The organism is Haemophilus haemolyticus (assembly GCF_001008275.1).
Classification (GTDB): domain Bacteria; phylum Pseudomonadota; class Gammaproteobacteria; order Enterobacterales; family Pasteurellaceae; genus Haemophilus; species Haemophilus haemolyticus_P.
The window spans coordinates 57,672-115,342 of the sequence record NZ_LCTH01000029.1; the positions used below are offsets into that span (position 1 = coordinate 57,672).

General features: G+C 38.5%; 47 protein-coding genes and 3 tRNA genes (2 of these 50 cut by a window edge). 30 read left to right on the forward strand and 20 right to left on the reverse strand.

Annotation, left to right across the window (positions count from 1 at the left end; translation table 11 throughout):
• A protein-coding gene (gene dnaJ / locus AAX15_RS04295) for a molecular chaperone DnaJ (RefSeq protein ID WP_046939286.1) crosses the window boundary here: on the forward strand, positions 1 to 459 show its end. 690 nt of this gene lie to the left of the window's left edge; 459 of the gene's 1,149 nt are visible here — the last part of the coding sequence; the start codon falls outside the window, past its left edge; the stop codon is at positions 457 to 459.
• Positions 460 to 537: 78 nt separating this feature from the next.
• Here the strand turns inward: dnaJ and proA are convergent, their stop codons facing one another.
• Positions 538 to 1,791 carry a glutamate-5-semialdehyde dehydrogenase gene (gene proA / locus AAX15_RS04300; protein WP_046939287.1) on the reverse strand — a complete coding sequence of 418 codons (1,254 nt, stop codon included), beginning with the start codon at positions 1,789 to 1,791 and terminating at the stop codon, positions 538 to 540.
• Positions 1,792 to 1,811: 20 nt separating this feature from the next.
• Complete coding sequence (locus AAX15_RS04305; protein ID WP_046939288.1) at positions 1,812 to 2,474, reverse strand: trimeric intracellular cation channel family protein; 663 nt, start codon at positions 2,472 to 2,474, stop codon at positions 1,812 to 1,814.
• A 96-nt stretch (positions 2,475 to 2,570) separates the two neighbouring features.
• On the opposite strand from AAX15_RS04305, the gene AAX15_RS04310 reads away from it, so the two are divergent.
• Together AAX15_RS04310 and AAX15_RS04315 are read left to right on the forward strand one after the other, a co-directional pair.
• Positions 2,571 to 3,371: a hypothetical protein gene (locus AAX15_RS04310; RefSeq protein ID WP_046939325.1), complete on the forward strand. Its 801-nt coding sequence runs from the start codon at positions 2,571 to 2,573 to the stop codon at positions 3,369 to 3,371.
• Complete coding sequence (locus AAX15_RS04315; protein ID WP_413540587.1) at positions 3,353 to 4,237, forward strand: DMT family transporter; 885 nt, start codon at positions 3,353 to 3,355, stop codon at positions 4,235 to 4,237. The genes AAX15_RS04310 and AAX15_RS04315 overlap by 19 nt, the downstream gene beginning before the upstream one ends.
• Before the next feature lie 50 nt (positions 4,238 to 4,287).
• On the opposite strand, the gene AAX15_RS04320 is transcribed toward AAX15_RS04315, so the two are convergent.
• The 3 genes from AAX15_RS04320 to AAX15_RS04330 all read right to left on the reverse strand — a co-directional run bounded on the left by AAX15_RS04320 (position 4,288) and on the right by AAX15_RS04330 (position 6,908).
• Complete coding sequence (locus AAX15_RS04320) at positions 4,288 to 5,490, reverse strand: Bcr/CflA family multidrug efflux MFS transporter (protein WP_046939290.1); 1,203 nt, start codon at positions 5,488 to 5,490, stop codon at positions 4,288 to 4,290.
• A gap of 1 nt (position 5,491) precedes the next feature.
• A complete protein-coding gene (gene rsuA / locus AAX15_RS04325) occupies positions 5,492 to 6,190 on the reverse strand; it encodes a 16S rRNA pseudouridine(516) synthase RsuA (RefSeq protein ID WP_046939291.1) in 699 nt (232 codons plus the stop codon).
• A 97-nt stretch (positions 6,191 to 6,287) separates the two neighbouring features.
• Positions 6,288 to 6,908 (reverse strand): DUF1919 domain-containing protein, encoded by a 621-nt coding sequence (locus AAX15_RS04330; protein ID WP_046939292.1) that lies wholly within the window; start codon positions 6,906 to 6,908, stop codon positions 6,288 to 6,290.
• A gap of 196 nt (positions 6,909 to 7,104) precedes the next feature.
• On the opposite strand from AAX15_RS04330, the gene AAX15_RS04335 reads away from it, so the two are divergent.
• Both AAX15_RS04335 and AAX15_RS04340 read left to right on the forward strand, forming a co-directional pair.
• Entirely contained in the window at positions 7,105 to 9,375 is a 2,271-nt protein-coding gene (locus tag AAX15_RS04335; protein WP_046939293.1) for an NADP-dependent malic enzyme, read from the forward strand.
• Between the two features lie 271 nt (positions 9,376 to 9,646).
• Positions 9,647 to 11,572 carry an LTA synthase family protein gene (locus AAX15_RS04340; protein ID WP_046939294.1) on the forward strand — a complete coding sequence of 642 codons (1,926 nt, stop codon included), beginning with the start codon at positions 9,647 to 9,649 and terminating at the stop codon, positions 11,570 to 11,572.
• Between the two features lie 29 nt (positions 11,573 to 11,601).
• On the opposite strand, the gene uvrB is transcribed toward AAX15_RS04340, so the two are convergent.
• On the reverse strand, positions 11,602 to 13,641 hold the full coding sequence (uvrB, locus tag AAX15_RS04345) for an excinuclease ABC subunit UvrB (RefSeq protein ID WP_046939295.1): 2,040 nt from the start codon (positions 13,639 to 13,641) through the stop codon (positions 11,602 to 11,604).
• Between the two features lie 435 nt (positions 13,642 to 14,076).
• Here uvrB and AAX15_RS04350 point away from each other — a divergent pair.
• Positions 14,077 to 14,152: transfer RNA gene (locus AAX15_RS04350), tRNA-Asn, on the forward strand.
• 102 nt (positions 14,153 to 14,254) lie between these two features.
• Here the strand turns inward: AAX15_RS04350 and zevB are convergent.
• Positions 14,255 to 15,223 (reverse strand): zinc transporter permease subunit ZevB, encoded by a 969-nt coding sequence (gene zevB / locus AAX15_RS04355; protein WP_046939296.1) that lies wholly within the window; start codon positions 15,221 to 15,223, stop codon positions 14,255 to 14,257.
• 2 nt (positions 15,224 to 15,225) lie between these two features.
• Positions 15,226 to 15,846: a zinc transporter binding subunit ZevA gene (gene zevA, locus AAX15_RS04360; protein WP_046939297.1), complete on the reverse strand. Its 621-nt coding sequence runs from the start codon at positions 15,844 to 15,846 to the stop codon at positions 15,226 to 15,228.
• Between the two features lie 324 nt (positions 15,847 to 16,170).
• Here zevA and ettA point away from each other — a divergent pair, with 324 nt between their 5' ends.
• The 5 genes from ettA (at position 16,171) to mfd (ending at position 23,806) form a co-directional block, all read left to right on the forward strand.
• Positions 16,171 to 17,841 carry an energy-dependent translational throttle protein EttA gene (ettA, locus tag AAX15_RS04365; protein WP_046939298.1) on the forward strand — a complete coding sequence of 557 codons (1,671 nt, stop codon included), beginning with the start codon at positions 16,171 to 16,173 and terminating at the stop codon, positions 17,839 to 17,841.
• 61 nt (positions 17,842 to 17,902) lie between these two features.
• Positions 17,903 to 18,244 carry a SirB2 family protein gene (locus AAX15_RS04370; protein ID WP_046939299.1) on the forward strand — a complete coding sequence of 114 codons (342 nt, stop codon included), beginning with the start codon at positions 17,903 to 17,905 and terminating at the stop codon, positions 18,242 to 18,244.
• A gap of 4 nt (positions 18,245 to 18,248) precedes the next feature.
• Entirely contained in the window at positions 18,249 to 20,093 is a 1,845-nt protein-coding gene (locus AAX15_RS04375) for a tRNA(Met) cytidine acetyltransferase TmcA (RefSeq protein ID WP_046939300.1), read from the forward strand.
• Positions 20,090 to 20,263, forward strand: coding sequence for a DUF5363 domain-containing protein (locus tag AAX15_RS09530; protein WP_196296041.1), 174 nt, complete (start codon positions 20,090 to 20,092; stop codon positions 20,261 to 20,263). The genes AAX15_RS04375 and AAX15_RS09530 overlap by 4 nt, the downstream gene beginning before the upstream one ends.
• 102 nt (positions 20,264 to 20,365) lie before the next feature.
• The gene (gene mfd, locus AAX15_RS04380; protein WP_046939326.1) at positions 20,366 to 23,806 is read left to right on the forward strand and encodes a transcription-repair coupling factor; all 3,441 of its coding nucleotides are present in this window, start codon (positions 20,366 to 20,368) and stop codon (positions 23,804 to 23,806) included.
• A 52-nt stretch (positions 23,807 to 23,858) separates the two neighbouring features.
• Here mfd and AAX15_RS04385 read toward each other — a convergent pair whose 3' ends face one another.
• Entirely contained in the window at positions 23,859 to 25,250 is a 1,392-nt protein-coding gene (locus tag AAX15_RS04385) for a DegQ family serine endoprotease (protein WP_046939301.1), read from the reverse strand.
• 202 nt (positions 25,251 to 25,452) lie between these two features.
• Here AAX15_RS04385 and accD point away from each other — a divergent pair, with 202 nt between their 5' ends.
• The gene (accD, locus tag AAX15_RS04390; protein ID WP_046939302.1) at positions 25,453 to 26,343 is read left to right on the forward strand and encodes an acetyl-CoA carboxylase, carboxyltransferase subunit beta; all 891 of its coding nucleotides are present in this window, start codon (positions 25,453 to 25,455) and stop codon (positions 26,341 to 26,343) included.
• A 1-nt stretch (position 26,344) separates the two neighbouring features.
• Entirely contained in the window at positions 26,345 to 27,649 is a 1,305-nt protein-coding gene (folC, locus tag AAX15_RS04395; RefSeq protein WP_046939303.1) for a bifunctional tetrahydrofolate synthase/dihydrofolate synthase, read from the forward strand.
• Between the two features lie 3 nt (positions 27,650 to 27,652).
• Here folC and AAX15_RS04400 read toward each other — a convergent pair whose 3' ends face one another.
• Entirely contained in the window at positions 27,653 to 28,339 is a 687-nt protein-coding gene (locus AAX15_RS04400; RefSeq protein ID WP_046939304.1) for a SanA/YdcF family protein, read from the reverse strand.
• A 157-nt stretch (positions 28,340 to 28,496) separates the two neighbouring features.
• Between AAX15_RS04400 and metX the strand changes: the two genes are divergently transcribed.
• Positions 28,497 to 29,573, forward strand: a complete 1,077-nt coding sequence (gene metX, locus AAX15_RS04405; RefSeq protein ID WP_046939305.1) for a homoserine O-acetyltransferase MetX — start codon at positions 28,497 to 28,499, stop codon at positions 29,571 to 29,573.
• A 97-nt stretch (positions 29,574 to 29,670) separates the two neighbouring features.
• On the opposite strand, the gene argG is transcribed toward metX, so the two are convergent.
• The 5 genes from argG to erpA all read right to left on the reverse strand — a co-directional run bounded on the left by argG (position 29,671) and on the right by erpA (position 35,286).
• Positions 29,671 to 31,005 (reverse strand): argininosuccinate synthase, encoded by a 1,335-nt coding sequence (gene argG / locus AAX15_RS04410; protein WP_046939306.1) that lies wholly within the window; start codon positions 31,003 to 31,005, stop codon positions 29,671 to 29,673.
• A gap of 176 nt (positions 31,006 to 31,181) precedes the next feature.
• A complete protein-coding gene (locus AAX15_RS04415; protein ID WP_046939307.1) occupies positions 31,182 to 32,054 on the reverse strand; it encodes a phosphoribosylaminoimidazolesuccinocarboxamide synthase in 873 nt (290 codons plus the stop codon).
• 168 nt (positions 32,055 to 32,222) lie between these two features.
• Positions 32,223 to 34,580: a penicillin-binding protein 1B gene (gene mrcB / locus AAX15_RS04420; RefSeq protein WP_046939308.1), complete on the reverse strand. Its 2,358-nt coding sequence runs from the start codon at positions 34,578 to 34,580 to the stop codon at positions 32,223 to 32,225.
• A gap of 6 nt (positions 34,581 to 34,586) precedes the next feature.
• Positions 34,587 to 34,940 carry a YacL family protein gene (locus AAX15_RS04425; RefSeq protein ID WP_046939309.1) on the reverse strand — a complete coding sequence of 118 codons (354 nt, stop codon included), beginning with the start codon at positions 34,938 to 34,940 and terminating at the stop codon, positions 34,587 to 34,589.
• 1 nt (position 34,941) lies between these two features.
• Positions 34,942 to 35,286 carry an iron-sulfur cluster insertion protein ErpA gene (erpA, locus tag AAX15_RS04430; RefSeq protein WP_005632606.1) on the reverse strand — a complete coding sequence of 115 codons (345 nt, stop codon included), beginning with the start codon at positions 35,284 to 35,286 and terminating at the stop codon, positions 34,942 to 34,944.
• A 136-nt stretch (positions 35,287 to 35,422) separates the two neighbouring features.
• On the opposite strand from erpA, the gene map reads away from it, so the two are divergent.
• From map to wecA, 5 genes are all read left to right on the forward strand, one after another.
• On the forward strand, positions 35,423 to 36,229 hold the full coding sequence (gene map / locus AAX15_RS04435; protein ID WP_005632605.1) for a type I methionyl aminopeptidase: 807 nt from the start codon (positions 35,423 to 35,425) through the stop codon (positions 36,227 to 36,229).
• Positions 36,230 to 36,322: 93 nt separating this feature from the next.
• A complete protein-coding gene (glnD, locus tag AAX15_RS04440) occupies positions 36,323 to 38,914 on the forward strand; it encodes a bifunctional uridylyltransferase/uridylyl-removing protein GlnD (RefSeq protein ID WP_046939310.1) in 2,592 nt (863 codons plus the stop codon).
• A 185-nt stretch (positions 38,915 to 39,099) separates the two neighbouring features.
• On the forward strand, positions 39,100 to 41,250 hold the full coding sequence (locus tag AAX15_RS09690) for an ESPR-type extended signal peptide-containing protein (protein ID WP_046939311.1): 2,151 nt from the start codon (positions 39,100 to 39,102) through the stop codon (positions 41,248 to 41,250).
• Positions 41,222 to 41,761 (forward strand): YadA C-terminal domain-containing protein, encoded by a 540-nt coding sequence (locus AAX15_RS04450; RefSeq protein WP_046939312.1) that lies wholly within the window; start codon positions 41,222 to 41,224, stop codon positions 41,759 to 41,761. The genes AAX15_RS09690 and AAX15_RS04450 overlap by 29 nt, the downstream gene beginning before the upstream one ends.
• Before the next feature lie 151 nt (positions 41,762 to 41,912).
• Positions 41,913 to 42,980, forward strand: coding sequence for a UDP-N-acetylglucosamine--undecaprenyl-phosphate N-acetylglucosaminephosphotransferase (wecA, locus tag AAX15_RS04455; RefSeq protein ID WP_046939313.1), 1,068 nt, complete (start codon positions 41,913 to 41,915; stop codon positions 42,978 to 42,980).
• 131 nt (positions 42,981 to 43,111) lie between these two features.
• Here the strand turns inward: wecA and AAX15_RS04460 are convergent.
• From AAX15_RS04460 to orn, 3 genes are all read right to left on the reverse strand, one after another.
• Positions 43,112 to 43,187: transfer RNA gene (locus tag AAX15_RS04460), tRNA-Gly, on the reverse strand.
• A 24-nt stretch (positions 43,188 to 43,211) separates the two neighbouring features.
• Positions 43,212 to 43,287, reverse strand: a tRNA-Gly gene (locus tag AAX15_RS04465).
• 93 nt (positions 43,288 to 43,380) lie between these two features.
• Positions 43,381 to 43,929: an oligoribonuclease gene (orn, locus tag AAX15_RS04470; protein ID WP_009500975.1), complete on the reverse strand. Its 549-nt coding sequence runs from the start codon at positions 43,927 to 43,929 to the stop codon at positions 43,381 to 43,383.
• A 70-nt stretch (positions 43,930 to 43,999) separates the two neighbouring features.
• Between orn and rsgA the strand changes: the two genes are divergently transcribed.
• The 7 genes from rsgA (at position 44,000) to AAX15_RS04505 (ending at position 50,656) form a co-directional block, all read left to right on the forward strand.
• Positions 44,000 to 45,040 (forward strand): small ribosomal subunit biogenesis GTPase RsgA, encoded by a 1,041-nt coding sequence (gene rsgA / locus AAX15_RS04475; protein ID WP_046939314.1) that lies wholly within the window; start codon positions 44,000 to 44,002, stop codon positions 45,038 to 45,040.
• A 162-nt stretch (positions 45,041 to 45,202) separates the two neighbouring features.
• Positions 45,203 to 45,460 carry a phosphocarrier protein Hpr gene (gene ptsH, locus AAX15_RS04480; protein WP_005628404.1) on the forward strand — a complete coding sequence of 86 codons (258 nt, stop codon included), beginning with the start codon at positions 45,203 to 45,205 and terminating at the stop codon, positions 45,458 to 45,460.
• Between the two features lie 78 nt (positions 45,461 to 45,538).
• Positions 45,539 to 47,266 (forward strand): phosphoenolpyruvate-protein phosphotransferase PtsI, encoded by a 1,728-nt coding sequence (gene ptsI, locus AAX15_RS04485; protein ID WP_046939315.1) that lies wholly within the window; start codon positions 45,539 to 45,541, stop codon positions 47,264 to 47,266.
• A gap of 60 nt (positions 47,267 to 47,326) precedes the next feature.
• Positions 47,327 to 47,827 carry a PTS glucose transporter subunit IIA gene (gene crr, locus AAX15_RS04490; protein WP_005632596.1) on the forward strand — a complete coding sequence of 167 codons (501 nt, stop codon included), beginning with the start codon at positions 47,327 to 47,329 and terminating at the stop codon, positions 47,825 to 47,827.
• A gap of 93 nt (positions 47,828 to 47,920) precedes the next feature.
• Complete coding sequence (manA, locus tag AAX15_RS04495) at positions 47,921 to 49,120, forward strand: mannose-6-phosphate isomerase, class I (protein ID WP_046939316.1); 1,200 nt, start codon at positions 47,921 to 47,923, stop codon at positions 49,118 to 49,120.
• Between the two features lie 79 nt (positions 49,121 to 49,199).
• Positions 49,200 to 50,117, forward strand: a complete 918-nt coding sequence (locus AAX15_RS04500) for an SPFH domain-containing protein (protein WP_005628412.1) — start codon at positions 49,200 to 49,202, stop codon at positions 50,115 to 50,117.
• A gap of 83 nt (positions 50,118 to 50,200) precedes the next feature.
• Positions 50,201 to 50,656: an NfeD family protein gene (locus AAX15_RS04505; RefSeq protein ID WP_046939317.1), complete on the forward strand. Its 456-nt coding sequence runs from the start codon at positions 50,201 to 50,203 to the stop codon at positions 50,654 to 50,656.
• Positions 50,657 to 50,750: 94 nt separating this feature from the next.
• Here the strand turns inward: AAX15_RS04505 and AAX15_RS04510 are convergent, their stop codons facing one another.
• Complete coding sequence (locus AAX15_RS04510; protein ID WP_046939318.1) at positions 50,751 to 51,518, reverse strand: TOBE domain-containing protein; 768 nt, start codon at positions 51,516 to 51,518, stop codon at positions 50,751 to 50,753.
• Positions 51,519 to 51,655: 137 nt separating this feature from the next.
• On the opposite strand from AAX15_RS04510, the gene modA reads away from it, so the two are divergent.
• The 4 genes from modA (at position 51,656) to AAX15_RS04530 (ending at position 56,716) form a co-directional block, all read left to right on the forward strand.
• On the forward strand, positions 51,656 to 52,420 hold the full coding sequence (gene modA, locus AAX15_RS04515; RefSeq protein WP_046939319.1) for a molybdate ABC transporter substrate-binding protein: 765 nt from the start codon (positions 51,656 to 51,658) through the stop codon (positions 52,418 to 52,420).
• 134 nt (positions 52,421 to 52,554) lie between these two features.
• Entirely contained in the window at positions 52,555 to 53,283 is a 729-nt protein-coding gene (gene modB / locus AAX15_RS04520) for a molybdate ABC transporter permease subunit (RefSeq protein ID WP_005628423.1), read from the forward strand.
• Positions 53,270 to 54,325, forward strand: a complete 1,056-nt coding sequence (modC, locus tag AAX15_RS04525) for a molybdenum ABC transporter ATP-binding protein ModC (RefSeq protein ID WP_046939320.1) — start codon at positions 53,270 to 53,272, stop codon at positions 54,323 to 54,325. Before modB ends, modC begins: the two co-directional genes overlap by 14 nt.
• Positions 54,326 to 54,688: 363 nt before the next feature.
• Positions 54,689 to 56,716 (forward strand): BCCT family transporter, encoded by a 2,028-nt coding sequence (locus AAX15_RS04530; protein WP_046939321.1) that lies wholly within the window; start codon positions 54,689 to 54,691, stop codon positions 56,714 to 56,716.
• Positions 56,717 to 56,751: 35 nt separating this feature from the next.
• Here the strand turns inward: AAX15_RS04530 and AAX15_RS04535 are convergent, their stop codons facing one another.
• Positions 56,752 to 57,671 carry the 3' portion of a leucyl aminopeptidase gene (locus AAX15_RS04535; RefSeq protein ID WP_046939322.1) on the reverse strand. 556 nt of this gene lie beyond the right edge of the window, so 920 of the gene's 1,476 nt are visible here — the last part of the coding sequence; the start codon falls outside the window, past its right edge; the stop codon is at positions 56,752 to 56,754.

Consider the following 57,671-nt stretch of genomic DNA (forward strand, 5'->3'; position numbering starts at 1 on the left):
TTAGCGGGCAAAGGCGCTGCGGGTGAAAATGGCGCACCAGCTGGAGATTTATATGTTGTGATTCACGTGAGAGAACATAACATTTTTGAACGTGACGGTAACAATTTATATTGCGAAGTACCGATTAGTTTTGCTACTGCAGCCCTTGGCGGTGAAATTGAAGTGCCGACCTTAGATGGCAGAGTGAAGCTTAAAATCCCAGCTGAAACGCAAACTGGAAAATTATTCCGCATGCGAGGCAAAGGTGTCGCCTCTACACGTAGTGGCTATGCGGGCGATTTGATTTGCCGTATTGTGGTAGAAACACCGGTTAATTTAACCAGCGAACAAAAAGAATTACTCCAAAAACTTGAAGAAAGTTTACAAGGTAAAGATTTAAGTAAACACGCACCAAAATCTTCAGGGTTTTTAGACGGTGTGAAAAAATTCTTTGATAATTTGGGTAAATCTGACAAATAAAGATAATGAAAAAGTCCGCATTTCGCGGACTTTTTTATATGCAAATAATCTCTTCTAAAAATTACCGCACTTTGGGTTTTATTTGCGAATGGTGTATTCGCCTTCACATACCCATTTATAACTTGTTAATGCTTCTAATCCCATTGGGCCACGAGCGTGAAGTTTTTGAGTACTCACGGCAACTTCTGCGCCTAATCCAAATTGTCCGCCATCAGTAAAGCGTGTGCTTGCATTCACATAAACGGCAGCGGCATCGACTTGATTAATAAATTGACGGGCTAGGTTTTGTGAGGACGTTAAAATACTTTCAGAATGTTGCGTACCATATTGGCGGATATGCTCAATAGCAGCATGAATATCTTCCACAACAACCACATTCAAATCCAATGATCCCCATTCTTCGCGTAATTCTTTTTCTGTCACTTCGCAGACATTCGCACCTGCTTGTTTCAATATATTAAGTGCGGTGGATTTTGCATGATATTTTACGTTTTTAGCGGAAAGGTGAGAGACAAGTTTAGGTAAAAATTCTTCAGCAATAGAATGTTGAACTAACAATGTCTCCAATGTGTTACAGGTGCTGGGACGTTGTGTTTTGGCGTTATCAATAACAAAAATTGCTTTATTTTGATCCGCACTTTCTTCAATGAAAGTATGGCAAACACCCACACCACCCACAATAACTGGAATAGTCGAATGTTGTTTACACAATTCATGTAAACCCGCACCACCACGAGGAATAATCATATCCACATAGCGATCTAGTTTTAATAATTGCATAACAAGTTCACGGTTTGGATCGGTAATGGCTTGCACTGCAAATTTTGGTAAGCCTGCTTGCTCTAAAGCATTTTGCACAACTTCGATTAAGATCTTGTTAGAAAACTGCGTTTCTTTACCACCGCGTAAAATCACTGCATTACCTGTTTTAAGGCAAAGACTTGCTACATCAATGGTCACATTTGGGCGAGCTTCATAAATTGTGCCAATGACGCCGAGCGGAGTGCGTACTCGTTCGATTTTAAGTCCGCTATCCAATGTACCGCCGTCTATGATTTTACCCACTGGATCTGCAAGTGAAATAACATGGCGTACATCATTAGCAATGCCTTGTAAACGTTCTTGCGTGAGCAGTAGGCGATCAATCAAAGCATCTGATAATCCATTTTGTTTAGCGAGTTCAATATCTTTTGCGTTTTCGGCTAAGATAAGCGGTGCTTGTTGTTCGAGTTGTTCTGCAATAATGGATAATGCACGATTTTTTTCAGCAGTGGTGAGTTGAGCCAAGATAAATGCCGCATCTTTGGCTTGTTTACCCATTTGTTCTAACATAGTTATTCCCTTTATTGTATTTATTTCTTTTTATTTGGCAGCTTATCTTGTTCTTCCGCTGTGAGTTCTTGGTAATTAAACACTGGCAACCCCCATTCGAAATGAATAGCTAAAAGACGTAAAGTAAAGCTGCTAATAAGTGTGAGTAACACAGCAAGTGTATGTTCTACTTGAAGTGTGCTTAATGCGTAATAAGTCAGCGTGGCAAATAGCGCAATGCTGGCATAGAGTTCTTTTTGGAACACGAGAGGAATTCGATTGCATAGCATATCGCGTAAAACTCCACCAAAGGCACCTGTAATACAGCCTGCAATACAAACAATAGTGAGACTATGTCCCATATCCATTGCAATTTGTGCGCCAATAATGGAATACACCACCAAACCCATCGCATCGAGCACCAAGAAAATAGTGCGAAAGTAGCGCATAAAATGATTGATGAATGGCGCAACATATACGGTAATTACCGCCGCACTTGCCACCATTAAAAAATATTCTGGGTGCTTAACCCAGCCGAGAGGATAATGCCCAAGCAGTACATCACGCACAGAGCCACCGCCAATGGCAGTGACGGATGCGATAATTATCACGCCAAAAATATCCATTTTTTCACGACCAGCCGCAAGTGCGCCTGTCATTCCTTCAGCAGTGATACCGATGATATATAAAATACTAAGTAACATTCATGTACCTAAGTGCGGTTAAAATTGGTTTCATTCTACTTTAAAATTTAATGAATTTTTAGCATAATGGCGCATTATTTTTCAGTCGTCAAAATTATGTCAGAACAATCTTCTAAATATATCGCGGCATTGCTTGCGATATTATCGATCTCAATGGTGCTTGGCATCGATCTATTTATTTTTTCTTTGCAACCTGAAAAGCAAACAATGCCTCATTTAGGTGTAGGCGTGCTGGTTGCACAGTTAATTTCTTTATTGGTTTTTTATCGAGGCGAAATTTGCCCAGGACAACGTGGTCGTTTAATCAAAGTTAATCTGACTTTTGCTATTTATTGGGCGGTGTGGTTGGTGATAAGTTTATTGCAGAATAATCACACGCTTACTAACGTGATGAGCGTATGTGGTCTTTCTGTCGTGTATTTTATTTGGAAACAACCAAAAACTGAAAAAATCCGTAACAGCTTTTTATTGATGGCTGCATTAATTGCGGGTTTAGGTTGCTTGAGTTATTTAATGATTTTTACCGTGCTTCCTGCGAGTGATTTTGCTGAATATAACCCTTTTGCACCGATTTTATCTGGCGTGATTTTGGCAAATCTTGCGCTTGTTATTGCACGAAATCGTTTACAAGGTTTTATTGCATTGTTGCCCTTAGCCATGATTATATTGTTAGCCCTAAATGCCTTGGCAATATTCTTATTTTTGCTTTTAAATGGTATGGAAAATGCGGTTAATTCTGACAGTATTTTCGCTTACAGCATTTATTTTGTTTGCCATTTTGTTATCGCGGCTATTTTGATTCTGCATAGTTTCCAAAAGTGGAAATTATCTGCCAATAGTTTATTTATCCTATTATTTATTGCTGTTTGCTTACCTTTATGGATGGTCTTCGCTTAATGGAAAAGCAAAATAATATTTCCTCTTTGATGTTGGTGGTAGGCTGTATTTTATTTGGATTAGGTAGTTTGATTGTTAAGTTTGTGCCTGTCGGTGCTTATGCAATTGCTTTTTGGCGATTATTAATTGCATCGGGCATTTTCTATTTTTTAATGAAATTAAAACGCCAACATTTTCCAAAAAGTAGAAAGGCTTTATTTTTCTCCGCACTTTCAGGGGTATTTTTAGCGTTTGATCTTGCCTTTTGGCATGAAAGTATTTACGCCGTAGGCCCTGGCATTTCTACCTTATTAAATAGCTTGCAAATTTTTTGTTTGGCTGCCATTGGTTTTGTCTTTTTTGCAGAATGTCAAAGCAAACTACAAATATTAAGTTTGTTTTTGGCGATAGTTGGCGTAGCGTTAATTTCTGTCGAAGAATTACAGCATAATATTGACGGAATTTATGGCATTGTGATTGGTTTAATTTCAGCGGTAATGTTGGCTGGTTCTATGGTGATGGTGAAAAAAGTTCATCAAGAAGAGCCAACAGCATTATTTCCGTTGATGTTAATGATCAGTTTTACAGGTTCTTTAGTGCTGCTTGTCCCATCTTTAATTTTCAATTCAAATAATCTTTATCCAACAACATGGCAGGATTGGGGATTAGTCGTCATTTACGGTGCAGTAATGCAGTGCGTAGCTTGGGGCATGATTGCTTATTCAATCCCTTTGCTTTCGCTAAGTGTTACAGGATTATTGTTACTCACGGAACCAATAGCTGCATTGTTGATTGATTATTTCTATTTGGATAAAGTAATTAATCCTTGGCAATGGCTTGGTGCATTGCTCACTTTATTTGCGATTTATCTAGGATCGAAACGTTAGAAATTAATGTTCCCTCACTAACATTGAGGGAACAATGATGAATTGTGAGCTTATTTTTTCTCAGATTTTTTAAGATTTCGGCTGGTTAGAAAGTAATATGCCAACACAGAAATCGCTACACATGCCCCCATAGTAAAGAGCATTGGTGCGGCGGTATCCATTTTCATTGACGCGACTAAACTTCCCATAATTGCGCCCACTGCAAAACGTACGCTGCCAATCAAAGAATTTGCCGTTCCCGCCATTTGAGGGCATCGTTCTAAAGCTGATGCCATTGCATTTGATGAAATCACTGGATTTGGACCGACAAAAAAGGCAACGCCAATTGCCATTGGCCAAAATCCGAGATTTAAAAGTGCGGTCAAAATTAGCCACATTCCAGAAAGGAATTGAATTGTGAGGGCTATCCGTAACATTGTTTCTGCGCCCACTTTAGTGACAAATCGGCTATTCAAAAAGGAGGCAAAGATCATCGTAACAATATTCATCATAAAGAAGTAACCAAACTGATCGACGGGAACGCCATAAATACCGATATAGACAATTGATCCTGCAGTAACAAAAGCAAACAATCCGCCAAATCCAAAAGAGGCGGCAAACATATAGCCAAGTACTTCTTTTTGCTTCCAAAGCAGAAGGAAATTGCGAGCGATAATATTTAGGCGCAGTGGAATGCGATTTTCTTTTTTATGGGTTTCTGGAATGATGAAAAAGACTAATGCAGCGGCTAATAATCCCACGAGCGAAATAACGTAAAAAATCGCATGCCAGTGGAAAAATTTAACGATGTAACCACCAATAATTGGCGCAACTAAAGGCGCAAGCATAAATACTAACGTGATGGTGGACATCACTTTGGATAGCTGATCTTTACTAAATAAATCACGCAATAATGCGCCTGAAAGTACAACTGGTGCGGCACCAAAGAAACCTTGCACAAAACGAAGTGCGGTGAAATTTCCGACTGAATTTATTTCGGTGAGTACTAAAGCTGTGAGCGCACCTACAATGACTCCGAGCAAAATGATCGGTTTTCGTCCGAAACTATCACCAAAAGGCCCCCAGAAAAGCTGACCAAACGCCATGCCATAAGCAAAAGAGGTGAGCGTGTGTTGTACTTGTTCTGGACTCACGCCGAGATCTTTCGCAATTTCTAAAAAAGACGGCAAATACATATCCACGCTAAAAGGCGGTAGCATGGAGAGAATACCGAGCGTAAGAATAAAGATAAAAGTAGATTTTTGCTGACTCATCTTATTTCACCAAACTTTCAATTTCGTTTTGAGTCAATGGGCGGAATTCGCCTTCTTCTAAGGATTCATCTAGTACAACATCCCCAATTTTCCAGCGATGTAATCCAACGACTTTATTCCCAAGTGCGGCAAACATACGTTTTACTTGATGATAGCGACCTTCAGAAATCGTCAGATTTACATTGTAATCATCTAAAATTTCTAATTTCGCTGGTTTAGTGGGTTCTTTTTCTCCGCGTAATAAAATGCCTTCCGCACAAGCCGTTGCGTAATTTTCTTCTACGGGATCAGCTAATGTCACCAAATAGGTTTTTTCACAATGATGTTTTGGGGAAGTGATGCGATGTGACCATTGTCCATCATCGGTAAGCAATACGAGACCTGTCGTATCCACATCTAAGCGACCTGCGCTATGTAATTTGCCCGCTAAAGGGTAATCAAAAAATTGATAAATAGTTGGATAGTCACCGTCATCATTAGAGCAAACACAGCCTTGTGGCTTATTCAACATAAAATACTGGCCTTCTTCCACCCAAGTTAATAATTCATCTTCAAAATAAATTTCGTCTTCTTGTGAAATTTGAACCGAACCACTTTTGACAATTTTACCATTAATTTTTACCGCATTTTGGCGGATCGCTTTTGTTGCCTGAGAACGCGTTAATCCCGTATTTTCAGCAATAAATTTATCCAATCTCATTATGTTTTCTCTTGTTAAAATTCGCTAGGCATTGTACAGGTTTTTGCTTTTAGAACGAAATAAAAAAGGCTGCAGATCAAATTGCAGCCTTTATCGATCAAGCTTGGTTAAACCACTTCACGTAATCAAATTGATCGTAATATTTTTTCCCATTCCAGCTAGAAAACTCAAAAATATCGCCCACCTGATTTTGCTTCTCGAAGCCTTTTATATAATAAGCCGATTTAAAAGCAGGGCAGGGCTTGTGAGTAAAAATCACTTTATTTTTGAAAGGGAGTTGATCAAAAAGTTGAATGTCTTTTTCGGTTACACCGTCTCGATCTGTCATCATAATAAAAAGATTATCGAAATTCATTCGTGACGTGCGAAGTTGCCATTTTTCATTGGCTTCTTGCTCACTGTGATAGTGCATAAAATGAATTTCAAGATCGGCAAGTTTTCCCACGGGATAACTTTTTTCTGTTTGTACGAATGTGAGAGGTTGAGTGCGGTAGAAATCTATATTTTGTAAATAACGCAAAAAATCCTGTGGCGAGAGATAGAGATTCACAAAAGGGGAATTAAACGGCTGGTGCAAATCATGTAAGATAAAAGCCCCAACGCAATTGGAAGAAATGACTGTCATGCCTTGGTTAGTCAATTTACGTTGTAATGAACGATTGATAAAAAATCTTTGGCATTTATTCACCGCACTTTTGATTTTTTGAAATGGATTCATTTTCTTATCCTCTATGATTTTCTTGTGAAAATCCTACCTTTTTTGCTGAAAAATGAAAAGTCTAGCTAATGCCTCGCATCAAAAAATTTTGTAATGATTTTGTGAAAATTTGCAGTCTGTCACAATTTTTTGGATAAAAAACCGCTATAATCGACGCAATATTTCAATCCTGTTTCAATAAAATGGAGCATTTATTATGAGTGAACAATTACGTCAAGCAGCCTTGGATTTCCATGAATTCCCAATTCCTGGAAAAATCGAAGTTACCCCAACAAAATCATTAGCAACGCAACGCGATCTTGCTTTAGCTTATTCACCGGGTGTGGCAGAACCTTGTTTAGAAATTGAAAAAGATCCTGCAGCCTCTTACAAATATACGGCGCGTGGCAATTTAGTGGCGGTGATTTCCAATGGTACAGCGGTACTTGGTCTTGGCAATATCGGCGCGCTTGCGGGAAAACCTGTAATGGAAGGGAAGGGCGTGTTGTTCAAAAAATTCGCAGGTATCAACGTATTTGATATTGAAGTGAATGAACATGATCCCGATAAACTTGTAGATATTATTGCCTCGCTAGAACCAACTTTTGGTGGGGTAAACTTAGAAGATATTAAAGCACCAGAATGTTTCTATATTGAACAAAAATTGCGTGAGCGAATGAATATTCCTGTATTCCATGATGACCAACATGGAACAGCGATCATCAGTGCTGCCGCGATTATCAATTCTCTTCGTATTGTAGGTAAAAAAATTGAAGATGTTCGACTTGTGGCGTCTGGTGCGGGTGCAGCATCTATTGCGTGCTTGAACTTATTGCTTTCTTTAGGTATGAAACGTGAAAATATCACGGTTTGCGATTCGAAAGGAGTGGTATATAAAGGCCGTGATGACAAAATGGATCAAACCAAAAAAGATTATGCAATTGAAGATAATGGCTGGCGTAAACTTGGTGATGCTATTCCAAATGCAGATATTTTCTTAGGTTGTTCTGCGGCTGGTGCGCTTACACAAGATATGGTGAAAACCATGGCTGCGCATCCAATTATTCTTGCTTTAGCTAACCCAAATCCTGAAATTACCCCGCCAGAAGCGAAAGCGGTTCGTCCTGATGCGATTGTATGTACAGGCCGCTCTGATTATCCAAACCAAGTAAATAACGTGCTTTGTTTCCCATTTATTTTCCGTGGTGCATTAGATGTGGGCGCAACCACTATTAATGAAGAAATGAAGCGTGCAGCAGTTTATGCCATCGCTGACCTTGCATTAGAAGAGCAAAACGAAGTTGTAACTTCTGCTTACGGTGGTGAAGGTGCGACTTTTGGTGCAGATTATGTGATTCCTCGTCCATTCGATCCTCGCTTAATTGTGCGTATCGCACCAGCGGTAGCAAAAGCCGCAATGGACTCAGGTGTGGCAACTCGTCCAATTCAAAATTGGGATGCTTATGTTGAAAAACTAACTCAGTTTGTTTACAAAACGAGCTTGTTTATGCGTCCTATTTTCAGCCAAGCAAAAGCGGCAAAACAACGCATTATTTTGGCGGAAGGGGAAGAAAATAAAGCATTGCATGCCACCCAAGAAGTGATTTCAATGGGCTTGGCAAATCCAATTTTAATTGGTCGCCGTAGCGTGATTGAAGAAAAAATTAAAAAACTTGGTTTGCGTTTAACTGCCGGTGTGGATTTTGAAATTGTGGATAACGAAGATAATCCACGCTATGAAGAATGTTGGAAACATTATTACGAGCTTACTAAACGTAAAGGCATTACACCTGCAATCGCAAAACGTGTCGTGCGTTCTAACACAACTGTATTAGCTTCTACGTTGCTTAGCTTAGGTTATGCAGACGCTTTAGTATGTGGTTTATTTGGTTCATACGGAAAACACCTTGCATCTATTCGCGATATTATTGGCTTAAAAGATGGCGTGAAAACTGCCGCTGCTTTAAATAGCCTTGTATTACCGACGGGTAACGTATTCTTAACGGATACCCATGTAAACAGTAATCCAAAAACGGAAGAATTAGCTGAAATTACTTTAATGGCAGCAGAAGAAATTCATCGTTTTGGTATTGAACCTGCGGTTGCATTGCTTTCTCATTCTAATTTTGGTTCATCTAATTCATTAGGTGCACCAAAAATGCGTGAAGTGTTACAGATCGTCAAAGAACGTAATCCGCACTTAATGATCGATGGTGAAATGCGTGGCGATTTAGCGATGAATGAAGCTCACCGCAAAGAAGTCATGCCTGATAGCCCATTGAAAGGAAGCGCGAATTTATTAGTATTCCCTGATTTGAGCTCATCACGTATTAGTTATAGCTTATTACGCGGCACTACTACGGCAATTACCGTTGGCCCGATCTTAATGGGGATGAACAAATCCGCGCATATCCTTAATCCGGGTGCGTCTGTTCGCCGTATTATTAATATGATTGCCTATGCTGCGGTGAAAGCACAACAAGGGTAATCGAAAAAGTGCGGTAAATTCCCGACGTTTATTTAATGAGGCCTCGATTTTTCTCGAGGCTTTATTTTTACTTTCTAGTGAATGTGATTAGATAAAATTGCGCTACACAGAATTCGGCATATTGTTTACATTTGAGATTAAGTAAAACTATGCGAAAATTGACCGCACTTTAAGACTTTTGTCATGTCGAAAAGGAACAGACCGATAGACAGTTGCCTATCTTTCTTCAATTTAATACGGCTTGGATGCCGTTTTGTTAGTGGTTTTTACAATGAAAAAAGCGCATTCCCCTTTATTCCCGATCTTCACTTTCGTGTTGATTAATCTCATTATCCTTTCCTTATCCCGTTTGGGACTTGCTGTATGGCAATCAGAGCGTGTATCTGCCGTAGATGGCTGGTTGCAATTATTTTTGCAAGGTGTACGAATGGATGTGGTGGCACTTTGTTATTTATTTGGTGTATCTGCATTGCTCACAACGTTATTTCATAGCAGTAAAGTTTGGGTAAAAATTTTACGCATTTGGTTAACCCTTGGTAGCGTGTTCATTATCTTTATGGAAATTGCCACTCCAGCCTTTATTGAAACCTACGATTACCGTCCAAATCGTTTATTTATCGAATATCTGATTTATCCGAAAGAAGTTTTTTCAATGCTGGCTGAAGGGCATTTAAGTGCGGTGATTTTTAGCCTTGTTTTCACGATTTTAGCTGCCGTGATTTATTGGAAAATTTCTGGTTGGGCAGTCAAAAATTTACGTTCAATGAGTTGGAAACTTCGCCCTGTGATTGCTTTGCTTGTTATTGTCGTGAGTTTCCTTGGAGCGCGTTCAAGTTTTCAACATCGTGGTATTAACCCCGCCATGGTGGCATTTTCTTCTGATGCGTTAGTGAATTCTTTGGTGCTTAATTCGGGCTATTCCGTCATTTATGCTGCTCAGCAATTTAAAGATGAAGAAAAATCTTCAGAAATGTACGGAAAAATGGATGCAGATGAAATGTTTCGTATTGTTAAAGCTAGTCGTGGCCGCCCAGACAGCGATTACATTTCAGATAAATACCCAACTTTAACGAAAAATGTCGCGACTTATCAGGGTAAACCTAAAAATATCGTGATTTTGTTACAAGAAAGTCTCGGTGCTCAGTTTATCGGAACGCTCGGTGGCAAACCACTTTCTCCAAATGTGGATCAGCTCGCAAAAGAAGGGTGGTTATTTGAAAATCTTTATGCAACAGGCACACGTTCAGTACGCGGTATTGAAGCAACAACCGCAGGTTTTACGCCAACACCAGCTCGTGCAGTGGTGAAACTTAATAATGCCCAAAGTGGTTTCTTTACTATTGCGGATTTATTACATAAACAAGGCTATAACACTTCCTTTATTTATGGCGGTGAAAAGCATTTTGACAATATGGCGAGCTTTTTCTATGGCAATGGCTTTAAAGATATTTGGGATCAACAAGATTATCAAAATCCAACATTTACTGGCACCTGGGGTGTGAGTGACGAGGATTTATTTGATAAAGCCAATGAAACTTTCACGAAATTACAAAATGAAGGTAAACCGTTTTTTAGTTTAGTGTTTAGCTCCAGCAATCACGATCCATTTGAATATCCAGATGGAAAAATTGAGCTTTATGAGCAACCAAAAGCCACTCGTAATAACGCGGCAAAATATGCGGATTATGCCTTAGGTCATTTCTTTAAAATGGCAAAACAGTCTAATTATTGGAAAGATACGATTTTCTTAATTGTTGCGGATCACGATTCTCGTGTAGGTGGAGCAAGTCTTGTGCCAATTAAGCATTTCCATATTCCAGCCTTGATTCTTGGTGATGGCATTACGCCACGTCGTGACAGCCGTCTTGTGAGTCAAATTGATATGCCAACTACATTACTTTCTTTAGCAGGCGTTAGTGGCAATTATCCAATGATTGGTTTTGATTTAACGCAAGATGTAAACCCAGACCGTGCCTTTATGCAATACGATCAAACTCAAGCAATGATGAAAGGCAATAATGATGTGGTGATTCAAATGCCAAATAAAGCGGCACAAGGTTATCATTATGATAAAGCTTCAGAAACTTTAACGCCAAAAGACGTACCCGATGCAATGAAAAAAGAGGCATTGGCTCACGCTTTATTAGGCAGTTATTTATATAAGAATCGCTTGTATTCCTCGGGTGAAAACAAATAAACGGAACGCCAGCTTAAGCTGGCGTTTTTTTAGTTTTCAAAAACAAACTGTTCACGTAATTGATGTAATTGATCGCGAATTGCTGCGGCTTTTTCAAATTCCAAATCTTGGGCAAATTTATACATTTGTTGTTCCAGTTTTTTGATTTGTTGTTGATATTCTTTGGCATTTTTCGGTGCATTATAAAGTGCGGTTGGTTCTGCTGCCATTTTTCCACGTTGTTTATTGGCTTTCGCTTTTTGATTTGCACCTTGTCCAATATCTAACAATTCACCGACTTTCTTATTTAATGCTTGTGGCACAATACCATGTTCTTCATTGTATTTACTTTGTTTTTCACGACGACGGTTGGTTTCGGTAATGGCTTTCTCCATCGATTTGGTGATGCTATCCGCATATAAAATCGCTTTACCGTTTAAGTTTCGTGCAGCACGACCGATGGTTTGAATTAAAGAACGTTCGGAACGTAAAAATCCTTCTTTGTCGGCATCTAAAATCGCCACAAGAGACACTTCCGGAATATCTAAACCTTCACGTAATAAGTTAATCCCAACCAATACATCAAATTCGCCTAAACGCAAATCACGGATAATTTCCACTCGCTCCACGGTATCAATATCAGAATGTAGATAACGTACTCGGATCCCGTGTTCATCTAAATAATCCGTTAAATCTTCAGCCATTTTCTTGGTGAGTGTTGTGACTAAAACGCGCTCATTTTTATCCGCTCTTTGGCGAGCTTCAGAAAGTAGATCATCCACTTGAATAGACACGGGACGAATTTCAATGAGTGGATCAAGTAAACCAGTCGGGCGAACCACTTGATCGATGATTTCACTGCCTGATTTTTCTAATTCATAAGGCCCTGGAGTTGCGGAAACATAGATGGTTTGTGGAGCTAAGCGTTCAAATTCTTCAAAGCGTAACGGACGATTATCCAAGGCGGACGGTAAACGGAAACCATATTCGACTAAGGTTTCTTTACGTGAACGGTCACCACGATACATTCCGCCAATTTGAGGCACAGTTACATGAGATTCATCAATAATTAAAATAGCATCAGAGGGCATGTAATCGAATAATGTTGGTGGTGGCTCGCCCTCATTTCTTCCCGATAAATAGCGAGAGTAGTTTTCAATCCCCGAGCAATAGCCTAATTCATTCATCATTTCAATATCAAATTGGGTTCGTTGGCTAATTCGTTGTTCTTCTAAAAGCTTGTGCTCTTTAATGAAGTATTCACGGCGTGATACCAGTTCTTTTTTGATATTTTCTATCGCATCTAAAATACGTTCTCTTGGCGTCACATAGTGAGTTTTAGGATAGATCGTAAAACGTGGTACTGCACCAAAACTACTGCCAGTGAGCGGATCAAATAAACTTAAACGCTCGATTTCATCATCAAATAATTCAATACGCACCGCACGATCATCAGATTCCGCAGGGAAAATATCAATAATTTCGCCACGAACACGGAAAGTTCCACGCTGAAATGCTTGATCATTGCGGGTATATTGCAATTCCGCTAACTTCGCTAAAATTTGGCGCTGATCGATAATTGCACCTTGTTGTAGATGCAACATCATTTGTAAATAGCTATCAGGATCGCCCAAACCATAAATTGCAGAAACGGAAGCTACCACGATGGTATCTCGACGTTCTAGAAAAGATTTAGTTGCTGAAAGACGCATTTGTTCGATTTGATCATTAATAGACGCATCCTTTTCAATGAAGGTATCACTACTAGGTACATAGGCTTCTGGCTGATAATAATCATAGTAAGACACAAAATATTCCACAGCATTTTCTGGAAAAAAGGCTTTCATTTCTGCATAAAGCTGGGCCGCAAGGGTTTTATTTGGTGCAAGTAACATTGCGGGTCGATTTAATTGAGCGATCACGTTGGCTATAGTAAACGTCTTTCCCGAGCCTGTTACCCCGAGTAAAGTTTGATGCGCCAAACCATCCGTTAAATTTTCAGCTAATTTTTCGATAGCTTGTGGCTGATCGCCAGAGGGACGAAAGTCAGAATACAGAATAAATGGTTTTGTGTTGATTTTTTCAGACATAAAGTGCGGTCGGTTTTTTCATAGTTTTGAATAATGTCTATTTTAGCATATTTACTGTGTAAAATTGATCAGGCAAAAATGTAAGTTTTACACAGGCTTAGCGATGTCAAGAGGAAGATGTCACAAATTCATAAAAAAAACTTTAATTTTTTACTAGACAAAACTTAACTTATTGATTTTAAATTAAAATTCAATTTTAGGCTAATCTGTAATCAAGATCGAATAATCCTTGTAAGAACAAGGGATCTGCAAAATTTTAAAAAGTTAATCCACAAAGTTATCCACAGGCTCTGTGGATAGAAAAATAAATATTAGGTGATATATAAAAGATGAGAAAATTTTTTGTTTTTTATGAAATTTTTTTAAATTTTTCATTGACAAGCTAACTATCGACCATTAAAATTCGCGCCCTGTTCCTTGTGATACAAAGTTTATTCCTCCTTAGTTCAGTCGGTAGAACGGTGGACTGTTAATCCATATGTCGCTGGTTCAAGTCCAGCAGGAGGAGCCAATTTTTCTTTTGGTTTAGAGTTTGTTTGTCTCCTTTTACAAATTCTAAATTAGCAACCAAAAGATTTTGAGCCCATCATGTTGATGGGCTTTATTTTTAACTTCAAAATAGGATTTTGCTTCCGCCAGTTGAGATGGTTGTGCCGTATAACAAGCTTAAGGCAAAAAATAGCATTATTCCGCCTGCTATTAATTTCACGATACTTTCGCTTTTTCCCTTTGTATGTTTTGAACTATACCAACGCCCTAAGTGAATCGCAGTATTTCGCGCATAACGTACAATTCCCGCGAAGGCTGACAGCATAAGTCCTGTGCCGAAAGACATAGCTAATACAGCTAAAATTCCCCAGCCATAAAGATCAAGCATATAAGCTAAAAATAAAACGAAAATTGCACCGCTACATGGGCGCATACCAATTGTTAAAATGACGAGAAATTGTGATTTTAGATTGGTTGCTTGTGCAGTTTGCGTGGAGCTTGGTAAATGTTGGTGTCCACAGCTACAAGTGTTTGGTTGAAAAGTGCGGTTATTTTTCACCGCACTTTTTTCGTGTAGGGGGAGGGGATTGAGGGATTTAATGGTTAATTTAGCTTTTTTACGATAGGCACGTAAACCTTGCCAAATCCAATAAGAGCCGAGAAATACCAATAATAGCAAGGCGGCTCGTTCTAACCAATGCTGACTTAATTTGAAATAACGTGATGATAGATTAAGTACCACAACGAGTAATGTGGTTGCTGTAATGGCGACAATGCCTTGCATTAAGGAAGAAAGCAAGCTCAAGATAGTACTTTGTTTTAATTGGCTTTCATGAGTGGAAAGATAGCTGGCGATAATAAATTTGCCGTGTCCAGGCCCGAGGGCATGGAGTACGCCGTAAACAAAGCTGGCAAAAATAAGCGTAATGCCTGCCTTGATACTATTATTTTGAATTTGATGTAAATTTTCCGAAATAAGTTGATTAAAATCTTTTTGCCATGCAGCAATATGTAAGAAAAACCAAGGGGAAAAATAGCCAAGTAAGGCAAGTGCAATCACTAATAACACGAGCCCAGTTTTATATTTTTTCATTTCTACTCACATTGAATTATTATTTTTTGCGCGAACATTACACCTAAGGAATCATCTTCGTTCTTTTGGGATTTATCAAGTGAAGATGCGTAGGTTTGGATTTTTTCATTCACATTAGGTTCAATTAATTTTCCTTGGCAATTTTTCGGAAGTGCGGAAAAATCTACCGCACTTTTTGAGGCGTAAGTCATCGCCACATAATAAGTGGGATCGTAAGTTTGTAAGCTAAATGTGTTTTTTTCTAAATTTTGAGAATGGGCGAGTGGCACATCAAAATAATATTGTAGCTGTAATCCTTGGATTTTTACGCCGTAATTTTTGGGGTGAGGAGAATATTTAATTTTGTTATTTTGAGCGTCATATAGATAGCTGAAATAATGTTCACTCACAACATTTCCCATGACATCATCGATGAGTTTTTGCTGATCATTTTTTGTTTTAGCCTGTTTCATATCATAAATAACTGCGGACGAACTTGGTTCATCCAATGTCCATTTCATTGATAAGCCGGTGAGTTGATTATTTTCTATGATAGGAGTGGTTTGCATATCTATAAATGCATGGGGATGAGCTAAAACACCACAACTAATGAATAGACCGAGTAATAATGAATACGTTTTCACAAAAAATCCTAATTATTTTGAACGTTAGCATTAGAAGTTGTTTATTCTACACGCAAAAAACAATTTTTCTGTTAAAAATGTTGATGTAAATCAAAAAAACTCTCAATAGCATTTCCTTTACCTTTCAATATTCAGTAACATAGTTCCGTCAAGTGATTGCTTGATATTCATAAAGTTCCTAAATAAAATAATCATAAATATAGCTAAACTACTTTCCTGCCACCCGTTTCGGGTGGTTTTTTTTATCTATTATTTGCCTATTGTTAGGCAAATAAAGAAACTTCAAGTAAAATGACCGCACTTTCTATTAGATAAAGGATAAATATGTCAACTCAATTTGTATATACGATGCATCGTGTCGGTAAAGTGGTGCCACCGAAGCGTCATATTTTGAAAGATATTTCTTTAAGCTTTTTCCCTGGCGCTAAGATCGGGGTTTTAGGTTTAAATGGTGCGGGTAAATCAACCCTTTTACGCATCATGGCGGGCGTAGATAAAGAATTTGAAGGGGAAGCTCGTCCACAGCCAGGAATTAAAATTGGTTATCTTCCGCAAGAACCAAAATTAGAACCGCAACAAACAGTGCGTGAAGCAGTGGAAGAAGCGGTTTTTGAAGTGAAAAATGCACTTACTCGTTTAGATGAAGTTTATGCACTTTATGCGGATCCGGATGCGGATTTCGATAAACTGGCAGCAGAACAAGCCAATCTTGAAGCCATTATTCAAGCACATGATGGGCATAATTTAGATAACCAATTAGAGCGAGCGGCAGATGCATTACGTTTACCTGATTGGGATGCCAAAATCGAACATTTATCTGGTGGTGAGCGTCGCCGTGTGGCACTTTGCCGCTTATTGCTCGAAAAACCAGACATGCTCTTATTAGACGAGCCAACCAACCACTTGGATGCAGAATCGGTGGCATGGTTAGAGCGATTCTTACATGATTATGAAGGCACTGTTGTGGCAATTACCCACGACCGTTATTTCTTAGATAACGTAGCTGGTTGGATCTTAGAGCTTGACCGCGGTGAGGGTATTCCTTGGGAAGGCAACTATTCTTCTTGGTTAGAGCAAAAAGAGAAACGTTTAGAGCAAGAACAAGCAGCTGAAAATGCTCGTCAAAAATCCATTGCGAAAGAGTTAGAATGGGTGCGTCAAAATCCAAAAGGCCGTCAAGCGAAAAGCAAAGCACGTATGGCTCGTTTTGATGAATTGAACTCTGGCGAATATCAAAAACGAAACGAGACTAACGAACTCTTTATTCCACCTGGTCCACGCTTAGGTGATAAAGTGATTGAAGTGCAAAACTTAACCAAATCTTATGGCGATCGCACTTTGATTGATGATTTATCATTTAGTATTCCAAAAGGTGCAATCGTTGGGATTATTGGGGCAAATGGTGCGGGTAAATCAACCTTATTCCGTATGTTGTCAGGTCAAGAACAACCAGATTCAGGCTCTGTGACAATGGGTGAAACCGTTGTGCTTGCTTCGGTAGATCAGTTCCGTGATTCAATGGATGACAAGAAAACCGTGTGGGAAGAAGTGTCTAATGGACAAGATATTTTGACCATTGGTAACTTTGAAATTCCAAGCCGTGCGTATGTGGGCCGTTTCAACTTCAAAGGCGTAGATCAACAAAAACGCGTGGGCGAATTATCAGGCGGTGAACGTGGTCGTTTACACTTAGCAAAACTTTTACAACGCGGTGGCAACGTGTTGTTATTGGACGAACCGACCAACGACTTAGACGTGGAAACCTTGCGTGCATTAGAAAATGCGATTTTAGAATTCCCGGGTTGTGCAATGGTTATTTCGCACGACCGTTGGTTCTTAGACCGTATCGCAACACATATTTTAGATTATGGTGATGAAGGTAAAGTCACGTTCTATGAAGGTAACTTCTCAGACTACGAAGAGTGGAAAAAGAAAACCTTAGGCGATGCAGCAACTCAGCCACATCGTATTAAATATAAACGTATTGCGAAGTAATTTATATTGAGAAAGTGCGGTTGATGTTAACCGCACTTTTCTTACTTTTTTGGGAGTGATTATGCTAGTTTATTTACATATTTTTTTCGCCTTTTTAAGTTTGGCACTGTTAGTAATTCGTGGTGCAATGCAGCTTAATGGCAAAAATTGGCGTTCGATAAAATTATTAAAAATTTTACCGCACTTATCAGATACCTTACTGATTGTTTCTGGTGTTGTCATTTTATATCTCTTTGTTTTTGATATTGAATGGTGGTTGGTAGCTAAATTCGCATTACTGATTTTGTATATCCTGTTTGCTGCGAAATTTTTCAGTAAAAAAGTTTCTCAACCAAAAAGCATTTTCTTTTGGCTTGCTTGCGTAAGTTTTATTGGTGCGATGTTAATTGCCTATTTAAAATAACACGATGCCATCTCGCCAACTTCAAATTTTAATCAGTAAAACTTTGCCGCTTGTGCCTGATAACGTATTAATTATCGGTGAAAGCGGCATTGCTTTCTCTAAAGCAACGAATTTGCTCGGACAAGAATTTGAACATATTTTATTTGATGGACGAAATGGCATTCATCTTGAAGCGCTAGCTATTGCAGCAGGAACACTGAAAATGGGCGGAATGCTTTGTTTAGTGTTATCCGATTGGGAAAATTTATCTCAGCAGCCTGAGCAAGATAGTTTACGCTGGAATGGAAACCAGTCAGCAATTGCCACGCCTAATTTTATTGATCATTTTAAACAGTGCATTGAACGCTATCATTTCCCCATTTTAAGAGAGAAAAGTGCGGTTGAATTTCCTCCCATTTTTTATTCTAACGAGCATCACAAAAATGCCACGTTAGCGCAACAACAAATTATTGAGACTATTTTACAAGCCGAGCAGGATATTTATTTTCTAACCGCCAAGCGAGGAAGAGGAAAATCCGCATTATTGGGGATGCTTGCTAATCAAATTCGGGCGCCAGTTTATCTCACCGCACCGAATAAAAGTGCGGTGTATTCGGTTATTGAATTTTCAGAAGGAGGAATTGAATTTATCGCACCCGATGAATTGACTACTAGGTTACAAAATGAAGCAGAATTTAGTCAATCTGCTTGGTTGCTCGTAGATGAAGCCGCGATGATCCCATTGCCGTTATTGCAAGAATATTCTCAATATTTTCAACATATTGTCTTCAGTACTACAATTCATAGCTACGAAGGAACTGGACGTGGCTTTGAATTAAAATTTAAACGAAAAATTCACCGCACTTTTCAGTATTTTGAGCTTAAACAGCCCCTACGTTGGCAAGAAAATGATCCGTTAGAAGATTTTATTGATGCTCTTTTGTTGCTAAATGCTGAAGATGCTTTTCAGCAATTTCCTTTTCAGCCCCATCTCCCTTATCAAATTCGAGAAGTGCAAAAAACACAGCATATTGCAGAGTTTTATGGCTTAATGACATTGGCGCATTATCGAACGTCGCCACTCGATCTTCGTCGTTTACTGGATGGGGAAAATCAACGTTTTTATTTTGCCGAATATCAACAGAATTTGCTCGGTGCAATTTGGGCATTAGAAGAAGGAAATATGGCTGATGATGAGTTGATTATTCAAATTCAACAAGGCAAACGCCGCCCGAAAGGGAATCTTGTTCCACAGGCATTATGTTTCCATGAAAATTTATCTCAAGCCTGTAAATTACGATCTTTACGTATTTCTCGTATCGCAGTTCAGCCAAATTGGCAAAAACAGGGTATTGGTCAAAATCTAATGAAATTTATGGAAAATTCAGAAGTGGATTTTCTTTCAGTGAGTTTCGGTTACACTGACGAATTGGCAAAATTTTGGCAAAGATGCGGTTTTGTTTTGGTGCATTTAGGTGAACACCAAGAAGCGAGCAGTGGTTGTTATTCAGCGATAGCCCTTAAAGGTCTTTCCAAAGAAGGCTTGGCTTTAGTTGATACTGCGCACAAACAATTTCAGCGTAATATCCCTTTATCTTTTCATCCGTTCGCCATAAATTTGGAGCAAAATCAGCTTGATTTGCAGCTTGATGAGTTCGATTGGGTGAGCTTAAAAAACTTCGCTAATTTTCACCGCACTTTATTTTCTAGCCTTCCTGCGATAAGGCGTTTATTAAAATTAGCGGGCAAAGAAAATTTCCCATTAATTTCCGCTTATTTAACAAAAAAACAACTTCCCATTAACAAGAAAAAAGGCGTAGAATGTTTGCGTTTAGAAATTAAACAATATTTAGCGCGAGGAACTTCATGACAGAACAAACTGCAAAACCAAAAGGCTGGTTTAAACGCACACTTGAAAAATATGACAACTTCATTAAAGAATGGGGTTTAGATCAACCGAATTGTAGCTGCGTGCCTATGTCAGCAACAGAAGATGAAAATGGTAATTTGAAGAAAGAAGAATCTCCTTTAAAGAAATAAACATTAACTGTTTTTTTAAACAGTGAATTTATTGAAAAATAAGTCAAATTCCAGTACACTATGCGTCAATTTTTATACAAGATTGGCGCATTATTTATATTTATGAAAACGGCTTTTTTCGAACCTGATATTCCTACCCAACCCAATGATCACAAAATTTTAGGCAATGTATTACCCGGCGCAGATGCACTGGCGATTAGTGAAATTGCAGAGCAAAATCAAAATTTAACCGTAGTGGTGACACCAGATACACGAAGTGCAGTGCGTTTATCACGTGTTTTATCGGAATTAAGCAGCCAAAATGTATGCCTTTTTCCTGATTGGGAAACGTTGCCTTATGATACGTTTTCTCCCCATCAAGAAATTATTTCTTCTCGTTTAAGTGCGCTTTTCCATTTACAAAATGCGAAAAAAGGCATTTTCTTATTGCCGATTTCGACATTAATGCAACGCCTTTGCCCGCCACAATATTTACAACACAATGTGCTTCTGATTAAAAAAGGCGATCGCTTGGTCATTGATAAAATGCGCTTACAATTAGAAGCTGCGGGCTATCGTGCGGTGGAGCAAGTATTAGAACATGGTGAATACGCTGTTCGAGGAGCCTTGTTGGATCTTTTCCCAATGGGAAGTGCGGTGCCTTTTCGTCTCGATTTTTTTGATGATGAAATTGATTCCATTCGCACTTTTGATGTGGATACGCAACGTACTCTTGATGAAATTAACTCAATTAATCTTTTGCCAGCTCATGAATTTCCAACGGATGATAAAGGGATTGAATTTTTCCGTGCGCAATTTCGTGAAACCTTTGGTGAAATTCGTCGTGATCCCGAACATATTTATCAGCAAATCAGTAAAGGTACCTTGATTTCTGGCATTGAATATTGGCAGACGCTTTTCTTTTCTGAAATGGCGACTTTATTTGATTATTTGCCGGAACAAACGCTGTTTGTGGATATGGAAAACAATCAAATACAGGGCGAGCGTTTTTATCAAGATGCAAAACAGCGTTATGAACAACGTAAAGTGGATCCAATGCGTCCCCTTTTACCGACTGAAAAATTATGGCTTAATGTTGATGAAGTCAATCGTCGATTGAAATCTTATCCACGTATTACATTTAAAGCGGAAAAAGTGCGGTCATCGGTACGTCAGAAAAATTTACCTGTTGCCGCTTTACCAGAAGTAACCATTCAATCCCAGCAAAAAGAACCATTGGGACAATTACGTCAATTTATTGAGCATTTTAAAGGAAATGTACTGTTTTCTGTGGAGACAGAAGGTCGCCGAGAGACGTTGCTTGATTTGCTTTCACCATTAAAACTCAAGCCAAAACAAATTCAATCATTAGAGCAGGCTGAAAATGAAAAATTTAGCTTGTTAGTCAGCTCTCTTGAACAAGGTTTTATTATTGAACAATCGCTTCCTGTTGCGATTATTGGCGAAGCTAATTTACTTGGTGAGCGCGTTCAACAACGTTCTAGAGATAAACGTAAAACAATTAATCCTGACACGCTTGTGCGCAATCTTGCCGAACTGAAAATAGGGCAGCCAGTTGTGCATCTTGATCACGGTGTGGGGCGTTATGGCGGTTTGGTCACTTTAGATACAGGCGGCATTAAAGCAGAATATTTGCTACTAAATTATGCAAATGAATCAAAACTTTATGTGCCAGTGACTTCATTACATTTGATTAGCCGTTATGTTGGTGGTTCTGATGAAAGTGCGCCATTACATAAATTGGGTAACGAGGCTTGGGCGAAATCGCGCCAAAAAGCAGCGGAGAAAATTCGTGATGTGGCGGCAGAGTTATTAGATGTTTACGCACAACGTGAAGCGAAGAAAGGCTTTGCCTTTAAATATGATCGTGAAGAATTTCAACAATTTGCCGCAACTTTTCCTTTTGAAGAAACCTACGATCAGGAAATGGCAATTAATGCGGTAATTTCGGATATGTGTCAGCCAAAAGCAATGGATCGCCTTGTTTGCGGTGATGTGGGTTTTGGTAAAACTGAAGTGGCCATGCGCGCTGCGTTTTTGGCTGTGATGAATCATAAGCAAGTAGCAGTGCTAGTGCCAACCACACTGTTAGCCCAACAGCATTATGAGAATTTTAAAGATCGTTTTGCGAATTTGCCTGTGAACGTAGAAGTGTTATCGCGTTTTAAAACCGCAAAAGAACAAAAACAAATACTGGAAAATCTTGCAGAAGGGAAAGTCGATATACTGATTGGTACCCATAAATTAATTCAATCAGATGTCAAATTTAGCGATCTTGGCTTGTTGATTATTGATGAAGAGCACCGTTTTGGTGTGGGGCAAAAAGAGAAAATCAAACAGCTCCGTGCGAATATCGATATTCTTACGCTAACGGCAACGCCAATTCCGCGTACGCTCAATATGGCGATGAATGGTATTCGTGATCTTTCCATTATTTCTACGCCACCTGCTCGCCGATTAAGTATTAAAACCTTCGTTCGCCAGAATGACGATCTTGTTGTACGAGAAGCAATTTTGCGTGAAATCTTACGTGGCGGGCAGGTTTATTATCTTCACAATGATGTCGCAAGTATTGAAAATACAGCAGAAAAACTGACCGCACTTGTGCCTGAGGCTCGAGTGATTGTGGGGCACGGACAAATGAGAGAACGTGAGTTAGAACGTGTGATGAGTGATTTTTACCATCAGCGTTATAACGTATTAGTTTGTTCAACCATTATCGAAACGGGTATTGATGTGCCAACGGCAAATACCATTATTATTGAACGAGCGGATCATTTTGGTTTGGCTCAGTTGCATCAATTACGTGGACGAGTCGGACGCTCACATCATCAAGCTTATGCTTATTTGCTTACGCCACCGCCAAAAATGATGACAAAAGATGCCGAACGCCGTCTAGATGCGTTAGAAAATCTTGATAATCTTGGGGCTGGTTTTATCTTAGCTACTCACGATTTAGAGATTCGTGGCGCTGGCGAATTACTCGGAAACGAACAAAGCGGACAAATTGAAAGCATCGGTTTTTCGCTTTATATGGAATTATTGGATGCGGCGGTTAAAGCGTTAAAAGAAGGGCGAGAACCATCATTAGAAGAATTGACGCAACAACAAGCGGATATTGAATTGCGCGTACCCGCTTTATTGCCAGATGATTATTTAGGTGATGTGAATATGCGTTTATCCTTTTATAAACGTATTGCCGCAGCAGAGAGTAAATCCGAGTTAGACGAGTTAAAAGTTGAGTTAATAGATCGGTTCGGATTATTGCCTGATGCGACAAAAAATCTACTGCAAATTGCAGAATTGCGTTTGTTGGTTGAGCCGTTGAAAGTTGTGCGAATTGATGCAGGAACGCAAGGTGGTTTTATTGAGTTTTCACCAAAAGCACAAGTGAATCCGGATAAATTTATTCAATTAATTCAAAAAGAACCTATTGTGTATCGCTTTGATGGCCCATTGAAATTTAAGTTTATGAAAGACCTATCAGATAACAAAGTGCGGTTAGAATTTGTGGTAGATTTGTTGAAAGCAATTGCTTCATAAAAAAGAAGTCCGATCATCATGATCGGACTTTTTTATATATTAGGTGGAAGAATTATTGTACTAATAAGTAAAAATTGTTGTCTCCACGTAAAATATTTAAGGCTACAGCCGATGGTTCATCATCAAGTGCTTTACTTAATTCAGCCGTGTTTTCAACCAGTTGACGGTTTATACCAATAATAATATCGCCAGCTTTTAAACCACGTTGTGCAGCAAGCGAGTTCGGTTGAACTTTGGTGATTTCAATCCCTTTGATGCCTTTTGCATCATAGTTTTTCAATGTCGCGCCATCTAATGCAGGCAATTCCGTTTTAGAGGAAAGCTGATTTCCATCATCCGCTTGTAATTTCACTTTAACATCGTGAGATTTGCCATCGCGTAAGTAAGTTAAACTAATCTCTTTTCCTGCACCGGAGGTGGCGATTTTTGCACGCATTTCTGCGAAACTTGAGATTTTTTGACCGTTCATCGCCGTGATAATATCCCCTGCTTTAATGCCAGCTTTTTCAGCGGCTGATTTCGGCAATACTTCACTTACAAATGCGCCTTGTTGTGCGCTCACGTTAAAGGCTTTGGCTAAATCAGCATTGAGTTCGCCACCTTTAATACCAAGCAACCCTCTGCGTACTTCACCAAATTCTAAAATTTGTTGCACTAAATTATTTGCTTGATTACTTGGAATCGCAAAGGCAATTCCTGCATTACCACCGCTTGGCGAAATAATCGCGGTGTTGATGCCAATAAGTTCCCCATTTAGGTTGACTAATGCACCACCAGAATTACCGCGGTTTACTGCAGCATCGGTTTGAATATAGTTTTCATAAGCACCGCTATCAGAGCCAGTTGAGCGACCTAATGCAGAAACAATGCCTGATGTCACAGTTTGACCTAAACCAAATGGATTACCAATTGCAACAGTAAAATCGCCTACGCGTAATTTATCGGAATCAGCAAATTTGATTTCTGTTAAATTACTTGGTTTTTCAAGTTGTACTAACGCAATATCTGATTGCTCATCTTTACCCACTAATTTAGCTTTAAATTCACGCCCATCTTGTAATTGCACGGTAATTTTATCAGCCCCGTCAATAACATGATTATTTGTTAAAACATAACCTTTGCTCGCATTGATAATAACGCCAGAACCTAAACCACGGAAGTTACGTTTTGATTCACCGCGTCCACCAAATTGTTCAGCAAAACGATCACCGAAGAAGAATTTAAATTCCTCAGGAATATCGTCTTGAAAAGGAGAACGTGAATCAACTTTTGCTTTTCCTTCAACAGAAAGCGTCACCACCGCAGGTTGAACTTTTTCTAACATCGGTGCCAAACTATTTTGCTCTGAAATAAAACTTGGTAAATCAGCTTGAGCCACAAATGGTGTACTCAAGATACTTAATCCGAGTGCAATACTGCTTAATACAAAACGTGTTTTTTTCATAAAATACTCCAAAATAGATTTCAGATAACGTGCTCTATGAGACAAAGAAATAAAAAAAATGTTCAATCATGGATTTATTTCTAATATTTATTGAAAGTCCCTAAAGGAAATCGGAGCAGTACAAAAACGCCTTACAAGTAGCAAATTCTGCAAATTTATGGTCTAATACGCAGAATTTTCTAGTCAATAAAAAGGTCGAAAAATGAGCTGGATTAACCGAATTTTTAGTAAAGGTCCGTCTTCTTCTACTCGAAAAGCAAATGTGCCGGAAGGCGTGTGGACAAAATGTACTTCTTGTGAACAAGTACTTTATAGTGAAGAGCTTAAACGCAATCTTTATGTTTGCCCTAAATGCGGTCATCATATGCGTATTGACGCACGTGAGCGTTTATTAAAATTATTGGACGAAGGTTCAAGCCAAGAAATTGCGGCAGATTTAGAACCAAAAGATATTTTAAAATTTAAAGATTTAAAGAAATATAAAGATCGTATCAGTGCGGCGCAAAAAGAGACTGGTGAAAAAGATGCGTTAATTACCATGACTGGTACGCTTTATAATATGCCAATTGTTGTGGCTGCATCGAACTTTGCTTTTATGGGCGGTTCAATGGGGTCTGTAGTGGGTGCAAAGTTTGTTAAAGCGGCGGAAAAGGCAATGGAAATGAATTGTCCGTTTGTATGTTTTTCTGCAAGTGGTGGTGCACGTATGCAAGAAGCATTATTCTCTTTAATGCAAATGGCAAAAACCAGTGCTGTGCTTGCCCAAATGCGCGAAAAAGGTGTGCCGTTTATTTCGGTATTAACAGATCCAACTTTAGGCGGCGTATCAGCAAGTTTTGCGATGTTAGGTGATTTAAATATTGCCGAGCCAAAAGCTTTAATTGGGTTTGCGGGGCCGCGCGTTATTGAACAAACCGTACGTGAAAAACTTCCAGAAGGTTTCCAACGTAGTGAGTTTTTACTTGAGAAAGGGGCAATTGATATGATCGTGAAACGTTCAGAAATGCGTAAAACTTTGGCAAGTGTACTGAGTAAATTAACGAATCAACCTTCTCCTTTTGTAGAACCTGAACTCATTTCAGAAGATGAATAATATGCAACTTAAAGCCACTTCGCCACTCGCTGAGTGGCTTTCTTATTTAGAAAAAAGTCATTTTAAACCCATTGATCTTGGTTTAGATCGTATTAAATCCGTGGCAGAAAAATTGAATTTACTTCATCCTGCCCCTTATGTGATAACAGTGGGGGGGACGAATGGTAAAGGCACGACTTGTCGCTTGTTAGAAACGATTCTGCTTAATCACGGATTACGTGTGGGCGTGTATTCTTCGCCTCATTTACTACGTTATAACGAGCGAGTACGCATTCAAAATCAAGATTTACCCGATGAAGCACATACCGCCTCTTTTGCTTTTATTGATGAAAACAAAACAGAATCGTTGACTTATTTTGAATTTAGCACTCTTTCTGCATTGCATTTATTTAAGCAAGCGAAATTAGATGTGGTGATTTTAGAAGTGGGGTTGGGTGGCCGTTTAGATGCGACCAATATTGTGGATAGCCATCTTGCAGTGATTACTAGCATCGATATTGATCATACCGATTTCCTTGGGGATACCAGAGAAGCCATTGCTTTTGAAAAAGCAGGCATTTTCCGTGAAAATTGCCCTGTCGTGATTGGCGAACCTAATGTGCCACAAACAATGTTAGATCAGGCTGAAAAATTACATTGCCAAGTTTCTCGACGCGATGTGGATTGGTTATTTGAGCAAAATACTGAAAATTGGCAATGGCAAAATAAAAAAGTGCGGTTAGAAAATTTGCCGTTTTGTCAGATTCCATTGGCGAATGCGGCAACAGCTCTTGCAGCCGTTCAATGTTTACCTTTTGATATTTCAGAACAGACTTTGCGAAAATCTTTGCAAGAGGTGGAGTTGGTTGGTCGTTTTCAAGCAATAAAAGCAGAACGACGTGAAAAATTAGCGGATTATCTTGGCGTACCAGTTGAAACCTTGCCAACAATCATTGTTGATGTGGGGCATAATCCTCATGCTGCAAAATATTTATCTGAAAAATTGACCGCACTTAAACGTAACATAGAGGGCAAAATGATTGCCGTATGTGGGATGCTCAAAGATAAAGATGCAAATGGGGTATTTGCGCATTTAACGCCTATTATTGATGAATGGCATTGCGTAACCTTAGGTGGTTATCGCGGGCAGTCAGGCGATGAATTAGCAGAAAAATTGAAAAGTCATTTCCCACACGTTCAAGCTACATCAGATAATTCTGTCATGGATGGTGTGCGTACAGCACTCAAAAGTACGGTAAGAAATGATGTTGTTTTAGTCTTTGGATCTTTCCACACTGTAGCCGAATTTTGGTCGGTTGTAGAGTAAATATCAATTGATCTTATTTATCGGGGAGGGCAAAGGTTCTGGCTCTCCCAAGAAATAAGGCTCAACACCTAATATCAAATCGAAAACCGCTTTTATACGCGCAAAAACTTCTCTTATTCGAGTAGATAGATGTAATTCAGGTTGTTTTGCTACAAAACAAATTGCATCAATACCATGTGCTTTGGCAATTAAAAGTGCGCGTTCGCAATGAAATTTTTGGCTGACAATCGTAAATGTTTGTACTTGGAAAATTTTATCTGCGCGGATAACGGAATCTAGCGTACGGAAACCAGCAAAATCACGGAACATAGAGGCTTCAGATACGCCCATTTTTTGTAAATCACGAAACATTGCTCTTGGTTCGTTATATTGGACAGTGCGATTATCGCCACTTAATAAAAGGTAATTGACTTTTTGATGATCGATCAACTCTTTTGCAGCAGCTAAACGATACTCGTAATAAGCATTAGGTTTCCCACCAATAATATATTTCGATGTGCCCAGCACGAGAGCATATGCACGAGGGGGGAGTTCATCAATATTCGTGAATACCTTATCGCGCACATAAAAACTTACGCCTTTATCGACAAGCAAGCAAAGCATAATCAGTGCAAAGATTGTATAGAGCGATATACGAAAAAGTGCGGTTAATTTTGATGGTAATTTTTTTATTATCATGCCTGTAAACATAATGAAAAATTCCGCGCACTTCAAGGAGAATTTGATGGATTTTATGAATTGCATTGATGTGTGATAATTTAGCCGTTTAGACGGCTAAAATTTCTTGACAACCTAATCGACTTACTGATAGTTTAAGTGCCCTTCTCATTATTACAATAGGTTTCCAATGTCTGTGCAAAATGTAGTGCTTTTTGACACACAGCCTTTAACCATGACGCTTGGTGGCAAGCTTTCCCATATCAATGTCGCGTATCAAACTTATGGTACGCTCAATGCCGAAAAAAATAATGCGGTATTAATTTGCCATGCATTGACTGGCGATGCCGAGCCTTATTTCGATGATGGTCGCGATGGCTGGTGGCAGAATTTTATGGGCGCAGGTTTAGCATTGAATACCGATCGTTATTTTTTTATTAGCTCGAATGTATTAGGTGGTTGCAAGGGAACAACTGGGCCTTCATCAATTAATCCGCAAACGGGTAAACCTTATGGTAGCCAATTTCCTAATATCGTTGTACAAGATATTGTCAAAGTACAAAAAGCCTTGCTTGATCATCTTGGCGTTAGCCATTTAAAAGCTATTATTGGTGGATCTTTTGGTGGCATGCAAGCGAATCAATGGGCGATTGATTATCCTGATTTTATGGATAATATCGTGAATCTTTGCTCATCCATTTATTTTAGTGCTGAAGCCATAGGTTTTAATCATGTTATGCGTCAAGCGGTAATTAATGACCCTAATTTTAATGGTGGAGATTACTATGATGGTACACCGCCGGATCAAGGGTTGTCTATTGCGCGTATGCTAGGTATGTTGACTTACCGTACTGATTTACAGCTTGCAAAAGCTTTTGGACGGGCTACAAAATCAGATGGCAGCTTTTGGGGAGACTACTTTCAAGTTGAATCCTACCTTTCTTACCAAGGAAAAAAATTTTTAGAACGTTTTGATGCCAATAGTTATTTGCATTTGTTACGTGCGTTGGATATGTATGACCCAAGCATAGGGTATGAAAATGTCAAAGAGGCATTATCACGAATTAAAGCGCGCTATACATTGGTTTCTGTGACAACGGACCAGCTTTTTAAACCAGTGGATCTTTATAAAAGTAAACAGCTTTTAGAACAAAGTGGAGTCGATCTACATTTTTACGAATTCCCATCTGATTACGGACACGATGCGTTTTTAGTGGATTATGATCAGTTTGAAAAACGAATTATAGATGGTTTGGCGGGTAATTAGATATAAAAAAGTGCGGTGAAATTTGATCTTAACTTTAATTGTTGGTTTGTTTAGTCCAACTTTTAGGGTGCAGATCAGTTTTCACCGCTCTTTTATCTTATTTATTGCCTAATTGTGGCAATACTGAATCTTTAATTGCGCTTAATAAACCTGTTTGTGCATAGATGCCAAGTTTACCTCGGGTATCAGATACATCTAAATTGCGCATTGTTAATTGACCGATACGATCAATTGGATCAAATGGTGCATCTTCCACTTTTTCCATACTTAAACGCTCTGCTTCGTAGGTTAAGTTAGGTGATTCGGTATTTAAGATAGTGAAGTCGTTACCACGACGAAGTTCAAGTGTTACTGTACCTGTAATTGCTTTTGCCACCCAACGTTGTGCTGTTTCACGCAGCATTAATGCTTGTGGATCAAACCAACGGCCTTGGTATAACAAACGGCCTAAACGGATGCCATTAATACGATATTGTTCGATGGTATCTTCATTGTGAATACCGGTTACTAAACGTTCGTAAGCGATATGCAATAATGCCATCCCCGGTGCTTCATAAATACCACGAGATTTGGCTTCAATTATACGGTTTTCGATTTGGTCAGACATCCCTAAGCCATGACGTCCACCGATACGATTGGCTTCTAGAATAATATCAACTGCATTATCAAAACGTTTACCATTTAATGCGACAGGGACGCCTTCTTCAAAAGTGATGGTTACTGTTTCTGGTTTAATTTCTACCTTATCATCCCAAAATGCGACACCCATAATTGGTTTAACAATTTTCATGCCAGTGCTTAATTGCTCCAAGTCTTTTGCTTCATGGGTTGCACCCAGCATATTGGAATCGGTCGAGTAGGCTTTTTCAACGGACATTTTATAGTCAAAACCATGTTCGATAAGAAATTGAGACATTTCAAAGCGGCCACCAAGTTCTTCAATAAATTGCGCATCTAACCAAGGTTTATAGATTTTTAAATTCGGGTTTGTTAATAAACCATAACGATAGAAACGTTCGATGTCATTCCCTTTGAATGTAGAGCCATCCCCCCAAATATTTACATCGTCTTCTTTCATTGCTGCAACAAGCATTGTGCCAGTTACGGCTCGACCAAGTGGAGTCGTATTAAAGTAAGGAATTCCGCCTGTAGAAATATGGAATGCACCGCATTGAATTGCCGCAATGCCTTCATGAGCAAGCTGAGCACGACAATCAATTAAGCGAGCATTTTCTGCACCATATGCCATCGCTTTTTTAGGGATTGCGCTGTAATCATCTTCATCAGGTTGACCTAAATTGGCGGTGTATGCATAAGGTACTGCACCTTTTTGACGCATCCAAAGTAATGCTGCGCTGGTGTCTAAGCCGCCAGAGAACGCGATACCGACTTTTTGCCCTTCAGGTAAATGTTGTAGAATTGTATTTGACATATCTTTTCCTTGTTTATAATTTAGATTGAATAATTAATCATTTTATTTGAATAAAAAGTCACTTAAATATAACCGCACTTTTTATGTTTGTCTAGCCTTTTATGTATTAAGGCTGAAAATCTTTAGTTGTCATCATGCATAAAAATCCCTGCTATAAATAGCAGGGATTTTGATCTCTATTTTGTTAATAAATCCAGCGCTTCCTGATATTTATCAACTGTTTTCTGAATAATATTTTCTGGCACTTTCGGTGCTGGCGCTTGTTTATTCCACCCGCTATTTTCTAACCAATCGCGTACAAATTGTTTATCGAATGATGGAGGATTAATCCCTTCTTGATAAGTATCGATAGACCAAAAACGACTAGAGTCTGGTGTTAATACCTCATCCATTAAGGTGAGCGTGCCATTTTCATCTAAACCAAATTCAAATTTTGTGTCGCAAATAATAATGCCTTTAGTCAGTGCATATTCTGCAGCAGCAGTATAAAGTGTGATCGCTTTTTCTTTTACTTGTGCGGCTAAATCAGCTCCGATGAGTTTTTCACATTCTGCATAGCTGATATTTATATCATGATTGCCAACGGCTTCTTTACTTGATGGGGTGAAAATAGGTTCTGGTAATTTACTGGCTTCAACTAAGCCTTCAGGTAATTTTAATCCGCAGATGGTTCCAGTTTGTTTGTAATCTTTTAAACCACTGCCAGTTAAATAGCCACGTACGATAGATTCAATTTTAATGGGATTCAAACGTTTACACACTACAGCGCGATCTTTGATTAAATCGGCTTCTTCTTTTGGCAACACATCATAAACACTCTCACCAGTGAAATGATTCGGCATAATGTGAGCAAGTTTGTTAAACCAAAAATTGGAAATTTGAGTCAGGATTTTGCCTTTTCGTGGAATGGGATCATCTAAAATAACATCAAACGCAGATAAGCGGTCAGAAGCAACCATTAGCATACGTTTATCATCGATTTCATAGAGATCGCGTACTTTACCTGAATAGATTTTTTTTAGACTTAGAGTGGGGAGTTGTTGTGTCATCGTTTTGCACCTGTATGAAAGTAAAAACTGGCGCGTATTGTACCGCACTTTTAAAGCAAACGTTTGCTATTTTTTTAAAGAAATAAAAAAATCCCCTGAAATTTCAGGGGATGTGTAGTTTTTTCGCTTCAAAATATTTGCTTACTATTAGAAATATACCGCGATTAATTATTGTGCGGGTGGATTTGGGTTATCCAATACATCCCAGACGCTTTCTTGTCGAGGAGCAATTTCGGTTTCAGCTGGTGGAGTAGCTGGCGATGGAGACGTCGTTGATGTGCCTCCGCAGAAATTCTGCCCATTATTCACCCAAACTGGGATCACTCGATTGCTGTCACAATCCCAGCTGCCATGTTGGGTAATACCAACCCATTTTATATTCGCAGGTTTATTTAGCTTCAATTTCTCAATATAAGTATGGCTTAAATAATCTTTATAAATCTGTAATGCGCCTGATGCGCCAGTAAGTTTTGTTTCGCCATTATCATCTCGACCAAGCCAAACTGTGCTGATATTTTTTCCATCGATCCCCACAAACCAAGTATCACGCGCATCATTTGTTGTCCCTGTTTTACCGGCTAAACGTAAATCCGCGTAATCATTTTGTAAGCTACGAGCTGTACCACGTTCAACAGTTTGTTGCATCGCAAATAACGTTTGGAATGCGGCTTCTTGTGGAACCACTTGCTTTGCGGTTTTATCATGTTGATAAATGATATTTCCTTGACGATCCGCAATGGTATCGACGGTTGTGAGTTCAATCCGTCCACCTTGATTCGCAATAGTTTGATAAAGTTTAGTTACATCATAAGGTGAGATAGTATAAGCCCCGAGCAACATAGCAGGCACTTTTGGAATTTCCACATTATCCCATCCCATCGCTTTTTGTGTATCAATGACTTTGCTCAAGCCGACTTTCATCCCAATATTAACAGTCGGAATATTTAAAGAACGTGCTAAGGCATCCATTAACATCACTGAACCGCTATATTTTTTATCATAGTTGCGCGGCTGCCACGGCGGGCTACCTTTAACATTAATCGTAATTGGCTGGTTATTAATTGGGGTATTCAAACGGAACTGTTCAGGATTCGAAAGTGCGGTCAAATAAATAGAAGGTTTTACTAAAGAACCAATCTGACGTTTTGCCATTAATGCACGATTAAACCCCGCATATTGCGTTTGTAACCCCCCCACTACCGCACGAATTTCACCCATGCGGTAATCCGCAACAATCATGGCACTTTCTAAATATGGATTTTTAGTTTTCAGTTGTAGTTGTGAAACTGTATTCACCACTGCATTTTCTGCTTGGGCTTGTTGTTTTAAATCCATTGTGGTGAAAATCCGTGCGCCAAGTAAGCTAGATATTTTATGTTCGCCTAGTTCACGACGTAAATCTGCCTGTAAAGTTTGAATAAATGACGGATATTTACGGGAGATTTGTCCTTTTTGTTGAACACCTAAAGGTCGTTGGCTTAATAATTGGTAAAGTTCATCACCGATCATTTTATGTTCAAGCATGAGCTTTAAAACAACATTACGACGTTCTAAGGCGTTTTGAGGATTGCGCCAAGGATTATAAAGTGAAGGACCTTTGACCATCCCAACTAAAAGTGCAATTTGATCTAAGCTAATTTCACGAATCGAACGACCAAAATAGAATTGGCTAGCTAATTCAAAACCGTGAATTTGTGTATCGCCATTTTGTCCGAGATAAATTTCATTGAGATAGGTTTCGAGAATACGATTTTTATCATAACGCCAATCTAACACCAATGACATCAAGGCTTCGTTCGCTTTACGGGTAATCGTACGCTCGCTTGATAAAAATAAATTTTTCACGAGTTGTTGAGTGAGCGTACTACCGCCTTGTACCGTTTGCCCCGCACGGATATTGGTAATTAATGCTCGTATAATCCCCACTGGGTTTATACCATGATGATCATAAAAACGGCGATCTTCCGTTAAAATTAAGGCATCAATCAATAAGCGCGGGTAATTTTGTAAAGGAATTGCAAGGCGATCTTCATTATCAGATTCCAACATCGCAATCAATTTTGGTGCTAGGCGAAACTCATCGATAGCTTTTACGGCAACGAGATCTTCAATTCGATTAAGTTTGTTATCGACAAAACGTAAACGTAAAATTCGTTGTGGTTCTGGTTTATCAGGGAAAGGGAAAGCGCGGCGAAGAACCACAATGGTATCATCTTCTAATTTGAAATCGCCTGGTGCAGCTACCATGGTCGTTTGGCGATATTCGTTATCTAATAAAATTTGAATTATTTCATCGAAAGCGAGATTATCTGAAATTTTCACACTTTCAATACGGCTATACACTTCAGCAGGCAAACGCCAAATTTGTCCGTCCATTTTTGAACGGATTTGCCAATCTAAATATCCGCCATAAAATACGGTTAATACCGCACCAGTAAACGCGACTTTTAATAGAAAGCTTTTAAAAGAACTGCGTGTTTTAGGTGTTTTTTCTTCGGGACTTTTTTGAACGTTTTCGGTGGTCATAGTCGGTTAAGAGATAAAATCAACATAAGCTTCGAGGAAATGGATAAAATCTTGCGTGCCACAAAAAGCAACGCTTTCTTCATCATAATAATGAAAATCGTCTTCCAAAATTTCATCTGTTTCAATGGCGAGATTATTCGCTCGCACCATTACTTCATCAGCATCTAAAAACAAAGTATATTCAGCGCCGATTAAGATCTCTTCTTGATTTTCAGAGAGTGATTGCGCAGTAGAAAGTGCGGTCAAAATCGCCTTTGGATTTGACCGCACTTCTGTATTGAACCAGTTAGCAAGAGCAATGTGTTCCATCGAACATTTTACGGATACATTGCCTTGATAATGTGTAAATTGAAAATCCATCTTAGATACTAAAGGAGGAACCACAGCCACAAGTGCTGGTAGCATTTGGATTATTTACAGTAAAGCGTGAACCTTCTAAACCTTCTGTGTAATCGACGGTACCACCGATTAAATACTGTAAACTCATTGGGTCAATCACAAGTTGAACCCCAGATTTTTCAATCGTTAAATCACCTTCATTCACTTTTTCATCAAAAGTAAAACCATATTGGAAACCGCTACAGCCACCACCCGTGATATACACGCGTAATTTCAAATTAGTATTTTCTTCTTCGCTGATTAAACTTTTTACTTTATTCGCTGCTGCATCCGTAAATGTCAATGGTACTGCAATGTTATCTGTCATAATTATTTCCCGCTTCCCGAAAATTTGAATTCCGTTATTATCTAATAACCATTTACTCCATTCAAGTGTAATCCAGTTTTTTCCTAGAAATCGTGCTATAATCTGACAAAATTTTTTTCAAAAAAGGTGAAATAAAATGGCTATTCCAATTAGAACAGAAAAAGAAATTGTAAAACTACGTGAGGCCTGCAAATTGGCTTCGGATGTACTGGTGATGATTGAACCTTACGTAAAAGCAGGAGTAACCACAGGCGAGCTTGATCGCATTTGCCATGAATATATGGTGAATGAACAAAAGGTTATCCCAGCGTGTTTGAATTATCATGGTTTCCCAAAGGCTACCTGTATTTCCATTAACGAAGTTGTCTGTCACGGTATTCCAAGTGACGATAAAGTGCTAAAAAATGGCGATATTGTGAATATTGATGTCACGGTGATTAAAGACGGTTATTTTGGTGATAACTCAAAAATGTATATCGTGGGCGGAGAAACGAATATTCGTAGTAAAAAATTAGTGGAAGCGGCACAAGAAGCCCTATATGTGGGATTGCGCACAGTAAAACCAGGTATTCGTTTAAATGAAGTAGGTAAAGCCGTGCAAAAATATACTGAAAGTCAAACTTTCAGTGTTGTGCGTGAATATTGCGGACATGGTGTTGGTACAGAATTTCACTGCGAACCTCAAGTGTTGCATTATTACGCAGATGATGGCGGTGTAATTTTAAAACCAGGCATGGTGTTTACGATTGAGCCAATGATTAATGCGGGAAAAAAAGAAGTGCGTGTTATGGGTGATGGTTGGACAGTAAAAACCAAAGATCGTAGCCATTCAGCACAATATGAACATCAACTTGTTGTCACAGAAACTGGTTGTGAAGTAATGACTATTCGTGATGAAGAAATTGCAGAAGGTCGAATTTCGCGGATTATGGTGAATGTGTAATTGACATAAAATTATAAGATAAGGGCGTAGATATACGCCCTTTTTGTTTTTCTTTATAATAAAGCAACTTTGATTTAACAAAAGGCAATTAATATGCTGTTTTCTCCGACACTATCTTCTCCTTTAACACCAAATGCGGTCAAAATTGAGCGAGAAAATCTCAAGCAATTTGAGCTCGAGAATTTTTCTCGTTATTCCATTTTTGAGCTGATTGAAAATCGCAGTGATTTTTATGATGCATTATTGATTCAACTTTGGCAGGAAATGGGATTAAGTGAACAACTGGGAATTTCTTTAATTGCGGTGGGCGGTTATGGACGGCGTGAGATGTTTCCTTTGTCAGATTTAGATTTTTTAATTTTGGTCGAGCAAATACCTAGCCCAGAAATTGAAGAAAAAATCACTCAATTTATCCAATTTTTATGGGATTGTGGCTTTGAGGTGGGACATAGTGTTCGAACCTTAGAACAATGCGAATTGGAAGGAAAACAAGATATTACGATTGCCACCAATTTATTAGAAGCTAGATTTCTCACTGGAAATCGACCGCACTTTGGTGCGCTAAATGAATTGGTAAAACGTGCTGATTTTTGGTCGAAAGAAGATTTTTTTAATGCCAAAGTGCAAGAGCAAATAGAACGTTATCAGCGTTATCACAATACGGCTTATAACCTTGAGCCAGATATTAAGTACAGCCCCGGTGGCTTGCGTGATTTGCATTTGTTGTATTGGGTGGCGTTGCACCATTCGGGAGCGCTGACTCTTGAGGCCATTTTACAAAGTGGTTTTATTTATCCTCAAGAATATCAGCAACTACAAGAAAGTCGTGCATTTTTATTTAAAGTGCGGTTCGCTTTGCATTTGATTTTGAAACGTTACGATAATCGTCTGTTGTTTGATCGCCAAATTAAAGTCAGTGAATTGTTGGGTTTTCTAGGGGAAGGCAATCAAGCTGTGGAAAAAATGATGAAATGTTTTTTCCAAGCATTGCACCGAATTTCGCTGATTAGTAATTTGTTGATTCAGCATTATCGAGAAAATGTGCTTTCATCAAATCAGGACAGCGTGATTCATCAGTTAGACGATGATTTTCAACTGATTAACCAATGCTTATGTTTGCGTAATAGCCTTGTTTTTCAAGAAAAACCAGCGAGAATTTTAGATCTATTCTTTTATTTAACGCAGTACGAACAGGCCAATATTCATTCTGATACCTTGCGTCAATTACAAATTTCCTTAGAGCAATTACCACAAAAATTATGTGAAATTCCTGCTGCTCGGGAAAAATTTCTGCGTTTGTTTAATCAACCTAATGCGATTAAGCGTGCATTTATGCCGATGCACCAATATGGCGTATTAACAGCGTATCTTCCCCAATGGCAAGCCATTGAGGGCTTAATGCAATTTGATTTGTTCCATATTTATACGGTGGATGAGCATACATTGCGTGTGATGTTGAAATTGGAAAGTTTTCTGTCACAGGAAAGTGCGAAAGAACATCCCATTGCTCATCGAATTTTTAGCCAACTTTCTGACCGCACTTTGCTTTATATTGCGGCGTTATTCCACGATATTGCAAAAGGGCGGGGCGGCGATCACGCAGAACTTGGCGCAGAAGATGTGGCAGACTTTGCGCAATTACATGGTTTAGATCGCCGAGAAATTGATACCCTTGCTTGGCTCGTAAAATCTCATTTGCTGATGTCAATTACGGCGCAACGCCGTGATATTCATGATCCTGAAGTGGTTATGAATTTTGCGGAAGCCGTGCAAAATCAAGTTCGATTAGATTATCTCACTTGTTTAACGGTGGCGGATATTTGTGCAACCAATGGTAATTTGTGGAATAGCTGGAAACGTTCGCTTTTTGCCTCTTTATATGAATTTGCAGAACACCAATTTGCACAAGGGATGAAAGAATTGCTTGATTACTCAGAAAAATCGGCAGAAAACCGACAACTTGCACAACAAATTTTAACGCAGGATTATTCCCATATTGCACTAATCTCTATTGAGCAATTATGGACTCGTTGCCCTGAAGATTATTTTGTACGTAATACGCCAAAACAAATCGCGTGGCATACAAGTTTGCTGGTGGATTTCGCTGAGGCATTATTAGTGAAAATTAGTAATCGCTTTTCACTTGGCGGCACGGAAGTATTTATTTATTGCCAAGATCAACCGCACTTATTTAATAAAGTCGTGAGTACTATAGGCGCAAAAAAATTCAGTATCCACGATGCGCAGATTATTACGACACAAGATGGTTATGTTTTTGATAGCTTTATCATCACAGAACTTAACGGTGAATTAGTGGAATTTGATCGTCGCCGAGAATTAGAGCAAGCCCTAACAGTAGCCCTTCAAAGTGAAAAATTACCCGCACTTTCTATTGCGCCGAATCGTCAGCTTCAACACTTTACTGTACAAACCGACGTACGTTTTTTACACGAAAACAAAAAAGAGCATACTGAAATGGAACTGGTTGCGTTGGATAAACCGGGGTTATTAGCGCAAGTGAGCCATATTTTTAGTGAGCTAAATCTCAATTTATTGAATGCGAAAATTACCACTGTGGGCGAGAAAGCCGAGGACTTTTTTATTTTGACGAACCGATTTGGGCAAGCACTTGCAAGAGAGGAAAGGGAAAGATTGAACAGTGTTATTATTCAGCGAATTAGGTGAATATTTATACTCTCTAATAAAATAAAGAACAAAAAATATCCAATTGCACTTTTTCTTGTTTTTTTCGATTTGATTGATTTTTTTGTGTGATACAAATAAGATACTTTTCAGTTTGTAGGTGTACAACGAGTTTTGTATTGTTTGCTCATAACTGTTGTACTTAAATCTTAAATATCGGAGTTTATATGAATAATATTTATAAAGTCGTGTGGAACGCTGGTTTGCAAATGTTCCAAGTTGTATCTGAATTAGCAAAAGGAAAATCAAAATCAAAACGTTGTAGATCGCAAGTTTTGACACATTACCTCCCAGCCTTAACATTTTCTTCTCTTTTCTTATTTTCAACAAATAGTTTTGCTGCTGATTCTGAAATTGAGCAGTTAAAACAAGATATTGATACTTTAAAACAAGAAATTAATACACTTAAAACACAAAAAATTAAATATGTTAGTGTGAAATCAGATAATACATCGGAAGAAAGTAATGTTAATAATGATGGTGCGAAAAAATTGGGTTCAATTGCTATTGGCGATGGCGCATTAGCAAATATAGATAATAGTATTTCAATCGGTAAAAATGCTGGAAAAGGTTCATCCTCATCAGAAAATGGACAAATTGGAAACATTTTTTTAGGTTATGGTGCTGGTGAAAATAGTAAGGACTCTATCAATGTTTATATAGGTTATTCTGCTGGCTCTAATGCTTCAGGACATAATAATTTAGCTTATGGTAATACTGCGGGAAAAGGCATAAAAGGAGATCATAATATCGGAATTGGTTTTAATTCTAGTCTTTTGGTAAGTGGTAATAATAATGTCGCCTTGGGGCAAAATTCAGGTACAAATATTAAGGGAATTAATAATACTTCTATTGGCTCAATGGCTAATAATTTTAATAAAACTACTGAATTTAATTATTCAGTTGCTTTGGGTTTTCAAAGCGAAACTACAGCTTCAAAGGCTACAGCATTAGGACCTGCGGCGAAAGCTAAACAAGAGGGAGCATTAGCCATCGGTTTTGCAGCTAAAGCAAATGCCGTAAACAGTGTGTCAATCGGTACAGGAGCCTCTTCTAAAGAAAATGCAGTAAACAGTGTGTCAATCGGGACAAGCTCCTCTTCTAACATTGAAACCTCGGTTGCTTTAGGATTTGATTCTGTAAGTAATCGTTCTATAGATACGATTGGTTATGATTTTTCAGAAATAAATACTAAAAATGGGAGTTTCGTTGGAGATATAAAAACTGAAATAGATAGAGTTAATGGAGAAATTTCTCCTTTGGAAGAGAAAATTAATGAACTTCAAGCTGAACTTTCACAATTAGAAGATAAAAAGAAACAACTAAAAAATGAAAATAATACAACTGAGTTAGGCGTTGTTGAAAATAAAATTACACAGAATAGACAAGAAATAGCGGAAAAAAAGAAAGAACTAAATAAGAAACAAGTGGAAAAAAATAAAATTCGCTCTACTTGGAAAGGCACATTAGGTGCTGTTTCTATTGGTGATACACAATATGGTGAAACACGTCAGATTATTAGCGTTGCCGCAGGTACGGAAGACACCGATGCAGTAAATGTTGCTCAATTGAAATCATTAAAAAACGCAGGTTTAACATTTGCGTTGAATGATTATGATAAAGATCAAGCAGATAGTACCAAAGATAAACTAATTACAAAAGAAATTGGCAGTATTTTTCAGATTCAAGGCAAAAGTGATTTAGTTTATAACGATGCTAATAAAGCTAAGTACACTTCTGATAATTTAGTGACATTTAACGACGCTGGAGTATTGCGTATTGGAATGTTGAAATCTCCAAGTTTTACTGGCGTTACATTGGGAGAGGGCGATAAAACAGTTTCACTTACCGCTGATGATGGTGTTTTAAAAGCGGGAGGTAAAACAATTTTCACAGAAGATAACTTTAAAATGTTTTTTACAAAACTTTATACTTTTGAAGGTGGCTTGAAAACAGAAGATAAAGACGGAAAAACCGTTGTTTCATTGAATAAAGAAACCATTAAGCAAATGCCTGAATTGAAAGGCGAAAAAGGTGATAAAGGCGCTGACGGTAAATCTGCTTATGATGCCTGGAAAGCGAAAGATGGCAATCAAGGTAAAACCGAAGAGGAATTCTTAACTTCACTTAAAGGTACAAATGGTACAAATGGTGTTGACGGTAAATCTGCTTACGATCTATGGAAAGCGAAAGATGGTAATCAAGGTAAAACCGAAGAGGAATTCTTAACCTCAATTAAAGGTGCTAAAGGTGACCAAGGTGAAAAAGGTGCTGACGGTAAATCTGCTTATGATGCCTTGGAAAGCGAAAGATGGTAATCAAGGTAAAACCGAAGAGGAATTCTTAACCTCAATTAAAGGTGCTAAAGGTGACCAAGGCGAAAAAGGTGCTGACGGTAAATCTGCTTATGAAAGTTGGAAAAAATTACCAGCTAATCAAGGTAAATCAGAAACTGAATTTGCTGAGATGTTAGGTGGCGGAGCGAGTAAAGTAGAGTTACAACAGCTTCGTACTGAACACGATAGCTTGAAAGCACAAATCCGCAAAGATCAGCAATCTATTCAACAACTCGATCGCAATATGCAAAAAATGAATAAAGACTTGCGGGCAGGGATTGCGGGGGCAACAGCGATTGCTTTCTTGCAAGGGGGAAATTTTGCTGGAGAGTCTGCGGTTTCTGTGGCAGTTGGCACTTATAAAGGAGAACACGCGTTAGCGGTCGGTTACGGCAGACGTTTAACCAATAACAAAATTGAGATTAAATTGGGTGCGAGTGTCAATAGCCAAAGCGATGTTAATGCGGGCGGTAGTGTAGGATACCACTGGTAAAATAAGGATAAGAGTAAAAGTGCGGTCAATTTGGACCGCATTTTTTATAAAAATACGGGCGTTGAAGTGAAAAATAGTGGTTCTTGAAAAATATATTTCTAGGTAAATTTGCCTTATGTTATCCTTTACAAAAAAATTTTAGGGTCACACTATGCTGAGTATTTTTGTTACTTTTATTGGCGCATTTTTAACATTGATTGTGATGCGACCAGTTGCCAATTGGATTGGATTAGTTGATAAGCCAAACTATCGTAAACGTCATCAAGGCGCAATTCCGCTAATCGGTGGTGTATCGCTTTTTGTTGGAAATCTTTGCTATTACCTGATGGAATGGGATCAACTTCGATTACCTTATCTCTATTTGTTCAGTATTTTTGTTTTATTGGCGATAGGGATTTTAGATGATCGCTTTGATATCAGTCCTTTCTTAAGAGCAGGGATTCAAGCAATACTGGCGATTTTAATGATCGATCTCGGGAATGTTTATCTTGATCATTTAGGTCAAATTTTAGGGCCTTTCCAGTTAACGCTTGGTTCAATTGGTTTGATTATTACCGTCTTTGCCACTATTGCGATTATTAATGCCTTTAATATGATTGATGGTATTGATGGATTGCTCGGTGGGCTTTCTTGCGTTTCTTTTGCCGCGATTGGTTTCTTGATGTATCGAGATGGGCAAATGGATATGGCGCATTGGAGTTTTGCTTTAATCGTATCGATTTTACCTTATTTGATGCTCAATCTAGGCATTCCATTTGGACCGAAATATAAGGTGTTTATGGGGGATGCGGGGAGTACATTAATTGGCTTTACCATTATTTGGATTTTGTTATTGAGTACGCAAGGAAAAGGGCATCCTATGAATCCAGTAACCGCACTTTGGATTATTGCGATTCCTTTGATTGATATGGTTGCGATTATTTATCGCCGTGTACGTAAAGGCAAAAGCCCATTCCGCCCAGATCGTTTACACGTTCATCATTTAATGGTGAGAGCGGGTTTAACATCAAGACAAGCCTTTTTATTGATTACGTTTGTTTCTGCAATTTGTGCAACTATCGGTATTTTAGGGGAAGTTTATTATGTGAATGAGTGGGCGATGTTTGTCGGCTTTTTCATTTTATTTTTCCTTTATGTCTATTCAATTACGCGTGCATGGCGAATTACTCGTTGGGTCAGAAGAATGAAACGTCGTGCAAAACGGTTGAAGAAAGCATAAAAAAATAAAGGCTTGTGTTATTAAATCACAGGCCTTTATTTTTTGAGAAAATACACCGCACTTTTAATATTTTGGTGAGCTATTTTTGTAGATAGAAAAAATCCCCAGCCTTTTGGCTAGGGATTGAAATTTGGAGCGGGAAACGAGGCTCGAACTCGCGACCCCGACCTTGGCAAGGTCGTGCTCTACCAACTGAGCTATTCCCGCAATAATGCTTTTATAATGTGAAATTGGAGCGGGAAACGAGGCTCGAACTCGCGACCCCAACCTTGGCAAGGTTGTGCTCTACCAACTGAGCTATTCCCGCAGTTCACATCAGTGAATGAGCCCGCATTATACAAATATTTTTAGAGCTTGCAAGGGCAATTTCATAAAAAGAAATTTTTTGTTGAAGTTTTCGTCAATCTAATTTCATGAAATGTTCGCGATAATAAGCTAGCTCTTTAATTGATTCTCGAATGTCATCTAGCGCCAAATGCGTATTCTCTTTTTTAAAGCCTTCTAAAATTTCAGGTTTCCAACGTGCTGCAAGTTCTTTTAATGTGCTCACGTCTAAATGACGATAATGAAAATAATCAGCTAAATCAGGCATATATTTCACTAAGAAGCGTTTATCTTGGGCAATGCTGTTACCGCAAATTGGCGACGCACCTTTGGGCACCCATTTTTTTAAAAAGTCTAAGGTTTGTAATTCTGCTGCTCGTTCGGTAAGTTTGCTGGCTTTTACGCGTTCAATTAAGCCATTTTCACTATGTGTTTTTTGGCACCAATCATTCATTTTATTGAGTAATTCATCAGACTGATGAACAGCCAACACAGGGCCTTCTGCCAAAATATTTAAATTTTTATCTGTTACGATAGTGGCAATTTCAATAATACGTTCTTTTTCCGGATCTAAACCGGTCATTTCTAAATCAATCCAAATAAGATTTTGTTTATCGAATGGCATAATATCAGGTATCCTATGCAAAAATTTTTTTCATTTTACCAAAAACAAGGGAAAAAACGACCGCACTTTTATGGCTAAACGTAAATTAACTCAAAACCAAACTAGAAGAATTCAATCGAATAATGCGAAAACCTTACATCGCCATAAGAAAAAAGAGATTGAATGGTCAGATGAAATGCTTGGCGAATCACAAGAAGGTGTTGTGGTCACGCGTTATTCGATTCATGCAGATGTCGAAAATGAACAAGGCGAAATTTATCGTTGTAATTTGCGTCGTACCTTGTCGAGTTTGGTGGTGGGAGATAAAGTCGTTTGGCGTAAAGGCAATGAACAATTACAAGGTGTGAGTGGCGTGATTGAGGCGATTCACCCTCGAGAAAATGAAATTTCCCGCCCTGACTATTATGATGGTTTGAAACCCATTGCGGCAAATATTGATCGTATTATTATTGTATCAGCAGTATTGCCAACGCTTTCCTTAAATATTATCGATCGTTATCTTGTTGTGTGTGAAATTGCGGGAATTACGCCTCTCATTGTTTTGAATAAAGTGGATTTATTGATGCAGGAACAGCGTCAAGAAATTGAAGAACAACTTAAAATTTACCAAGGTATTGGCTATGAGATTTTAATGATTTCAGCAAAGAGCGGTGAAAATATGGAAAAATTAACCGCACTTTTGGCACAAGGCACGGCGATTTTTGTTGGGCAATCTGGTGTCGGTAAATCGAGTTTGATTAATCATATTTTGCCTAGCGTAAATGCTCAAGTAGGGGACGTGAGCGAAACATCAGGCTTAGGGCAGCATACGACGACCTCATCTCGTCTTTATCATTTGCCACAAGGTGGCAATTTAATTGATTCGCCAGGAATTAGAGAATTTGGGCTTTGGCATTTAGATGCGGAGCAAATCACAAAAGGCTATCGAGAATTTCAATATGTTTTGGGAACCTGTAAATTCCGTGATTGTAAACATTTGAGCGATCCAGGATGTGCATTACGTGAAGCCGTCGAGCAAGGCAAGATTTCGCCTGTTCGTTATGATAATTATCATCGATTAATTGAAAGTTTAAGTGAAACAAAATCACAACGTCATTTTTCAGCAGTTTAACGATTGCGTAAGCTGGATGATAAATAAACAAACCCTGCGTTTTTTTATGATCTAATTCAACTTTTTTAGTGTTTATTCTTGATTATTCGCTTTTGAACAAGGATACTAAGGCGGATTTTATCTTTGTTTTTTTTAACTATTATTTAGTAGAGAGGTAGCATTATGTACTCAAAAGATGTTGAAATCACCGCGCCAAACGGTTTACACACTCGTCCAGCAGCACAATTTGTGAAAGAAGCCAAAGCATTTTCTTCTGATATCACAGTAACATCTGCTGGTAAGAGCGCAAGTGCAAAAAGTTTGTTTAAGCTACAAACGCTAGGTTTAACACAGGGTACAGTTATCACCATTTCTGCTGAAGGCGAAGATGAGCAGCAGGCAGTTGAGCATTTAGTCGCTTTGATTCCAACTTTAGAATAATTCTTACTTAGCCATAAAATTGTGAAATTTTATGGCTATTGTTTATCTATTCCTTTTTAATTATTTCGGAAGGTATCTATGATTTCTGGTATTCTCGCATCACCTGGTATTGCCTTTGGTAAGGCACTTGTTCTTAAAGAAGAAAAGATTGTTCTTGATACGCAAAAAATTACTGATGATCAAATTGATGCAGAAGTCGCTCGGTTTTACGAAGGACGTAGCGCGGCGGTGGAACAACTTAATTCAATCAGAGAGCGTGCATTAATTTCTTTAGGTGAAGAAAAAGCTGCAATCTTTGAAGGTCACTTGATGATCCTTGAGGATGAGGAATTAGAAGAAGAAATTCTTGATTATCTTCGTTCAAATAAGGTCAATGCCGCAGTTGCAGCGAGTAAAATTATTGATCAACAAGTCACAATGTTGTCGGAGATCGATGATGAATATTTGAAAGAGCGTGCTGGCGATATTCGTGATATTGGTAACCGTTTAATTAAAAATATTTTGGGCATGTACATAGTAGATCTTGGCGATATTCAAGAAGAATCAATTCTTGTCGCTTATGATCTGACTCCTTCAGAAACTGCTCAACTTAATCTTGAAAAAGTATTAGGGGTTGTCACTGATATTGGTGGTAGAACATCTCATACTTCTATTATGGCGCGTTCTTTAGAATTACCGGCGATTGTAGGCACAAATAATGTGACTGAATTAGTCAATACAGGTGATTACTTAATTTTAGATGCCATAAATAATCAAGTTTATATTAATCCAACACAATCTCAGATTGATGAATTAAAAACACTTGAAGCTAAAATTTCTGAGGAAAAAGCAGAGTTAGCTAAATTAAAAGATCTTCCAGCAATCACATTGGATGGACACAAGGTTGATGTGGTCGCGAATATCGGGACAATCCGTGATTGTGAAGGGGCAGATCGCAATGGTGCAGAAGGTATTGGTTTATACCGAACTGAATTCTTATTTATGGATCGTGAACAGCTTCCGACGGAAGAAGAGCAATTCATAGCCTATAAAGAAGTCGTAGAAGCAATGAACGGGCGTTTAACCGTGCTTCGTACTATGGATATTGGTGGCGATAAAGAGCTTCCATATTTAGATTTACCAAAAGAAATGAATCCATTCTTAGGATGGCGTGCGATTCGCATTGCGTTAGATCGCCGTGAAATTTTAAATGCACAATTACGCGCAGTATTACGCGCTTCAGCGTTTGGTAAATTGGCGGTGATGTTCCCGATGATTATTTCTGTAGAAGAAATTCGAGAATTAAAAGCGGTTATTGAAACATTAAAAGCGGAATTACGTGCAGAAGGCAAAGATTTTGATGAGCATATCCAAGTGGGTGTAATGGTTGAAACACCATCTGCTGCTGTAAATGCAAAATTCTTAGCAAAAGAAGTCGATTTCTTCAGTATCGGCACTAACGATTTAACCCAATATACTTTGGCGGTGGATCGAGGAAATGAGTTAATTTCACATCTTTATAATCCGATGCAGCCATCTGTGCTTGGTTTAATAAAACAAGTAATTGATGCTTCTCATGCAGAGGGAAAATGGACGGGAATGTGCGGTGAATTAGCCGGTGATGAACGTGCAACTTTATTGTTACTTGGTATGGGATTAGATGAATTTAGTATGAGTGCTATTTCCGTACCTCGAATTAAAAAATTAATCCGTAATGTGAATTTTCAAGATGCAAAAGCACTTGCTAATGCCGCATTACAAAAACCGACCGCTTCGGAAATTGAGCAGTTAATCGAAGAATTTTTGGCGGAAAATGCATTAAATTAAACAAAATTGTTTGATTTTACGTTAAAATAACAGCCATCTATGAATTGATAGGAGATTAAAATGGGCTTATTTGACAAGTTATTCGGTTCAAAAGAAAACAAATCTGTGGAAGTTGAAATTTATGCACCTATCTCTGGTGAGATTGTAAATATTGAAGATGTTCCCGATGTGGTTTTCTCTGAAAAAATCGTGGGTGATGGTGTTGCTATTCGTCCTACCGGTAACAAAATCGTTGCGCCAGTGGATGGTGTGATTGGTAAAATTTTTGAAACCAACCATGCTTTCTCAATGGAATCAAAAGAAGGTGTAGAATTATTTGTACACTTTGGTATTGATACCGTTGAGTTGAAAGGTGAAGGCTTTACTCGTATTGCGCAAGAAGGTCAATCTGTTAAGCGCGGTGACACCGTGATTGAATTTGATCTTCCTTTATTAGAATCAAAAGCAAAATCTGTGTTAACACCCATTGTTATTTCCAATATGGATGAAATTTCTTGCATCGTGAAAAAATCAGGTGAAGTCGTCGCTGGAGAGTCAGTGGTATTAGCCTTAAAAAAATAATTTGTTTACGATAAAAAAGTCCGCCTTTGTGCGGATTTTTTATTTATGCAAATAAAACTTTGGTGTAGATAGGATTCAACGGAAAAATTAAAAATGATCTATAAACTTAATGGCTCACTCCAAAATTACGTATGGGGAGGGCATCAATATATTCCTCAATTACTGAATATTCCTGCGGAAGAAAATCAATATTATGCTGAATGGTGGTTAGGCACACATAATTCTGCGCCTTCAAGCATTGAGGTTGATGGTAAAAATGTATTACTTACTGAATTTTTACAGAAAAATCCTACCGCACTTGGCTCACAAAGCCGAGCAAGTTTTGGTGATGAATTACCCTATTTATTAAAAATTCTTGATGTTGCCCAACCTCTTTCTATTCAACTTCATCCAACAAAAACGCAAGCTGAAATAGGTTTTGCGGAAGAAAATGCGAAAGGTATTGAGTTAAACGCATCAACACGTACTTATAAAGATAATAATCATAAACCTGAAATGATGATTGCTTTATCTGATTTCTGGTTGTTGCATGGTTTTAAAAATAAATCGGATATTATTGAAACTTTAGCATCGAGATCATCTTTAGCCCCGCTTGCGAAAAAATTGAATGAACAAGATTTACATGCTTTCTATGCCGATATTATGCAAGCAGAACAAGCTCAGCTACACCAATGGCTTTCTCCAATTCTGTTGGAAAATCAAACTGCTTATGAGACTAATAATCTGGATTTAACTAATCCAGATTATTGGGTGCTTTACACCATTGATGCAATGAATATTTCTTTAGATAAATTAGATGCTGGTTTAATCTGCTTCTATTTGTTTAATATTGTGCACCTCAAAAAAGGCGAGGGAATTTACCAAGATGCAGGCATTCCGCACGCTTATTTGCGTGGGCAAAATATTGAACTGATGGCATGTTCGGATAATGTGATTCGAGGTGGTTTAACGCCTAAATATGTGGATATTCCAGAATTGCTTAAAATTGTCGATTGTCGTGAAGTGGCGCCTAAAATTATTCCGTCGGCACCTCAAGACACGCGTATATTTACTTATGCTACGCCTGCGCAAGATTTCGCTTTGCAAAATATTCAATATGAATGTGGTGAAATTCATCATTTAAAAGCACAAAGTGCGAGTATTTTATTGGTGATGAATGGCCTGTTAAATTTACGCTCAGAAACGACCGCACTTTCTTTGAAACAAGGTGAGGCAGCTTTCATTAGCGCAGGTGCGGCTTATGAAGTGGAAGGTTTAATTGAAGGCTATGCAGTAGTGGCAAAATTGCCTTAATTTTATACAAAATAGGCTATAAAAGTGCGGGTGGATTTGATAGACTTTTTATACAATCTATCCACTAAAGGAGAAAAATATGCTTGATGGATTCGCTATTTCCACATTAATTTTTGTGATATTAGTCGCATTAATTTTGTTTTCTACAGTGAAAACCGTACCACAAGGTTATAACTGGACAATCGAACGTTTCGGTCGTTACACAAGAACGTTAATGCCAGGGCTAAATTTAGTGGTGCCTTTTGTTGATCGTATTGGTCGTAAAATTAATATGATGGAACAAGTTTTAGATATTCCTTCCCAAGAAGTGATTTCTAAAGATAATGCCAATGTTTCTATTGATGCGGTTTGTTTTGTGCAAGTGATTGATGCTCGAAGTGCGGCTTATGAAGTAAACCATTTGGAACAAGCTATCATCAATTTAACGATGACAAATATCCGCACCGTGCTTGGCTCGATGGAGCTTGATGAAATGCTTTCTCAACGTGATTCTATTAATAGTCGATTATTGGCTATTGTGGATGAAGCGACAAATCCATGGGGGATTAAAGTAACGCGTATTGAAATTCGTGATGTTCGTCCGCCTCGTGAATTGATTGATTCTATGAATGCTCAAATGAAAGCGGAACGAAATAAACGTGCTGAAGTATTAGAAGCTGAAGGGATTCGCCAAGCTCAGATTCTTCGTGCTGAAGGTGAAAAACAAGCTAGAATTCTAAAAGCGGAAGGGGAGCGACAAGAAGCCTTTTTACAAGCTGAAGCCCGAGAACGTGCCGCGGAAGCTGAAGCAAAAGCAACACAAATGGTATCAGAAGCCATTACCAGCGGTGACACCAAAGCAATTAATTACTTTATTGCACAAAAATACACGGAAGCATTGAAAGAAATCGGTAGTTCAGGAAACAGTAAAGTCGTGCTTATGCCATTAGAAGCTGGCAATTTAATTGGTTCTGTTGCAGGTATTGCGGAGTTATTAAAGGGCGATAAAAAATCTTAATTTAGATAAAGTGCGGTGATTTTTTTAATCGTTTATCACTGCACTTTTGTAATAAAAAGCCTTTACAACAAATAGGAGAATCTATGGCGGATTGGTTAATAAATTGGACGCTTTGGCATTGGCTGATTTTAGGCTTTATTTTGCTTATTGGTGAAGTGCTTACACCAGGGATATTTTTGCTATGGTGGGGATTAGCAGCTTTAGTGACGGCATTTGTACAATTTCTTTTTCCAAGCCTTTCTCTTGCCTCACTTGCTATTTTTTATGCTCTATTAGCTTGTATACTTTCTGTGATTTGGTGGAAATATCAACATGGTAAAGATCGCCATGATCAATCTCATTCAACATTAAATCAACGCGATCATGCCTTACTTGGTAAACAAGGTATTGTTCAAGAACTTGGCGCGAATGGAATTGGTCGGGGCGCTTTTGGCGACACAACTTGGCGCATTCAAGGTGATAATCTTACAGTCGGTGCATTAATTGAAGTTGAACGTGTGGATGGAATTACGCTAATTGTAAAAAATATTTCTAATTAGTTTCGGATTTTAATTGATAACAAACAAGACAGGCATCAAGCCTGTCTTTTTTGTATGATCAAAATGTTCTTCCAAAATTTACCGCACTTTGAGATTAACCTAGCGTCGCTAAAATAATTTGCTCTTGATCAATATGAATCCAAACCTGTTGCCCGATTTGCCATTGATTTGGCTGGTGGACTGTGGCACAAAATTCAATGTCGCTTTCAGAAAATTGAAGGATCGCTTCTTCTTCATTTAGTGATTTGATATTTACAGGGAACTGATTAGATTGGTTCTCTAGTGGTTTTTCACTAATTTTCACCCAAGGTGCCTTGAACATCAGCATCACTTCTTTTTCCGTAATCAGTTTCAAACGAGCAGAGCTTTTAGTGGTAATAGAAACTTGCAACGGTGTTGGTAATCCTTGCACATTCACATCCACAACACAACGAGAGTCAATGATTCGTTGTTGTGCCACTCGTCCAAAAAATTGATTGCGTGCGCTACTTTGTAAAGAAAAACGTGCAGTTGCCGTGAGCAAACTATCTAATGGCACAGATTCATCTTGTAGAATATGAAAAGCGTGTTCTTGCGTACGTTCTAATAAATCGTAGAGTTGGAGCAAACGCTCGGCATAAGTGGTAAGCTCCGTACCTCCGCCATTTTTTCCACCTGTATTTCGTTCAAGCAATGGGCGAGGGCTGATTTTATTCATCGCTTCTAAATGATCCCACGCACTTTTATAGCTCACTTTTGCATTTTTCGCTGCTTGATTAATTGAACCGCATTGTTGAATTTCTTTGAGTAAACGCACTCGTTTTGGATCGATAAAAAGTGCTTGTTGAAGTTTAATGGTGAGTAAAATTTCGGTGTTTTTCATTTTGCTGTCCCTAAGTAATCCTAAGTGGTAAGCCTAAGCGTTATATATTTTACTAAATAATTTTTCTTTTGCTATATGATTATTATTTATTTCAATATATAATCAAGTAAATAACGTTTAATCATAGGAGATGATTCATGAAAAAATTAACTAAAATTTCAACCGCGCTTTTAATCGCAGGATTAGGCTTTTCTTTTGCAGCATCCGCTAAAGTGACTGTATTTGCAGCGGCTTCAATGACAGATGCTTTACAACAAGTTGCAAAAGATTACGCAAAACAAAATCCGAAAAATGAAGTAGTGTTTTCTTTCGCGTCTTCTTCAACTTTAGCAAAACAAGTTGAAGAAGGCGCGCCAGCGGATATTTTTGTATCTGCAAGCAATAAATGGATGAAATATCTTTCTGAAAAAGATTTAACCGTAAAAGAAACCGAAAAAGTTTTAGTGGGCAATGATTTAGTCTTAATTGCACCAGCAAAAAGTGCGGTAAATTCTGTGGATATTGCAAAAGGCGAATGGATTAATGCATTAAAAGATAGCTATTTATCTGTTGGCGATCCTGCGCACGTGCCTGCTGGTCAATACGCAGAAGAAGCATTAACTAAATTAAATTTATGGGATAAAGTACAAGATCGTTTAGCGCGTGCTAAAGATGTGCGTGGCGCATTAGCTTTAGTTGAACGTGCAGAAGCACCTTACGGTATTGTGTACAGCACTGACTCAAAAGTGAGCCAACAAGTTAAAACGGTTGCGGTTTTCCCAGCGGATAGTCATAAACCAGTTGTTTATCCTGTTTCTATTGTAAAAGGTCATGATAATGCGGATTCTCGCGATTTCTTGAAATATTTAGAATCAGATGTAGCGAAGAAAGTGCTTGTAGGGTATGGTTTCTCTGCAAAATAAGGTGGCATTTTAACATTTATTAAGGGCGGATATTTCTGCCCTTTTGTTATTATAGAGCATCTTACCTCTCATTAATGTGGGATATTCCCATAAACAAGGGATTTAAAGAGAGGCTATTTGTATAAGGATTCATTTTGCTTACCCAAATTTTTTCATTTTTCAATCTGACTCCAATGGAAATCTCAGCGATTAATTTAAGCCTGAGTGTTGCGGTCAGTTCTATGCTTTGGAGTTTGCCGTTAGCCATTTTTGTTGCGTGGCTCTTAGCGCGTAAAAATTTCTATGGCAAATCCCTGATTACTGGCGTAATTCATTTGCCTTTAGTATTGCCACCTGTGGTTATCGGTTATCTATTGCTTGTGGCAATGGGGCGCAATGGTTTTATTGGCAAGTATTTATATCAGTGGTTTGGCTTATCTTTTGGTTTTAGTTGGAAGGGGGCTGTGCTTTCCTCTGCCGTGGTTGCCTTTCCATTGGTTGTTCGCGCGATTCGACTTTCTTTAGAAAATATTGATATTAAATTGGAGCAAGCGGCGCAAACACTCGGCGCTTCCGCTTGGCGTGTATTTTTTACAATAACCTTGCCACTTTCTTTACCTGGGGTTTTAGCTGGGCTCGTGCTTGGTTTCGCACGATCATTAGGAGAATTTGGCGCGACTATAACCTTTGTGTCGAACATTGCAGGCGAAACTCAAACGATTCCCCTTGCGATGTATTCTTTTATTCAAACACCGGGAGCAGAAGAACAAACTGCTCGCTTATGTTTATTTGCTATCATTCTTTCATTGATTTCTTTGCTATTGTCAGAGTGGTTGAGCAAGCGAATGCAGAAAAAATTAGGACAAGGAAATGTTGCAGATTAATGTGAAAAAACAGCTCGGGCAACTTGCCTTGCAAGCGAATATACAAGTGCCAGATCAAGGGGTGACCGCCATTTTCGGTTTGTCTGGCTCAGGCAAAACATCGTTGATTAATCTCGTCAGTGGCTTGATACAACCAGACGAAGGATTCATCCGTTTAAATGACCGCACTTTAGTGGATATGGAAATACAAGAATGCTTGCCGACTCACTTGCGTAAAATTGGCTATGTATTCCAAGACGCGCGCTTATTTCCTCACTACAGTGTGAAAGGCAATTTGCGTTATGGTATGAAAAATGTCTCGCAAGATGATTTTAACTATATTGTCGATCTTCTCGGTATTACTCACTTATTAAAGCGTTATCCACTTACGCTTTCTGGCGGAGAGAAACAACGTGTAGCAATTGGTCGAGCATTATTGGCAGAACCCGATATTTTACTGATGGACGAACCACTTTCAGCTCTTGATGTTCCCCGTAAACGCGAGCTAATGCAATATTTGGAACGTCTTTCTAAAGAAATTAATATCCCGATTTTATATGTTACCCACAGCTTGGACGAACTGTTGCGTTTAGCTGATCGCGTTGTGCTGATGGAAAACGGCATTGTGAAAGCCTATGACAGCGTAGAAAAAATTTGGAATAGTGCTATTTTTGCCCCTTGGAAAGGGGAAAGCGAACAGAGTAGTGTACTTGCCTTGCCCGTTCATTTGCATAATCCGCCTTATAAAATGACCGCACTTTCCTTAGGCGAACAAGTGCTTTGGATTCATCAAGTGCCAGCGAATGTAGGCGAGCGAGTGCGAGTTTGTATTTATAGTTCAGATGTTTCTATTACACTGCAAAAGCCAGAACAAACAAGCATTCGTAATATTTTACGTGGCCAAGTCGCACAAATTGAAATACAAGATTCTCGGGTAGATATTTCGGTGCTGGTGGAAGGACATAAGATTTGGGCAAGTATCAGTAAATGGGCGCAAAATGAACTGCGTTTTGCTGTTGGGCAGGATGTTTATGTTCAAATTAAAGCGGTGTCGGTGATGTAGTAAAAATGACCTCACTTTGTTTTTCTCCAAGTGCGGTTTTTATTAAATAAATATTCTATTTCAATAAAGTTCATTCCTATATTCGCTTTATCAAGATTCATTTTAGAAAATTGTATAAATAAAAATATTTGGTGTTTACCGCATTTTTAAAGCAAAATCTCACTAATTTGAAATAAAAATCATATTTTGTTATTATATTTTTACTTTTTGGAAACAATTCTTCAATTCCTACTGAACGTTTCCTTCAAAATCGCACTTCTATGTGCTGTCATTTGTAGTGGTTCCATTACACACTTTTGCTTTTAGGCAACATTTATAAAATCTAATTTTTAATTTACTCACTTAATTTTTAAGGAGAAAAGCTTGTTTTTATTTCAATTTATGAAAAATCGAACGTCATTTAATCCTTTGGTAATTGGCGTTACATTATTTTTTGTGTTGTTACTTATGGCGATGATTTTAATTGCCCCAGCACAAACTCAAGAATTATTGAATCAAGCTAAAACCAGCATTTTTGCCAATTTTAGTTGGTTTTATGTGCTCACTTTTTCAGTGTTTTTAGTATTTTTATTAATTTTATCAGTAAGTAGTCTTGGCAATATAAAACTAGGGCAGGATGAAGAAGAACCTGAATTTAGTTTCTTATCTTGGCTTGCGATGTTATTTGCTGCTGGAATGGGAGTTGGTCTGATGTTTTTTGGCGTAGCAGAACCATTAACCCATTATCTTTCTGACATTACAGCAGGTTCAGCTGAACATAAACAACAAGAGGCTTTACTTCACACTCTGTTCCATTGGGGCATTCACGCTTGGGCAGTATATGGCACCATTGCTTTAGCATTAGCTTATTTTGGGTTTCGTTATAAATTACCTTTAGCATTGCGCTCTTGTTTTTATCCTTTATTAAAAGATCGTATTAATGGCAAAATCGGCGATGCGATTGATGTAATGGCGTTACTTGCCACATTGTTTGGGATTATTACTACATTAGGTTTCGGTTCATCACAGCTTGGTGCAGGGTTTGAACAAATAGGTTGGATAAGCCAGAACAGCTTTGGTTTACAAGTTGGCGTTATTGTTGTGGTAATGTGTTTAGCGGTGTTTTCTGCCATTTCTGGTGTTGGAAAAGGCGTGAAAATATTAAGTGAAATTAACTTAACTTTAGCATTTGGTTTACTCCTTTTTGTTTTAATTGCAGGGCCTACGTTATACCTTTTATCTGCCTTTAGCGACAATATTGGTAATTATTTCAGCAATTTAGTGCAACTCAGTTTTAAAACCTATGCTTATGAACAAGAACATACTGGCTGGTTTAGTGGATGGACTGTGCTTTATTGGGCTTGGTGGTGTTCTTGGGCTCCGTTTGTGGGTTTATTTATTGCCCGTATTTCTAAAGGACGAACTATACGTGAATTTATTTTTGGCGTATTAGTTATTCCAAGTTTATTTGGTATTTTATGGTTTACTGTTTTTGGTAATACAGCGGTATGGCTAAATGATGGCATTGCTGCGGGCGGGCTTGGCGAATTTATTTCTTCTCCAGAAATTTTATTATTTAAATTTTTAAATTATCTGCCTTTGCCAACAATAACTGGTTTTGTGAGTTTATTAGTGATTTCATTGTTTTTTATCACTTCAGCTGATTCAGGCATTTATGTGTTAAATAACATTGCATCTCGTGATAAAAGTTTAGCTTCGCCTGCGTGGCAAGCCATAATGTGGGGAACGTTAATGTCAGTTGTTGCAATTGTGCTTATGCAGTCTGGTGGACTTGCTAATTTGCAAACAATGACATTAATTGTAGCCTTGCCTTTTGCTTTATTAATGTTGGTAATGTGTTTTAGTTTATGGAAAGGCTTAATTGCGGATAAAAAATATTTTTCTACTAAAGTCAATCCAACTAGCATTTTCTGGAGCGGCGATAAATGGAAATCACATTTAGAGCAAATGATGAACCAAACGCAAGAGAAAGATATTTTACGTTTTCTTAAAAATACGGCGTTACCCGCTATGCGAGAATTACGTCAAGAATTAACAGGAAAATATAATTTAAGTGTAGAAATCAATACATTATTTGAACAAGAAGAGCCAGCTTTGGAATTGGTAATTCATAAAGAATCAATGCGAGATTTTATGTATGGTATTAAATCTGTTGGGCGCGAAGTGTCAGAGCAATTAATTAACGATGAAAATCTACCGCACATTCAACACAATGTTACTTATGAGCCTTACACTTATTTCTTTGATGGACGAGTTGGTTATGATGTTCAATATATGGATCAAGATGAATTGATCGCCGATATGTTGAAACAATATGAACGTTATTTAAGTTTGCTTGATGATGTGGGTCAGGAACTAATGGCACACGAGCAAACCGAACTAGCAGAGTAATCGATTTAAAGGTGCAACGTGTGCCAGTTTTGTGGTTATTTAACCTGATTAATCAAAAATTGGGTTAATAGCGAAACAGGGCGGCCAGTTGCGCCTTTATTTGCGCCTTGTAGCCAAGCTGTACCTGCAATGTCTAAATGTGCCCAGCGATATTTTTTCGTGAAGTTAGACAAAAATGCACCCGCTGTAATTGCGCCACCCCAGCGTCCGCCAATGTTGGCAAGATCGGCGAAAGGTGATTTCAGTTGCTCTTGATATTCTTCGCTTAATGGTAAACGCCACGCTTTGTCTGTGGTTTCTGTTGCTGCGTAGAGTAGTGCATTGGCAAGATCATTATCTGTAGAAATTAAGCCACTATTGTGTTGGCCAAGAGCAACCACACAAGCACCCGTCAAGGTTGCAACATCAATAACAAGCTCTGGTTCAAAACGCTCAACATAAGTAAGAGCATCACAAAGGACTAAGCGACCTTCTGCATCGGTGTTGAGCACTTCTACGGTTAAGCCATTCATAGTGGTGAGAATATCGCCTGGGCGGTAAGCATTGCCATCAGGCAGATTTTCACAACCAGCTAAAACACCAATAACGTTTAATGGCAAATTCAATTCTGCAATGGCTTTCATTGTGCCGAAGACAGAAGCCGCACCACACATGTCATATTTCATTTCATCCATGTCAGCGGCAGGTTTAAGTGAAATACCGCCCGCATCAAAGGTTAATCCTTTGCCGACAAGTACAATTGGTTTGGCGTTTTTATCTGGCGCATTATTGAATGTCAAAATAGACATATAAGCACGGTTTTCAGAGCCTTTTGAGACGGCAAGATAAGCGTTCATTCCAAGTTTTGACATTTCTTCTTCATCCACAACTTTCAATGAAAGTGCGGTAGAATTTTCCACTAAATTTTTTGCTTGTTCAGCAAGATATGCTGGGTTGCAAATATTGGGTGGCATAT

What these genes read in the sequence shown, in the direction of transcription:
- modA (WP_046939319.1), top strand. Translation starts at nt 51,656, where the DNA reads ATGAAAAAATTAACTAAAATTTCAACCGCGCTTTTAATCGCAGGATTA.
- modC (WP_046939320.1), top strand. Translation starts at nt 53,270, where the DNA reads ATGTTGCAGATTAATGTGAAAAAACAGCTCGGGCAACTTGCCTTGCAA.
- rsuA (WP_046939291.1), bottom strand. Translation starts at nt 6,190, where the DNA reads ATGAGATTGGATAAATTTATTGCTGAAAATACGGGATTAACGCGTTCT.
- AAX15_RS04500 (WP_005628412.1), top strand. Translation starts at nt 49,200, where the DNA reads ATGCTTGATGGATTCGCTATTTCCACATTAATTTTTGTGATATTAGTC.
- AAX15_RS04330 (WP_046939292.1), bottom strand. Translation starts at nt 6,908, where the DNA reads ATGAATCCATTTCAAAAAATCAAAAGTGCGGTGAATAAATGCCAAAGA.
- glnD (WP_046939310.1), top strand. Translation starts at nt 36,323, where the DNA reads ATGCTGTTTTCTCCGACACTATCTTCTCCTTTAACACCAAATGCGGTC.
- crr (WP_005632596.1), top strand. Translation starts at nt 47,327, where the DNA reads ATGGGCTTATTTGACAAGTTATTCGGTTCAAAAGAAAACAAATCTGTG.
- ptsI (WP_046939315.1), top strand. Translation starts at nt 45,539, where the DNA reads ATGATTTCTGGTATTCTCGCATCACCTGGTATTGCCTTTGGTAAGGCA.
- argG (WP_046939306.1), bottom strand. Translation starts at nt 31,005, where the DNA reads ATGTCAAATACAATTCTACAACATTTACCTGAAGGGCAAAAAGTCGGT.
- folC (WP_046939303.1), top strand. Translation starts at nt 26,345, where the DNA reads ATGCAACTTAAAGCCACTTCGCCACTCGCTGAGTGGCTTTCTTATTTA.
- mrcB (WP_046939308.1), bottom strand. Translation starts at nt 34,580, where the DNA reads ATGACCACCGAAAACGTTCAAAAAAGTCCCGAAGAAAAAACACCTAAA.
- AAX15_RS04425 (WP_046939309.1), bottom strand. Translation starts at nt 34,940, where the DNA reads ATGGATTTTCAATTTACACATTATCAAGGCAATGTATCCGTAAAATGT.
- AAX15_RS04310 (WP_046939325.1), top strand. Translation starts at nt 2,571, where the DNA reads ATGTCAGAACAATCTTCTAAATATATCGCGGCATTGCTTGCGATATTA.
- orn (WP_009500975.1), bottom strand. Translation starts at nt 43,929, where the DNA reads ATGCCATTCGATAAACAAAATCTTATTTGGATTGATTTAGAAATGACC.
- AAX15_RS04505 (WP_046939317.1), top strand. Translation starts at nt 50,201, where the DNA reads ATGGCGGATTGGTTAATAAATTGGACGCTTTGGCATTGGCTGATTTTA.
- AAX15_RS04320 (WP_046939290.1), bottom strand. Translation starts at nt 5,490, where the DNA reads ATGAGTCAGCAAAAATCTACTTTTATCTTTATTCTTACGCTCGGTATT.
- zevB (WP_046939296.1), bottom strand. Translation starts at nt 15,223, where the DNA reads ATGAAAAAATATAAAACTGGGCTCGTGTTATTAGTGATTGCACTTGCC.
- AAX15_RS04385 (WP_046939301.1), bottom strand. Translation starts at nt 25,250, where the DNA reads ATGAAAAAAACACGTTTTGTATTAAGCAGTATTGCACTCGGATTAAGT.
- AAX15_RS04335 (WP_046939293.1), top strand. Translation starts at nt 7,105, where the DNA reads ATGAGTGAACAATTACGTCAAGCAGCCTTGGATTTCCATGAATTCCCA.
- AAX15_RS04305 (WP_046939288.1), bottom strand. Translation starts at nt 2,474, where the DNA reads ATGTTACTTAGTATTTTATATATCATCGGTATCACTGCTGAAGGAATG.
- accD (WP_046939302.1), top strand. Translation starts at nt 25,453, where the DNA reads ATGAGCTGGATTAACCGAATTTTTAGTAAAGGTCCGTCTTCTTCTACT.
- map (WP_005632605.1), top strand. Translation starts at nt 35,423, where the DNA reads ATGGCTATTCCAATTAGAACAGAAAAAGAAATTGTAAAACTACGTGAG.
- mfd (WP_046939326.1), top strand. Translation starts at nt 20,366, where the DNA reads ATGAAAACGGCTTTTTTCGAACCTGATATTCCTACCCAACCCAATGAT.
- ettA (WP_046939298.1), top strand. Translation starts at nt 16,171, where the DNA reads ATGTCAACTCAATTTGTATATACGATGCATCGTGTCGGTAAAGTGGTG.
- AAX15_RS04315 (WP_413540587.1), top strand. Translation starts at nt 3,353, where the DNA reads ATGGATGGTCTTCGCTTAATGGAAAAGCAAAATAATATTTCCTCTTTG.
- metX (WP_046939305.1), top strand. Translation starts at nt 28,497, where the DNA reads ATGTCTGTGCAAAATGTAGTGCTTTTTGACACACAGCCTTTAACCATG.
- manA (WP_046939316.1), top strand. Translation starts at nt 47,921, where the DNA reads ATGATCTATAAACTTAATGGCTCACTCCAAAATTACGTATGGGGAGGG.
- AAX15_RS09530 (WP_196296041.1), top strand. Translation starts at nt 20,090, where the DNA reads ATGACAGAACAAACTGCAAAACCAAAAGGCTGGTTTAAACGCACACTT.
- AAX15_RS09690 (WP_046939311.1), top strand. Translation starts at nt 39,100, where the DNA reads ATGAATAATATTTATAAAGTCGTGTGGAACGCTGGTTTGCAAATGTTC.
- rsgA (WP_046939314.1), top strand. Translation starts at nt 44,000, where the DNA reads ATGGCTAAACGTAAATTAACTCAAAACCAAACTAGAAGAATTCAATCG.
- AAX15_RS04370 (WP_046939299.1), top strand. Translation starts at nt 17,903, where the DNA reads ATGCTAGTTTATTTACATATTTTTTTCGCCTTTTTAAGTTTGGCACTG.
- AAX15_RS04450 (WP_046939312.1), top strand. Translation starts at nt 41,222, where the DNA reads ATGATGCCTTGGAAAGCGAAAGATGGTAATCAAGGTAAAACCGAAGAG.
- ptsH (WP_005628404.1), top strand. Translation starts at nt 45,203, where the DNA reads ATGTACTCAAAAGATGTTGAAATCACCGCGCCAAACGGTTTACACACT.
- uvrB (WP_046939295.1), bottom strand. Translation starts at nt 13,641, where the DNA reads ATGTCTGAAAAAATCAACACAAAACCATTTATTCTGTATTCTGACTTT.
- AAX15_RS04400 (WP_046939304.1), bottom strand. Translation starts at nt 28,339, where the DNA reads ATGTTTACAGGCATGATAATAAAAAAATTACCATCAAAATTAACCGCA.
- erpA (WP_005632606.1), bottom strand. Translation starts at nt 35,286, where the DNA reads ATGACAGATAACATTGCAGTACCATTGACATTTACGGATGCAGCAGCG.
- AAX15_RS04415 (WP_046939307.1), bottom strand. Translation starts at nt 32,054, where the DNA reads ATGACACAACAACTCCCCACTCTAAGTCTAAAAAAAATCTATTCAGGT.
- AAX15_RS04375 (WP_046939300.1), top strand. Translation starts at nt 18,249, where the DNA reads ATGCCATCTCGCCAACTTCAAATTTTAATCAGTAAAACTTTGCCGCTT.
- wecA (WP_046939313.1), top strand. Translation starts at nt 41,913, where the DNA reads ATGCTGAGTATTTTTGTTACTTTTATTGGCGCATTTTTAACATTGATT.
- AAX15_RS04510 (WP_046939318.1), bottom strand. Translation starts at nt 51,518, where the DNA reads ATGAAAAACACCGAAATTTTACTCACCATTAAACTTCAACAAGCACTT.
- proA (WP_046939287.1), bottom strand. Translation starts at nt 1,791, where the DNA reads ATGTTAGAACAAATGGGTAAACAAGCCAAAGATGCGGCATTTATCTTG.
- AAX15_RS04340 (WP_046939294.1), top strand. Translation starts at nt 9,647, where the DNA reads ATGAAAAAAGCGCATTCCCCTTTATTCCCGATCTTCACTTTCGTGTTG.